Genomic DNA, 40,548 nt, shown 5'->3' on the forward strand with positions numbered 1-40,548 from the left:
GCGGTGCTCGTATGGACCGCGATGGTGAACACGCGCTGTCGCCAATCTTTGCCACCATGGCGGATATCGGTGAACAGGAAATGAACGAGGAAGAAGTTCCGTTCCTGCAACTGGTGTCCAAGAAAATGACGGCCAACACTCAGGCACCCGGCAAATACCGCGGCGGCATGGGTTACACCATGATCGCGGCCACCAAGGACAGTGAGCAGTGGGGCTTCATGACCACCACTCAGGGTTCCAAGGTGCCTACGATCCAGGGTCTGTTTGGCGGCTATGCCGGTGGTTCTTATCCCCTGTGTAAAGTTCAGGGTGTAGACGTGTATGAAGTTTTGCTGGAAAATCCGCAACTGTTCAAACACAGCATCCACGAGATCATGAATGAGCAGCCGTTCCCGGATGCCAGATACACCACCCACCACATGGGTATGGGTTTTGACATTTCCAAACGCGGTGAGCTTTACATGATCTCCCAGGGTAGTGGCGGCGGTTATGGTGACCCCCTCGAACGCGACCCCTTGTATGTCATCATGGATATTGAGGAAGGTTTGATTTCTCCCGAGTGGGCGAAAAAACTCTACAAGGTGGAGTTCAACGAAACCACTCTGGTCGTGGATAATGAGGCTACCGAAAAACTGCGTGCCGAGTATCGCGAGCAACGGAAAAAGCAGGGCGTGCCCTATGCCGAGTTCGTCAAGACTCAGGTCAAGGATCATCCACCCGAGAACATTCCGTTCTATGGTGCCTGGAATGGTGACAACGAGGTGATTTATGCCGGCAGTCTCGACGACAAGCGCGATGCTCAAAACCCCGGCCCGATCTACGTCACCCATCCAAAAGACGTGAGAATTGCCGAACTGGAAGCCAAGCTGGCAGCGGCCAGGAAAGACGCTGGTCTCCCGCCCGAGAACGAAAGGAAATAGTATGGCTTTAGAACTTACGTCCTATCTGGCAGCCGGGGGGGAAACCCCCCGGCTTTGGATTAATTTCAACGACTACACCAAAAAACTATTGCTGGGCAAGGATGAAAATCCCTGGACCAACCCCGCTGCCTATATGTCGTTTTATCGTCAGGCTCACGGTCTGGTGAAAGCCCAGGTAGTTGTTATCGATGTGTGGGACCTGTTTCAGCACTGGATCAGGGAAGACGCGGAGGCACTGCCGGCCATGGCGGGCAAGCGGCGGGTCACTGCCGCCCTGAAAGCCATGCTGGAAGCCTATGCACCGCGTGAACTGTTGGCAGAGGTCATCACGGCCCTGGCCAATAACTACAGCAGTTCTGCCCCTCTGGTCATGGTGCTGCCATCCCCCCGTGCGCTGCTGGTCAAGGCTCATCAGGCCGCCAACGGCGAGACTGCCGAGCCGGATGAAATGAGCGTCGATACGGCAGCAATGTACGTGGCCGATTTCCTGCGTTATTTCAGCGAAACCGAGCTCTCCGGTGTGTTGCTGGTGGAAGATCCCGCACTGATGCCTGCCAGCGGTGCTGAGTTGACCTGGTATCAGCCCGTTTATAACGTAGCAAAACACTACCGCTGGTCTGTGGGGCTGTATCTGCCCACAGCGGATGCCGATTTCGATGTGCCCGCAGATCTGGCCTTTACCATTGCCCCGGCGACATCGCCGTTGGGGGCCACATCCAAAGGTGTCGAAGTGACAGACCTGCTCTGGGGTGATCAGGCGGGCCAATCGCTACCATCGGTGGAGGGATTTTATTACCTGACTATTCCGCCGGATGCGAAACCCGAGTTGGTACTTGATACCCTGTCGAGCCTGAAGGGTTAACCGGATCCAGTCGTAAGCGAGGCCCATCATGCGTCTAGTCGATTTTCTCGATCAGAGTCCTGCCCTGTCCTCAGAGAAAGCGAAGTTTGTCGATCTGGACAATGATCTGTCGCTGAGCTATCGGCAAATGGTCGATGCCTCGGTCAAGATTGCCGCGTTGTTAAAGGAACGGGGGGTGAAGCGACAGGACATCGTCGCTACCTACGCCCCCAATTCCGTGGCGGCCTTCTGCTGCATCTTCGCCATTTCCCGGGCGGGTGCTGTCTGGTTGCCGCTGAATATGCGCAACACCTTTGAGGCCAACCGCAAATTGATTGAAAAATCCGGTGCGGTAAAACTCTTTGTGGACGGCAGCGTCGCCACCGCTTTTCCTGAACTGTCCGACACTTTTCCCGATGATCAGCTCATTGAACTCAATGGCCAGCGTGTCGCCGGTATTGATCTTCGTGCGCTTTCCGGTCAGGCATCGGTCGTCGATTCGGAAAGCGATGTGGATGACGGGGCAGGGCTGGTCAACCTGTTTGCCACTGGGGGCACCACTGGCGACTCCAAGCTGGCGGAGTGGGGAAGTCTCACCTGGGATACGCTTTCGGCGATTCAGAATGAATTGATGCCTTTGCCTGAGATTCCCGCCTGCTATCTGGTGGCGGCTCCCATGACCCATGCCGCCGGTATAGCCGCTTTCGAAGTGATTCGCCAGGGTGCCAACGTTGTCGTGATGGAGGGCATGGTGCCGGAGAGACTGCTGGCCACTATCGAAACCCATCGGGTCACCCACCTGTTCATGCCGCCCACCGCGATCTACATGTTACTGGCCCATCCTCGGGTGAAAGCCTGGGATTACAGCAGCCTGCGTTATTTCTGGTATGCGGCGGCACCGATGTCGGTGGAAAAGCTCAAGGAAGCCATTGACGTTTTCGGGCCGGTGATGGTGCAGACCTACGGTCAGGCTGAAGCGCCGATGCTCTGTACCTTCCTCTCCGCCGAAGATCACGTGCTGGCGCTGGAAGGCAACAACCCCTCCATACTGCGTTCCTGTGGCAAGACATCGCCTCACGTCGAGGTGGCCGTTATGGATGACGAGGGCAACCTTCTCGAGCCGGGGCAGGAGGGAGAAATTGCCATCAGGGGCAACCTGCTGATGCGGGCCTATTACCGGAATCCTGAAGCTACCGAAGCGATCCGCTGCGAGGGCGGCTGGCAGCGCTCCGGAGACATCGGCGTTTTTGATGAGCAGGGTTACCTGGCGATTGTCGACCGCAAGCGGGACATGATCATTTCCGGTGGCTTTAATGTCTACCCCAGCGAAATCGAGCAGTTGCTCTGGGGGCATTCGGCGATCAAGGACTGTGCCGTGATCGGTATCCCCGATGAAAAATGGGGCGAGCAGGTTACCGCAGTGGTGGAATTAAAGGATAAATCCCAATCGCCGGACGAGCAGGAGATTATTCAATACTGCAAAAGCAAGCTGGGTAGCGTCAAGGCACCCAAGCAGGTTCTGTTCTGGGATGAGCTGCCGCGCAGTCCCGTTGGCAAGGTTCTGAAAAAAGAAATTCGCAAGGTTTTCTGGGAGGCGGCGGGTCGCAAGATCTGAACCGTTCCCGTCTCGGCTGCGTTTTTTATACACCTGTTGGCCGGGGCTGAAACACTTAACCATCTGTCTGTAATAGTAGTGAGGATATATTGTGAAGGTTAGTATTGTTGGTGCGTATAACAGCAAGTTTGGTGCGTTCGTCAAACGCGACCGTGAAACCGGTGAGGTCGAGGACCTCAAATCCTTTTATGAATTGCTGACAGAAGCGGGGGCGGGTGCCATCGCTGATGCCGGGCTGGAAGCAAAGGACATCGATGCCATCTGGGTCGGTGCCTGCTCTCCATCCCTGTTCGTGAATCAGGAACACGTCGGGCCGCTGGCGCTGGAGATTGATCCCGAAGGGTTGCTGTTCAAGCCCACCACCCGCACCGAAGGAGCCTGTGCCACCTCCTCCCTGGCCATCTACAATGCCGCCTACGCGGTGGCCTCCGGCCGGTTCAAAAATGTGCTGGCGATTGGTGTCGAGAAAATGAACACCCTGAATACCGCCGGGGTGACCCATGCGCTGTCCTGTTGCTCCTACTGGCCGGAAGAGGGTAACAGGGGCATGACCTTCCCCGGTTTGTTTGCCGAACTGGGCAAGGCTTACCAGGAGAAAGAAGAACTGTCCCCCGAACAGTTGCGCATCATGTTGGCCCACGTCAGTGCCCTGAACTACCGCAACGGTATCCAGAATCCACTGGCGCATTTTGGCCCCGGTAGCATACCGGACATCAACAAGTTGACTACCGCCGAGGCGATCCTCAACCTGCCGGAATCGGGTAAGGGTAGCAACCCGATGATTGCCCCGCCATTGCGTCTGCACGATTGCTCACTGATTACCGATGGGGCGGCCGCCGTGGTGCTCACTTCAAGCGACAACGCCAAAGCCAGTTTCAATCATGCCGTTGAGCTGTCCGGTATCGGCCATGTGACCGATCGAATGATGCTCAAGGAGCGTATCGGCCGCCTGCATGAGCTTCGCGCCACTTGCCACGCCGTCGACCTGGCCCTGAAAGAGGCGGGTGCCACCGTGGATGATCTCGATCTGGCGGAGGTGCATGACTGCTTCACTATCAACCAACTTCTCTGCGTCGAAGCCATTGGCCTGTCCGAGTCGGGTCGTGCCGGTTACGATTTCATGAGTGGTAAATACGACCCTGACAGCGACTGTCCTATCAACCTGTCCGGTGGTCTGAAATCCAAGGGGCACCCGGTGGGTGCCACAGGGGCATCGATGCACGCGCTGGTCTACAAACAACTGGTGGGCGAACCGATCGGGGTGGCGGCAAAGGGCAATCCCGAAGTGGCGATGACCGTTAACATCGGTGGTTCCGGTGTGACCAACTGTGTCTCGGTGATGCGCCGACTCAAGTAGCACTTTCCTCCCTGACAGGGTGCGGGCCGGTCACCGGCTCGCCCCTGCCAGTTTTTTTGTCCTCTCCCTGTCGTCCCAAAAAGTCTTGATTCCAATCAAACTTCCTGAACTTTTGTTGTCACAGTATTTGTTTTCCTGTGGGCTTGGTTTAATAATTGTCCCGTGGGTTATGATAGAGCTGGTTCCGGCAAGTTGTTTCGTACCGCACGCCTGGAACCGGTAGTTGTAGATGTAGCAAGAATAAAAAATCAGGAGATGATGAGATGCCAAAAGTAGCACTGGTGACTGGGGGAACAAGAGGTATCGGTGAAGTCATTGCTATTGAGCTCAAGGAGGCGGGCTATCTGACGGTGGCCAATTACGGAGGCAACGATGAACGGGCTCGCGAGTTCAGGGAGCGAACCGGTATTCCCACCTACAAGTTTGATGTATCCGATTTCGATGCCTGTAAAAACGGTATCGAAACGATAGAGCGCGATATCGGACCTGTCTCCATTCTGGTCAATAACGCGGGGATCACCCGCGATGGCACTTTGCACAAAATGTCCCGGCAATCCTGGCAGGAGGTGCTGGATACCAATCTGGGTTCCTGTTTCAACATGAGCCGCTGTGTGATCGAGGGCATGCGTGAGCGCCGCTTTGGCCGTATCGTTAATATCGGCTCACTGAACGGTCAGGCAGGGCAGTATGGGCAGGTCAACTACGCTGCGGCAAAGTCCGGTATTCACGGCTTTACCAAGGCGCTGGCGCTGGAAGGTGCGGGCATGGGGATTACAGTCAATGCGGTGGCCCCCGGCTATGTGGAAACCGATATGGTGAGGGCCGTGCCCGCCGCTGTGCTGGAAAAAATTGTCGCCCGTATTCCCGTTGGTCGGCTGGGCTCCGCCCACGATATCGCCCGGGGCGTATTGTTTCTGGTGTCCGATGAGAGCGGTTTCATTACTGGCTCCACCCTGTCCATCAACGGTGGTCAGCATATGTACTAGTTTCGACGCGGCCCCGGTCAACAACGCCCTGGTTGTGACGGGGGTTGTTGTCGGCGGGGCGGGCTGCTGATCAGGCCGGCTTCTTCAGACGGTACTTTTTCATTTTCTGGTAGAGTGTACTCTTGGCGATGCCCAACTGTTTGGCCGCTTGGGTCATATTGCCTTCCGCCTGTTTGATGGCGGCCTCGATGGTGGATTTTTCAACCCGGTCCAGATTGCCCTGGGGCGGGGTGATGAAAGCGTTGGAGTGTTCCGGCTCCAGATTGCTTTCCCCCGGACGATAACCTTCGGGGAGATCGTCAATCGTCAGGGTCTCGTTGCTGGACATAAAGCACATGCACTCCACCACATTGGCCAGCTCGCGGATATTGCCCGGCCACTCGCGGCTTTTCAGGGCTGTCATCAGGCCCGGTGAGAAGCGTTTCGCTGCGATGTCGTCGGTTTTGCGGATGCGTGTCATCACCAGTTGAGCGATCCCTTCGATATCTTCCTTGCGGCCCGACAGTGGGTCCAGACTGATGGTCACGGTCGATAGACGGAAATACAGATCCTTGCGGAACAATCCCTCGTTCACCGCCCCTTTCAGGTCGCGATTAGTGGCGGCAATCAGTCGGAAGTCCACCGGAATCGGTTTGATATCCCCCACCCGGTAAATTTTCTTCTCCTGCAGTACCCTCAGAAACACCGGCTGCAATTCCAGCGGCAGTTCGCCAATTTCGTCGAGGAACAAGGTGCCGCCATTGGCCGCCTCGATTTTGCCCATCATGCCGCCCTTGCGTGCGCCCGTGAACGCCCCCTCCACATGGCCGAACAGCTCACTGCTGAGAATATCCCGGGTGAAGCCACCGCAATTGAGGTCGATAAACGGCCCGTCAGCGTACTGGCTGCTGTCGTGGATGGCCTTGGCAAACACTTCCTTGCCGACCCCGGTATCGCCCAGGATCAACACTGGCAGCGGCGTATTTGCCGCCTTGCGGGCCTTGTCCGCGCTGGCCTGAAAAGAGGGGCTCTTGCCGTAGATGTCATCAAACGGATCGAGACTGCCTGCCGGGCTGGCGGCCAGTGGCTCGGCCGTGGGCTTGGCGGCAGAGCGGCGCGGTGATGGCACCAGCACCTGAAAGCCGACGATATTGCCCTTGTGAAGTATCGGTTCCACCCAATCCTCCGACACCCACAATCCTGCGTCGTGCGGGTAGACGATTTCATCGCCGCCGAAGCGCTGCATGGAGAGGCGTCGTTTGGTTTCGGGATCGTAGTCGATACCCAGGGAGTCCAGCGCGGCAGCGGCGTTGGCGGTGGAGTTGATCAGTCGGCCCTGTTTGTCCAGCAGCAGCTTGCCGGTGTTGCGGTAGTGGCCGAACTGGCTGTTGCTGTGCTCGATGATCAGGCTCCACAGGTCCGAGGTCTTTTTCGCCAGGCCCGATTGAATCTGGCTGGCCCAGGCCACCACCAGCGGCACGTGGAATTTATCGTAAATGCTGCACAGTCCGGACAGGTCAATCACGCCCATCATCTGGTTGTCGTAGGGGTCGGCGATGACCGCCGCCGTGCAGGTCCAGGGTTTAAAGCCCTGAATGTAGTGTTCTTCGCCGTGCACCTGGGTCGGCTTGCGGGTTGCCATGGCGGTGCCCACGGCGTTGGAGCCGGAGTGGCCCTCGTTCCAGCCACTGCCCTCCACCAGTCCGATATCCCGGGCATCGTCAATGGTTCTGGGGTCGCCAACAATCTGCAGGTTCAGTCCCTGGTAGTCGGTCAGGTAGAGGATGGTCTCGAGATCCTGCAGAAACAGGCGCGCCTGTTCCAGCACAGGTTCGGCGCACAGCAATAAATCGGAGTTTCTCAGCCGGTGGTGGGACAGGGTGTTTTCGGAGACCAGCAGTGGTGCCGCTTTCTGTTCCGGGTTGACGCCCTGGGACAGGCAGCGCTCCCAGGAGCTGGCAATCACGTCGCGAATCGGCAGGTCTTTGGCCTGGCCGCCCTTGCAGAGAAATTGCTCCCACGCGCGATCAATACCCCGCTGGGCATTCAGGCTGTCGCCGCTGGGCCGATAAATCAGGCCGGGCTTTTTGGTACTTGAGCCTCTCACTGTGGGTGACCTCCCCCGTTGTCAGGTAAACGGCCGGGTAATCGGGCGGGTAATCGGCAATGACGTGCTAAATCCATCGTCTGCGCTCACTGTTATTGGGCTTGCTCACTGCCTTGTTGCGTCCCACTGGCATTTCCCGCCGGGCAAAGATAAGTATAAGCCTCACACGGGGGCGACCGATAATAACACGCAGCGCCATGACCTGTAAGTCCGTTGATAAGAGCCCGTGCTGACGCGTGCCGGACAGTGCAGCAACCGCGAATTCTCCACCCGCCGGGCCCGCTCGGCCCAAAAAAATATCTGGAACCCCATAAATTGGGCTTGCCATGATTTTTCTTTAATCATACGATTTGTGTCGGGGTTCGTCCGATAATAATACGTTTAATATCGTGAAAGCCCCATGAACAAAGGCGTTCAGCGAAGAAGGTGCGACCGGAAGACCCTCGGTAACCAGTGTATTGACCGTTTTTCGGACGCAATTACCACATTTATGTGGCAAAACTGTTGTTGCTGTTGGGGAAGAAGCTGTTTATATTTCGCATTGCTGTGCGGAATGTGCGGCGGCAACTAATAATAGTTAATAAATTAGTGGGAGAAGAAAATGGTGATGAAAAACAACACCAGCATCAAGAAAGTAGGTGGCTTTCTGCTGGGCTTTGGGGGGCTGATGGCCGCCGCAAGCCCGACGTTTGCAGCCGATTTTGACTACGGCATGGACGAAAGTTTTTTTAAGCTCAGCTATAACGGCTATGTCCGCACCACCGTCGGTGTGCTGCTGAATGATCATAAGGAAACCAGTGCCGACGACAAATGGCGCATGAACCAGGCGCGGGCCACCGTCAATATCGACTGGGACATCAAAACCGGGCCGCTGAACTGGCGGGTGGTCACCCGTGTCGAGCATGAGCACAAAACCGACTACCTCGAAGATCTGTCCGAGCGTATGGAAAAGCAGCACGATGCGCTGAATGTCCTGACGCCAGGTACCGATAACCGCGGCAACTACGGCCGTGACGGCAAGAAAGGCAGTTTCATGGACCAGTATGAAACCACCGACGAGCTGATGGATATCGTGCGCGAAATCTACTTCGACTGGCAGATCACCGACCGCCTGTTTGCCCGTATCGGCCGCCAGCAGCTAGTGTGGGGGGAGTCCGACTTCTTCCAGGCGATGGACGTGGTGCACGGCTATGACTTCCGCCAGCGGCTGTTCTATGAGAACAACGAAGAATGGCGCAAACCGCTGTTCCTGTTGAACTTCGTCTATGAGGTTCACGAGTGGGACGGCATGCTCAACTTCTATATTCGCCCGGGGATGGATCGCTCCGAGGATATGGGCAGCAACTACAATATCGAGGGCGGTCGCTGGATCCCCACCCCCTACCGCGGGGTTGACTTCACTCAGGTGACCGATGCCTATAACGAAGACCATAACAAGGGCGACTGGGACGACTGGACCTACGGTATCCGTTGGAACGGCCGCTGGGGCTCCGCCGGTTACTCGTTCTCCTATATGAAAACCTTTAACCCGGCTCCGGTGATCAACCCGAACCTGCGTTTGAATGCAGGCGGTGATCTTGCTGCCTTTGGTGAGTACTATGGGGTAGGTGATTCCACTGCTGTTGGTTTCAATCCTGGTGGAATGCCTACGGATGTTGCCCTTGAGGGCTATGGTGATGGCTACACTGGCAGTAAACTGCTGGGTGAGTGGCTCTATCCGGAAATCGACGTGTTCGGCTTTACCGTCAACTACTTCAGCATGGCGATGGACTCCACGTTGAGTGCCGAAGTGGCGTTTATTCCGAACAAACCCTACAACTACGGCCAGTTGCAGTCCGACCTGCCCGGTTGGGGTGGTATCAAGGAGAAGGATACCCTGAACGTCATGCTGCGGATCGACAAGGAGTTCAAATGGCAGCAGATTCTCGGTACCCACCGTCCGTCACTGTCCAGTATCCAGCTGTTTGATACCTGGATTATCAACCGCAAGAAAAGCGATGAGATTGTCGAATTCGCCTCCTTCGGTGAAGAGAAATCCGAGCACACTGTCTACCTGACCCTGTTCACCCTGCTCAACTACACCCGTGACACCATCAACCCCTCGCTGGTAGTCGGTACCGACCTCACCAACGGCGGCGGTTTTGTGATCCCGGCGGTGGAGTTTGTCTGGGGTAACGACTGGCGCCTGAAGGTTGAAGCTGACCTGTGGTGGAACGACGGCGACCGCAAAAAAGTCTGTGGTAAAGCGGATAACAACGGTAATGCTGCAAATCTAGGCCAGGATTTGGGCGTAAGCGGTTGTGATAAAACCGTCGGTGACGACCTGCTCGGCGTGCGTGAAAACGATGCCTCCTTTATGGATTGGTTCGCCCGCGACAACCAGCTGGTCTTCAAGCTGACCAGGCAGTTCTAATAAAGATAATAACGAAAATTTGTGCAACTATTGCAAAACCGGATAGTCACAAATAAGACTTATTTTAAAACTGGGAGTAAGACTATGTATAAGAAGTTACTAACGGCGTCGGTCGTGGCATCAATGGGCTTTGCGCCCTTGATGGCATCCGCGGAAGACGAAACGGCGCTGCCGCTGTACGCCACCGACCGGGAACCCGGTTATGTGCAGCCAACGGCAGACGGTTCCAAGCCTAATCCAGTGTTCTACGGCAGCCCGGCCAAAGCCGGTCGCTGGGACAACGGCAAACCCACTGAGTCGGAAAAACTGCCCGAGGGTGTGACCGAAGACCAGGTAATGAAAGCGGGTACCGTGATCAATGCGGCCAACTTTGATAAGGTCAAGGACATGTACTTCGAAGGTAAGCGTGTCGGCGACATGATTACCGAGAAAGTCGAGTGGATGATCCGCGAAAAAAACCTGGCGATGAATATCCGTCATTCGGAATTCATCGAGATGGACGAGAAGTACATGCAGGCCACTCAGGATGGCAAGGGCAAAGTAAAATTTGACCCCGAAACTCGTGCAGTGTCTGGCTGGGAAGCCGGTATGTTCTTTGACCCGCAAGAAATCTCTATGGACGACCCCCACGCCGGTGACAAACTGATCTGGAACCTGCGTTCACCGACCTACGGTGCAACCATGGACTTGCGTCACATCTCCTGGGTATTCCTCGACGGTGAAGACGGCATGGAGCGTATCCAGCGCTGGTGGGCTCGTCGCTACTACATGGAAGGCCGTCTCGACGGTGGTCCACTGGTAGAAGGTGATGGCGATATCATGCAAAAAACCGTTCTGGTGGCAATTTTCCCCCAGGATATTAAAGGTATCGGTATCTTCTCCGTACGCTACAACGACCCCACTGCGGAAACACCGGATGACGTTTGGGCCTACCTGAAGTCGGTTCGTCGTGCACGTCGTCTGTCCGGTAACGCCTGGATGGATCCAATCGGTGGTACGGTGCAGCTGTACGATGACTGGGATATCTGGGATGCGGTTCCGACCAAATACAAAGAAGTAAAACTGGTTGATCGTCGCTATGTATTTGCGATTGCTCACGCACCGCTGATGACCGTGGATCTGCGCTTCAGAAACACCATTCAGGAGTTTCCAGCAGTCGGCATGGACATCCCGCCTCACTACTTCCCCGCGCCCCAGGTGCAGTGGGAACCACGTGAAGTATGGGTAATCGAAGGCACCCCGCCCGATGTTCACCCCTACAGCAAAAAAGTAGTGTATATGGAAGTCGATTATCCTCGTCCCTACCTGGGTGAGGCCTACGACAAAAACGGTGAATTCTGGAAAGGCTTTATCTTCCAGAACCGTCTCGACGTAGGTGATGATGGCTACAAGGCGCTGATGCCGGTTGTTGGTCACATCATTGACTTTAAAGCAGACTTCGCGACCAACTGGTCTTCCAACATGAAAGCCAATCCGGCCGGTGTTGAAGAAACAGACGTCACGCTGCAAACGTTGATTGCTCTGGCTCGTTAATTCGAACCGGTTCGTTCTGAAACAGGGCTGTCAGGCAAACCTAATCGTTTATCTGGCAGCTCTGTTGCAGTTTACACACTGAAAAATCAATAAAAACGACCGATCAGACGGTGTTCGTAGCACTGTAGTAGTAAAGGTGGCCTTCCTGGTCATTTAGATTTTTTTGGGGGTTTTATGAATGTTGCTGGACAGGACCATGCTGGAACCAATTCCTCTGAGCCCGCAGGGCCGGTAGAAAAAACAGCAGGCCAAAAATTTATTGCATTGGTTTTATCAATTTTACCCTGGGCTATTGTCGGCACTCTGTTGTGGGCTGGCCTGTTTGTCAAACCAACTGCCGTGATAGAGGAAGTCACACCACCGGCGATTGACCGCCGTGACAATATTCTCGGCATCACCCAAGTCGGCCCCGATGTGTATTGGGCGGCTGGTAACTACGGAAAAATCCTTATTTCCACTGACCGGGCGAAAACCTGGACCAATCAAAACTCCACCGTGGATACGCATTTTCAGGATATCGCTGCCTGGGATGAGAACCGTGCTGTAGCCGTGGGCAACAAAGGTGTTGCGGTGGTGACCGACGATGGCGGTAAGACCTGGATGTCAGTGGAGACACCCAAATCCGAAATTTCCAACAAGTTGTTGAAAGTCCATGTATCTCCCGATGGCGAAGCGCTGGCGGTGGGTGAAATGGGCATGATCATTCAAAGTCTGGATTACGGAAATACCTGGAAGCGCCTGCGCGATGAAGAGGATATCTTCTTCAATGACGTTATCCGCACCAACGAAAACACCATCATCATTGCCGCTGAAGCAAGGGCGATTGAAGATCCTGATGCGCCTTATGATCCACACCAGCTGGTTCCGGACGCCTACGGTCTGATCTTCAAGAGTGATGACAATGGTGAGACCTGGCGCACCATTAAGACCGATAGCCTGAACAGCTTCGCGGCCATTGATTTCCGCAATGAACTGGAAGGGGTTGCGGTCGGTTTGTCCGGTACCATTGTCGCCACCTTTGACGGTGGTGAAACCTGGGCGCATGTCGACAGCGAAACCTCCGGTATGAAAGAACACCTCATGGATATTGCTTGGTCTGAGCACCTCAAGGAGTGGGTAGGTATTGGCAACAAAGGCAAGTGGATAACCTTCTCCGGTGATCTGTCGTCATTTGAAACACGTTTCCTGACAGAAGCCGCCGCAGATGTGAAGGACTTTACGTCCCACGCTGAACTCGCCCTGACCGGTGATGGCGGGTTTGTCGGTGTCGGTGAGACGGTCGGTTATATGGATCTCGAAACGAACCAGTGGACATTGTTGCACTAGTCATTGACACAGTTGCGTGACGATTCAAATAAACAATTAAAAGATGCGCCCATCCAGGCAGTTTCGGATGGTTGGTGGAGGATAACATGTTAGAAAAATTTGCACTTGCCTGTATCAAATTCAGAAAAAGTGTTCTGGCAGTGGTGGCTGTTCTCACAGTTATATTTGCTTACTTTGCACAGAATATCGAAGTTAAAACCGTATTTGACGACCTGATGCCGACCTCGCATCCCTATGTTCAGATACACAACGAATACAAAAACACCTTCGGTGGCACCAATATCATCACCTTCATGATCGAAGCGGAAGAAGGTGATATTTTCCAGATGCCGGTTTTGAAGAAGGTCCGTGATCTCACCCAGGGTCTTTACAAGATCAATGCGATCAATGAATTCCAGATCTATTCAATCGCCGGTAAAAAACTGAAGGAAGTGCGCGCTTCCACAGAGGGGATTGAAAGCTTCCCCTACATGTGGCCCGCTCTTCCGGAAGATGAAGCTGGTATTGAAAGGCTTCGGGAAGCAATCTTGCGCAGCCCGCTGGTCTATGGACCCTATGTGTCCAAAGATCTGACAGCTACGCTGGTGACGGTGGATTTCTACGACAATCTGCTCGAGTACAACCGCGCCTACAAACAGGCTTACGAACTGGTAGACCGGTTGGATGATGACACCGTCAATATCAGCCTGGTGGGCAATCCGGTTCTGTACGGTTGGGTAAACCACTTCCTGCCTGAAACCATGAATCTGGTTCTGGTGGCGGCGCTGATCTTCCTGGTACTGCTGTTCCTGATCAACAGAACCTGGCGCGGTACGCTGTTGCCACTGCTGTCCGGTGCGATCAGCGCCACCTGGGCACTGGGCGCTGCACACATGCTGGGCATTCACTTCGACCCGCTGGTAGTCGTGGTGGCCATGCTGATTACTGCCCGTGCAGTATCGCATTCGGTACAGATGATCACCCGCTTCCACGAAGAAATCGACAAGATGACCGAGGGTCACGATCTCTGTTCAACGGAGGCGGCCCGCCTGACTCTGAAGGATCTGTTGCGTCCCGGCTTGCTGGGTATTGCTACGGATGCTGGCTGTGTGACCGTGGTTGCGATCAGCCCGATTCCTCTGTTGCAGAAGCTGGTGGTACTGGCGGTTGTCTGGGTTGGCACCGTGGCGGTGAGCTCGATTATTGTCACGCCGATCCTGCTGTCATGGGTGAGAAAACCCAAGTCCTACGCTCACCCGCTGAACCTTGACCTGCTGCTCATCCGTCCTTTCCTGAACATGTGTGTCAAGATCGTGGAAACCCGGGCGCGCTATGTGGTGGTTGCGTTCTCTTTGGCCCTATTTATCGTTTGTGGCTTTTACGCGGTCGATCTGAAGGTGGGCGATGCCAACCCCGGTTCACCGATCCTCTGGCCCGATGCCCGTTACAATATCGATTCTGACAATATCAACAGCAAGTTCCCAGGCGCCGACCGGATGTTTGTGGTGTTTGGTAACGAAACCCGCGATAAAGAAGGCCTCATGAAAGAGGTCGACTCTCTGGACAGCATGTTGCGTTTTCAGCGCTACATGGAGCAGCAAGAGGAAATTGGTGGCAGTCTGTCCCTGGCGGATGTTTTGCCGACGGTTAACCAGACAGTGCGGGAAGGTAACTACCGCTACGTGGAGCTGGGTGAAACCACCACCAACAACGCCGAACTGATCTATATGTTCGAACGTGCCTCTGAGCCCGGTGACCTGCTTGGCTTTACCGATGTGAAAGCCACCAATGCCTCGGTGACGTTGTTCTTTACCGACCGTCAGGGCAAGACGATCCAGACAGCGATTGCCCGGATCAATGAGTTCAAGGACAACATGGCGGTTGAAGGGCTGACCATTCACATGGCTGGCGGTATCATCGGCGTGATCGGTGCGGTGAATGAGGTCATCCTCTCCGGACAGATTCAGTCGATTGCACTGGCGCTCTTCATTCTGGTGATGATGTGTATCATTGTGTATCGCTCCAGTATTGCGGGGATGTTCTTTATGGTCCCAGTGGTGCTGTCCAACCTGGTAACCTTCGCCTTCATGGCATGGCAGAACATTGGTATGAACATCAATACCGTGCCTGTTGCTGCGCTGGGTATCGGTCTGGGCGTGGACTACGCACTGTATATCTGTGACCGTATCCAGATCGAATACAAATCTGGCAAGTCACACATCGAAGCCATTTCCATGTCCCTGCACTGTGCGGGACGGGGTGTGCTGGTAACCGCTCTGGTACTGATTGCCAGCGTTGCTGTATGGCTGTTCTCTTCATTGAGATTCCAGGCTGAGATGGGCATGTTGATCGGCCTGTGGCTGTGTGTCTCTGCATTGAGTGCGTTGTTCCTGATGCCGGCTCTTGCCTTCATCTTCAAGCCGCGCTTCCTGTTTGGTGAAGTACAGCGTCACTAACAGGGAAACAGCTTGAATTCCAATGCAATATTAAACAGGGCCCGCGAGGGCCTTGTTTTTTTGTAGCGTAGATAACGGGTTCAGTGTCACGAGCCCGGTGGCAAGCTGGTTCCTGTGGACCCTGAATGTTGATCGAAAATAAAGTCGGCAGAAGTTTTGAGTGTGCCGGTTCAATCGGTCCGACTATCCACTAATTGAAAATACGGATTTGACCCAACAACAATAATGAAAATGAATACTGATGTGCTGGAATTTAATGAGTCCTACCGGAATGGTGCAAAAAAGCTGGCCGTTTACCCGCTCTATGGACTGACCAAACGTGAATCCGAAGTTGTATTGCGGATCGCATTGGGCAAGACCAATGATGAGGTGGCGACTCTGCTGGGCATCACCCCGGCCACGGTCAAGCTCCACATGCGAAGTGCCCGGCTCAAGTTGGGTGCCAATAACTCAATCTATCTGATCAGTCGTTGTTTCATGCTGGGTATTTTGCGCGCCGTATCCGGTTGATTGCCCTGCTGTATTAATGTTTGACACCGTTGGTGGCAGTTGCCTGCCAAGCCTGCATCGCGGCCGTGTTCAGGGGGTTTTGAATAATCCTGTGCGGCGGTTGATATGGTTGAGCAATTGCCGCGTGGACGGGTCAGGTGCACTTTCACCGTCTTGGTCGCTGTCGTGCCCAGAGAGCAAGTCGGATGCAATGCCCTTGCCGAGTTCGACGCCCCACTGGTCGTAGGAATTGATATTCCAGATCGCGCCCTGCACAAATACCTTGTGCTCATAGAGCGCCAGCACCTGGCCGAAATGGTAGGGTGTGAGGGCGTCGAGCAGCAGCAGGTTGGAGGGTTTGTTGCCGGGACAGATCAGGTGAGCCGGGAGATCCGGTTGATTTCGATTGCCCGTCATCAAGGCAGATGCCTGTGCCAGCAAATTTGCCAGCAGTGTGCGGTGGTGTTCATCGATACTTTCGGGTTCATTGACTGCGGCGACCAGGTCGAGTGGAATTAAATGGTTGCTCTGATGAAACAGCTGAAAAAAGGTGTGCTGTGCATTGGTGCCCGTCTGTCCCCAGAGGACGGGGCCGGTCTGGTAAGCAATGGTTTCACCGGATTGCGAGACTGACTTGCCGTTGCTTTCCATATCGAGTTGTTGCAGATAGCTGGGCAGTAATGACAGGCGTTGGCAGTAGGGGATAATGGCCACTGATGTCGTGTCGAGAAAATTCCGGTACCAGATACCCAGCAGGGCCAGGATCACCGGCATGTTTTCGGCAAAGGGTGCCGACCGGAAGTGCCGATCCATCGCCCGGGCGCCCCCCAGCATCTCTGTAAAGCGTTCGTGTCCCAGACTGATCGAAATGGTCAGTCCCACACAGGACCACACCGAGTAGCGGCCACCGACCCACTCATCAAATGTCAGAATCTGTGATGACGGGATACCGAAGGCCTCGGCGTTTTTCCGGTTGGCGGTCAGGGCGATGACCTGGCGGCTGCTCACCAGCCCCGATCGCTGCAGCTTTTGTTCGAGCCAGTGCAGGGTGGTGCGGGTGTTTAACAGTGTTTCCTGGGTGGTAAAGGTCTTGCTGGCGACAATCACCAGGGTTCTTTCAGGATCCAGTTGATTGAGGGTGTTGAGTACATCCTCCCCATCCACGTTGGCGATAAAGTGAACCCGCAGATCCGGGTGCCTGTAGGGGCGCAATGCCTGGCAGGCCAGTTGGGGGCCGAGTACCGAGCCGCCGATACCGATATGAACGATATCCCGCACGGCTTTACCCGTGACACCGAGCCACTTGCCCTCGCGGACTAACCCGCTGATTGTCGCCATCTCGGCCAGTGTGGCACTAATCTGTTCGTTCAGGGGCTGTCCTCCGCACCGGTAACCGTCTTCCCGCTCGCCTCGCAGGGCGGTGTGAAGTGCGGCGCGCTGTTCTGAGCAGTTGATTGGATCGCCGTTGAACAGGGCATCGCGCTGATGTCCCAGTGTGGATTGCTCGGCCAGTTCCAGCAGGGCTGAAAAAATGGTTTCGTCGATCAGATTCTTCGAATAATCCAGCAGCAACCCGTCCACCGACAGGGCAAAACGCCGATGGCGATCCGGATCTTTCTGAAACAGCGACAGCAGGTCGAGTCGTTTGCCTCCCGCTGCCAGTGCTTCCAGCGTACGCCAGGCAGGCAGTGTGTCGGGAGGGGTGGTTGTCTTTGTCATACGGCTGGACTCGTCTTTTGTGGTCGCTGTCTGATTATATCGGCCAGTATCGCATGCCCAATGATGAACGGTTGGCATAGCAAAGCCTGGCGGCTATCTGCACGATTATTTTAACACTGCTAATTCTACAGATGTCGGCCCATGACCAGGCAGGTATCCAGCATGCGGTTGGAAAACCCCCATTCGTTGTCATACCAGGCGAGAACTTTGACCAGTTGGCCGGAAACCCGGGTGTGTGAGCCGTCGAAAATACTGGAGTAGGCGGAGTGGTTGAAATCGACGGACACCATCGGTTCTTCCGTGTAGGCGAGAACTTCACCCAGTGGACCGCGGGCGGCCTGCTGCATGATGTCGTTTACCTCGGCCGCTGTGGTGGCACGGCTGGCTGTAAAGGTCAGGTCCACCAGCGACACATTGGCGGTGGGCACCCTGACGGCCATGCCGTCCAGTTTTCCCGCCAGTTCGGGCAGCACCAGACCAATGGCTTTTGCGGCGCCTGTGCGGGTGGGAATCATGGACAGCGTGGCTGAGCGCGCCCGGTACAAATCCTCGTGATAGACGTCCACCAGGTGCTGGTCATTGGTATAGGCATGAATCGTTGTCATGAAACCCGTTTCAATGCCGAGGGCGGCGGACAGAGGCTGAACCACTGGCGCCAGACAGTTGGTGGTGCAGGAGGCATTTGACACGATCCGGTGTTCGGCCGATAACAGTTCGTGATTGATTCCGAACACGACGGTGGCATCCACATCTTTGCCCGGTGCCGAAATCAGCACTTTTCTGGCCCCGGCCTGCAAATGCCCGGCAGCCTCCTCCCGGTCGGTAAAATGTCCCGTGCACTCCAGAACGATATCGACCTGCAACGCCAGCCAGGGGAGGTTTGCCGGATTCGGCTCGGCGAGCACCCTGATGGCGTCCTCATCAATGAACAGAGTCTCGTCGTCGTGACTCACCGGTTGATGGAATTGACCGTGAACACTGTCAAACCGGGTCAGGTGAGCGTTGATCGCCACATTGCCCTGATCATTGATCGCGACAATGGCCATCTGCTCCCTGAGCTCGGGCCTTTCGTAAAAAGCCCTTAGGATATTCCTGCCGATACGGCCGTAGCCGTTAATTGCCATGCGCAGCATGCTCACCTCCCTTCAAGGCCTATTATTGCCTGATTGGCCGTCCAACAACATCCCCAATTTAGGCCGTGGCAATAGGCGACAAACCTTCCGTGTCATATAACCAAAATGGCTTTTCGACTTGACTCTCCGGAGTCACTTCAATATATTACGCGGCCTCACGCACTCGTAGCTCAGCTGGATAGAGTACTCGGCTACGAACCGAGCGGTCGGAGGTTCGAATCCTCCCGAGTGCGCCATAAACAAAGAAACCACCCTTGCGGTGGTTTCTTTGTTTATGGTTCCCCGATAGCGTTCGAACCGATAGAGGTTCGACAACTTCCGTGAGGAAGTTGGACCCAGCAACGGCAAGTTGCGCAGCCCCGCAGGGGGCAAAACGGCCATAAGCCGTTTTGAGTCAATCCTCCCAGACACGAGCCGGGCACCGTAGGTACGAGACGACCCGAGCGCCGAATAATCCTCCTTGACGAGGTATAAACGGCTACCAAGGTCGCGATCTTGTAAGCTGGTCGGATTGCCGGCCCGCCAGCACAGCTGACGGTCGTTCAACGGCGTGCAAAGCGTTGCTTTGCAGACACTTGTTTCACCCTCCCGAGTGCGCCATAAACTAAACCCTCGCCTGAAAAGGCGGGGGTTTTTTATGGGTCACGACGGAGGTGAGAACCTCCTCAGCCTCCTCAGCCTCCTCAGCCTCCTCAGCCTCCTCAGCCTCCTCAGCCTCCTCAGGTTCGAGCTGACCTCCTCAGGTGCGAGACAACACCGAGGTTCACGGGAATTTCCCGAGAAAATACGGTAGGGTGACAAACCATGCGACCTGAATTTTTTAAAATCCGTGCGTGGATACTACCGTTACCCCTCAGCCTGACCTTGCTCGTTACCGTACTACTGCCGTTTCTCACAGTGATGGGACTGACCGGCTGGTACAGCATCAACCTGCTGGAGCGCAACAGCCGCGATCGCATGCAGGAGGATATCGAACTTATTGCCAGGGCAATTCGTCTGCCTTTGAGTCACGCCCTTGAGCGCGGCTATGAGGAAACCATCAAGCGTGCCCTGGAATCGGCATTTACTATCGATAGAGTCTACGGCATTTATGTCTATGATCGCCGCGGTAAAACCATTTATGCCAGCGGTGCCAGGGAGCCCTCCATGGGGAGTGAACAGGCGGTACGCATTGCCAATCGCGGTGAACGACAGGGCGAATTTGCCCGGGTGGGTAAAGAGGCGGTGTTTTCCTATTTTGTGCCGTTGGTGGATGCCGGTGAGCAGATCAGTGGTCTGCTGCAAATTACTCGCCGTGGCAGCGATTTTGACAATTATCTCAGTCAGCTTCGCACCCACAGTCTGTCGGTATTGATCATTTCGGCAATCATACTGACGCTGATTATTTTACTGGGCTATCGCTGGACTCTGGGACGGCATCTGGTCGCCGTGAAGTCGGGTCTGGCTCGGATTCGCTCGGGGGAACTGCGACACCGTTTTGACCCAAAGGGCCCCCGTGAGATGCAATTATTGGCGGGTGGCATTAACGAAATGCTCAATGCGATCGCCCGCTCCAGTGAAGCGCTGGCAGCGCAAAAAGACCGCGAGGCCGAGCTGACCGAAAAACTGCACCAGTCGGAAAAACTGGCTGCCCTTGGGCAGCTTTCTGCCGGTGTCGCCCACGAGCTGGGGAGTCCCCTCAGTACAGTGGATGGCAAGGCGCAGCGGGCGCTGCGGCACGGCGAGCACCTGCCCCCGGCCGTGATGGATGCACTGGCTGCCATTCGCAGGGAGTCGGCTCGTATGGAGCGGATTATCCGCCAGCTCCTGGATTTTGGTCGGTCCAATCCGCTGGATCGCCGCACAGTTGCCGCTTGTCAGCCGCTGCTGAGTGCCCTCAAACGGGTTGCGAACCCGGCCTCCATCTGGGTTGATGAAAAAATCTCGCCGGACACGAAGACGCAGTCGGTGAAAGTCGATTTGATCAGACTGGAGCAGGCATTGACCAACCTGTTGCAAAACGCCTTTCAGGCTGCCCGGGCTCGGGTTGTGGTGAGCTGTGAGATTTGTCCGGAGGGGGTTCGCTACTGTTTTGAGGATGACGGGCCGGGTATCAGCGATGACGACTTCCCCCATCTGTTTGAACCGTTTTTCACCACGAAACCGGTGGGCCAGGGAACCGGGCTCGGCCTGGCAGTAGCGCATGCGGCAGCCCGGGATCACGGCGGTGCGATTGAGGTTTCCCACACCGATAACGGCGGTGCCCGCTTTTGCCTGTTATTGCCACAGAGGGAGGATGCAGCGGATGCCTGATGCCGGACTGATTCTCGTTGTCGAGGACGACAATGGCCTGCGCGGACTGATTCGCGAGGAACTGGAGGAGAATGGCTTTGCCGTGGCGGAGGCCGGTGACGCCGAAGCCGCTGCACATTGGATGGCCAGCCGGTCGCCGGACCTGATTATCAGCGATATGCGCCTGCCGGGGGAGACCGGGCTGAGCCTGCTCGACCACAGCCGTCAGTTGCCGGTGCCCCCGGCATTTCTGGTGATCACCGCATTTGGTACCGTGGAGCAGGCCGTCAATGCATTGCAGCACGGCGCCGACGATTTTCTTACCAAACCGCTCAGTCTGGACCATTTGCGGCTCAGTGTGGAACGGGCACTGGAGCGCCGGGCGTTGCAGAGTGAAATTTCCCGTTATCGACAGATGTTGAAAAGCGGCGATTTTCACGGGTTGATCGGTCGCAGTGCCCCGATGAGACAGTTGTTTGAGCAAATTCGCCGGGTCGCCGCGGCCAATGGCCCGGTGCTGATTACCGGCGAGAGCGGCGTGGGCAAGGAACTGGTGGCCCGTGCGTTGCACGCCGAAAGTGATCGATGCGATGGCCCTTTTCTGGCGGTGAACTGTGCGGGCATCCCCTCTGAATTATTGGAGAGTGAATTGTTTGGCCACACCGCTGGTGCGTTTACTGGTGCCCAGCGGGCCCGCAAGGGGCTGTTTGCCGAGGCGGAGGGCGGCACTTTGCTGTTGGACGAAATAGGTGAAATGCCGGGGGCGATGCAGTCGAAGCTGTTGCGTATCCTTCAGGATGGCCGAATGCGACCGGTCGGGGAAAACCGTGAACGCCAGATCGATGTTCGTATCGTGGCCGCCACCAACCGGGATCCGGTCGCCGATATTGAATCCGGTATGTTCCGGGCAGATCTGTTTTACCGGCTGGAAACATTTTCTTTTGAGGTCCCGCCACTGGCCCGTCGCGGGGATGATATTGATCTGCTCGCCGCCCACTTTCTGGCGCGCTTCGGCGCATTGGCGGAGCCCCGGGTAACCGGGATCACCCCGACGGCGCTGCGCTGTTTACGCCATTATCCCTTTCCTGGCAATGTTCGCGAACTGTCCAATGCCATCGAGCGCGCGGTGGCCTTTGCCCGTGGGGAAGAGGTCGATATCGATGATTTGCCGGAGCGTATCCGCAGTTATCGAGGTGCCGGTCAGGCAGAGGGCAGTGCCACTTTCGACGAGCCGATTGAAGCACAGCAACTGCTTCCCCTGAAGGATGTGGAAAGGCGTTATGTGCGTTATGTCCTGGCGCGAATGGAGGGCAACAAACGGCGCACGGCCGAGCTGCTGGGTATTGGCCGCCGCACACTCTACCGTTACCTGGAGGATGATGACTGAGCGGGATTGACCCTGTTGCAATGTCACATGTGCCATATTGACACGCTTGAGTGGTGGCCCAATAACACACCGATGTACCTGAAAGCCGCGGCTAGCGGTGCTTTTGCTACTTGGCATGGTGGTTGCTAAATATTTAGTGAAATCAAAAAAGCCTGACAAGGAGGCACTATGACTTTCAACCAGATCGCTGCTACTACATTGTTTTCGGCCCTGCTTTTATCTGCCCCGGCTGCAATGGCCCAGGACCCACAGGGTTACGGCCAGCCACCGCAGAGTGCTGCTGCAGCGCAGCCCGCCGATGATGCCACCGTCACCAGTTTTGCCGAGGCAATGGGTGAGGTACAGGTTATCCAGCAGAAGTTTTCGGAACAGCTCCAGGGGGTAGAGGACAACGACAAGGCCCGTGAACTACAGATGAAGGCGCAGGAAGAAATGGTCACAGCCGTGGAGGCCAGCGGTATTTCCGTACAGGACTACAATGCGCTGGCGAGCCGGATGGATCAGGATCCGGCGCTGAGAGAAAAAGTGGAGAAAAAGCTTCAGTCCATGTAACGGACGACACCCACTATGGGCTGGTCCAGGTCGGCCCAATATTCTAGATGGTTAGCTGCCAAGGCCCCGACGATACTCCCAGTCATACGTCGGGGTTTTTTTATGTTGTATGCAGAATGGTTCCGCTGAAGAGACGTTGGCAATGTGGTTATTCCCCACGAGGATTGCCTGTTGTGGTAAGCACATCTTCGCCGGTTTGCTGGCGAACGATTTCCTGCTGCTGTTCCTTGAGTTGCTCGGCGTGGTGGCTAAGGCTGCTGCCCACCCATTGATCCATCAGTTTCGCGGTCACCAGGTCGCCGCTGACATTGATGGCTGTGCGACACATATCGAGTATCCGGTCAACCCCCATGATCAGTGCGATGCCCGCAGCCGGTATGCCGACGCTGTCGAGCACCATGGCGAGGATCACTATGCCGACCCCCGGTGTTGCCGGTGAGCCGATCGAGGCGCCAACCGCAGTGATCACGATCAACACCATGCCGCCAAGCCCGATATCGATGCCGAATACCTGTGCGAGAAACATGGCGGCCACACCCTGATAGAGCGCCGTGCCGTTCATGTTGATGGTGGCCCCCAGCGGGATCACAAATTGCGATATGGAGGGCCTGACACCGAGTTTTTCTTCGGCCACCTTGATGGATAGCGGCATCACTGCTGCGGAACTGGAGGTGGAGAAGGCCAGCAACAGCACCTCCTTGATGTCGTTGAGAAAGGTCAGCGGGTGTCGCCTTGCCACGATCAAAATAATCAACAGATACAAACCCAGTAACAGCAACAAGCCCAGTAATACCGTCAGGACGTAGACCGCCATGCCCAGCAGGGCATCGATGCCGAGCTTGGCGGTCAACTGCAGTATCAGCCCGAACACGGCGATCGGTGCCAATAGCATCGCCCAGCGGACGACGGTCATGCAGACTTCCTGGAGGGATCCCATCAAATCGAGCAGTGGCTTGGCCTGCAGTGGTGTCATCATCACCAGTGCCACGCCCATGATCATGGCAAAAATTACCACCTCCAGCATATTGCTTTCCACCATCGCGGAGAGCGGATTAGAGGGCAGCAGCGTGACAATTTTTTGTGGCAGCTCACCGAGAACAGGGCTGCCGGATGTTTCTGCCGCCGGGATGGGTTCAACCAGTGAAGCGATCTGCAGTGCCTGCTGGTCGATATATTGCCCCGGCTTGATCAGGTTGGCGATGGTGATGCCAATCACGATGGCGATGGCCGTGGTGAAGATAAAATACAGCACCACTCTGAAGCCGGTTTTTTTGAGCTGTTCCAGATCTTCTGTGGCCGCCAGCCCCCGAATGATGGAGGCAAAAACCAGCGGGATGACGATCATCTGAATCAGGGCGAGAAACAGTTTGCCGGGCAGTGCCAGCCAGTCGCTGATGGTGGTGGCATCAGCGGGTGATACCCAGCCCAGGCTGGGGCCCATCAAAATGCCGACGACAATGCCGAGAAACATGCCAACAAGCACCTGAAGCCACAGTTTTCCCCGGATCAGCCCCTGCAGGGACGTGCTTAAATACTTGAGTGAGCGGGGCTGGAGAGCCTTGACCGTAGAACTCAAAAGGTTGTGATTTGACATGACGGCGGGTAATCACTTTTTAACGTCCAGGGAGACACTGTCGCACATGGCGCAGGGAGGGGCCAGCGTCTTGAAAGGTCAGGGACGCTCGATCCTCCAGAGAATATCCATGCTCTGCGTTGCGCCGGATTCAGCCCGTATCTTGAATTTTTTGGAGACCGAGTATTCGAGCAGTAAGCCGGCATTGGGCGAGAGAATATTTTGAATATAGCTGGCGTAGAGCCTCGGTGTCAGGTATTTGCCAAAAGTGACGACGCTCTCTTCGATGCCGCCGTCGCTGGAGACCGACAACACGTCGAGTCCGAGTTGCCGTTGCAATTGTCCGGTCAATGCATCGCTCTGACTGAAGCCCAGTGAGGCGGCAGCATTGATCAGGGTCGACCCCTCTGTCTGGGTGGTTCCCGCCAGGGATTTGCCGGTGATCAGCATGGCCAGGATGTCGGTCTGTGGCAGGCTGGGGCTGGAAAACAGTTCGCTGGTCAATGCGCCCGGCACACCATCAATCTGAATACCCACCAGCGTATCGCCCACTGTTCGGGAAGCGCGGGCATGAATCAGTGGGTTATCCGGGGGGCCCTGAAAAACCAGCCTGCCGGAATCGATCGTCAGCGCCTGCCCGTAGGTTCGGTAGACGCCATCGACAATTTGCAGAATGCCCTCCGCCCGCACCGGTTGGGTTGGTGTTTCGGTGAGACGGAGGTTCCCCGTTACCTGTCCGTGGATACCAAAGCCGCTGAACTGGATATCGTCTCCCAGCTCAAGGGCGATGTCCGCTAACAGGTTGAGCGGGGAGGGCTTCTCTTCATCTGGGTGGGTCTGGTCGATGATCAGCGCATCTGCGGAGACGGTAACGGCGCTGGCGGGTATTTCCTTGAGCGCAATCTCGGCTTCGGGAACCTGAATCTTGCCGGTGATGTGCAGTTGCTCCGGGGTCGCCACTATTTTCAGGGTCGGGCTTAGGCTGGCCTTGATGGTCTCCAGGTCAACCGTTTTTACTCCCACCCCGGTCAGAAACAGTTCACCGCGCCAGTCGTCGGGCCGGTTGACCTGCAGCAGGCCATTCACCGCCAGTGACCCTTCCCCGGAGTCCACTTTGCCGTCCAACTGCCACCTTGTCCGGTCGCGATGCTCCAGTCGCAGGTCGCCGTTGGTCAGATTAATGCCGAGTTGTGGAACATAGGCGGAGAGACCGTTCAGCTGAACATGCCCGGACAGCGCCGGGTGGTCGGCCGTACCGGCAAGCCTGATGAGCGCATCGGCGCGACCCTGCAATTCGTCGACAGAGGTAACAAAGGGATTCAGCCAATCCAGTTTGTCCAGCTGGAGGTGGAGGCTGCCGCCAATAGCCCGGTCCGCTTCTGCCAGTGGCCAGTGGAGCTGGATCCGGGCGTTGCCGGTATCGGTAAATTTGGTGTTTCCGGTGAGTTCCAGCCGTTGTTCTGCAAGACGGATGTCAAGGTCGGTATTGTCCAGGGTGACCTGTCGCAGTTTTTTGGCCCTGTCGTCAACGGTGAATCGGGCCGCCGCGGCGCTGAGGGTCAGTTGCCCGACCAGCGTTTCATCCCAGCCCGCAAGTTTGAGGTCGCCATTGATTTCGCCACTGAGAGCGCTGTTGCCCGGTAGCCAGGGTTGTAACCATTGCAGGGGTAAGTGGTGGAGGGTGGCTGTGGTGTCAATACCGGTGTTTTTACGCCACGTCAGATGGCCGCAGACAACCCCGTCGAGTTGTTTCCAGCAGTGTTCTTTTAGCTCGGCACCGTACTCTGAAACCCTCCCTTCGACGCCGTTATCCAACTGCCAGTTGCCAACCAGTGGGGTGCCGATTTTGCTATCCGAAATCCGGGTCTGCCATTCACCCTGTTGCCAGTGACCGGTACCCTGCAAGGTAACGGTCAGCTCCGGTTGCGATGCCGAAAGCTGGTAATGGTGTTTTTCGGGTCGTCCACTGGCCTGTAGTTGCAGGTCGGTCTCCTGCTGTTGATCGCCGGCCAGCGAACCCGACAGCGCCAGGTCTATGTGCTGTAGGCCCGCTTTATCGATGTTGAGGCGCAGGTTCAGTGAACGAACGCTGTACCCGTCAAAGGCCAGTTCGTCGGCACTGACAGTGCCTTGAATCTCAGGCAAGTGACGGGGTGAGAGGGGGCTTCCGGGATTGGAAACCTTGCCCGCGGAAACCAGTTTGCCGGAGAGGCCGGGATAGAGCTCCGCCAGATTGTTGGCGGTCAGCTGCCAGTTGAGTGGGGTTTGGCCGCCCCATTCCCCGTTCACCCGCAGACGGTTATCTCCGATCCGGGCGGTAAAGCCACGGCTGGAAAATACGCCCTGCCGGGAGGCCAGTTGACCGCGCAGTGTCACCGGGTAGCGGTTCAGGGACCCTGTCAACTGGTCTATTTTCGCGTCTACCGACAGGCCCTGATCCCTGTAGCTGCCGGTAGTGGTGAGCATGCCCGCCAGCTCGCCTGACAACTTCTGGTTCAGAAGATAGCCGGGATCGATCTCGGCGAGGTTCACAGCCAGCTGCCAGTGGGGTGTTGTGTCCCAGTCTACGTCTCCCTGAATACCCAGTTTGCCGGCCGCCGAGTGCAGGTTGAGGTTCTCGAGATGCAGACCCTGTCGATCGCCCCGGAGGTCAACGGCAACCTGTTGTGTGGGTAACGTCGATGGGGTTTGCGGGGTCAGCTCAAATGCGCCCTGCAACTGATAGTCATCCACTGAACCGGTGAGCCTCAACTGCCCCTGCGAACTGATAGCGGGCAGGTCGGGCCAGACAATCCGGTTGTCGATGGTCCAGTCATTGATCAGCTCCACCGAGATAGCCAGTGGGTTCAATGTTCCCCGGTCCCAATCCGCGCCACTGACCAGGGTTCCCCTGGTGGTAAGACTAAAGGGTGCACTCAACTGGTGTTCAATGGTCACGGTGGCCAGATTGCCGCCCAGCCTGGCTTCGCCTTCGAAGCGGTTTTGCTGGAATTCGGTATGCCACTGGAGTGCGATATTGAGCCGGTAGGGTGGTTTTGCCCTGATGGTGCCCTGCAGTGCCAACTGTTGTTCTGGCTGGCGAATGATCAGTTCCCGCACGTCAATGCCGAGTAGATTGACGCTGCCTGCGGCGGAGATTTCTTCCAGCGTCAGGGAATCCGGGCCGCTGTGGTATTGGAACTGGTCGATGGTGAGTCGTTCCAGCGTTACCGGCATGACAGTGTTCAGGCTGGGCCAAACAAACGTTGACGCGCTATCCGCAGTGGTGGGCTCAACATGGATTTGCAGATCGGTAAACTCAAGGGTCTGGATAGGTAGTTGGCCACCCAGCAGCCCGAGTAACTGCCATTGCCCCGCGGCCGAGGTGGCGCTGATCAGCAAGTCGGCTCGCCGGATAGACAGCCCCTGAAAAGTGAGGCCTTTCAGTAAGGTGCCATGGCTGGCCTGCCAGTGGATTTCAGTATCAGTGGCAGAGGCTGCCGCCTTTTCCAGCAGCCAATGGCTGCCGGTGCGGGTTGCGATTAAAAGGTAGCCCGTGGCCAGCAGTGTGCCGACTATCACCACCAGTAATGCTGACAACAGCAGGGCGCCACGATAAATTAAACGGCGTTTCACAAGTCCGGCCCCATGGAAAGGTGAATCCGGAATGCCTGTTCGGATGTATCGGGAAAGGCCAGATCCAGCCTGATGGGCCCCAGTGGCGAGCGCCAGCGCAATCCGACACCAAAGCTTCTTTTCAGGGTAAAGCTGCTGTTGTCAAAGGCATTGCCCACATCGTAAAAAACGGCGAGGGCATAATCCTTGTAAACCGGATAGTCGTATTCCAGTGAGGCGGCCAATAAATGCCGCCCACCGACCACCTCGCCCCGGTCGTCCATCGGCCCCAATTCCTCGTAGTCATAGCCGCGTACACTGTTATCGCCACCGGCAAAAAACCGGAACGAAGTGGGCATCTCCTCGAAATTGCTCATCAGGCTCAGGCCGCCCTCAAGTCGCCCCAATACCCGGCCGCCGAGCAGCGGCAGAATATATTTGCCACTCCCCTGCAATTGCAGGAAGGACAGGTCTGAGCCGAGGGATTCGGCGGCACCCCGCAGGCTGAAACGGGTACGCCAGCCAGTGTAGGGGTAGGCCGGATTGTCTGCCCGGGTTTTCTGCCAGCCGATGCCGGGTACCACCAATTCCGTGCTGTTCCGGTCACCTCCCACTTTAAAGGACTCCACCTGATAAACCAGGTCGAGGGTTCTGATCCAGCCGTTGTCCAGACTGCGGCTGTGGGCGGCGCCGGCAAACCAGGTTTCGCTGTCAGCGCTGTCGGTGTCTTCTTCTTCCCAGCCGGTTTTGAAGGTGACAAATTCGGTATCCGGTTGTTGCAGGGGAATCTGATATTCCAGGCTGACGGTGGATTTGACCCGCGACAATTGGGCGTCGGCCCCATAGCGATGCCCCTTTTGGTTGGCACGGTTGTTTCTGAAGCCGATGCTGCCCCGGGGGCCGGTATCCGTGGCAATTCCCACCCCCAGCGAGGTGCTGTAGCGGGGGCCGGGGGTGAGTACCACCTGGACGGGAATCTGTTGACTTTCGCGGTCGGCTGGTTGCTGTGTGACGATGACCTGGTGAAAGTAACGGCTGTTGATCAGCGATTGCTGGAACTGACTGAGCAGGGGTGCGTGAAAAGGGGTGGTGGTAGAAAACGGCAGAAACTGCGCCAGAAAAGCATCGTCAAAAACCGCCTGTTCGAAATTCACGGAGCCAAAATGATAGCGGGGACCGCTATTGAAACCGAGCAGTATGTCGGCTTTCTGGTTCTCAAGGCTGATCTGTAATTGCTGCCGGGTAAAATGACTTTCAACATAGCCGCGCTGTTGCGCCAGTTTTTGCAGGGACTGTTTGAAGGCTTCGTAATGGCCGTGATTCAACTGCTCACCGGTTTTTGGCAGCGATGCCTCCAGTAACCGGGCAAATGCCGGGTCGTGCCGGGCGTCCCCGTCAATCTCAACCTGTACCCGACCCAGGGTGGTGGCTGTGCCCGGTGTTACTTCAATCGTCATTGTCCAGCACTGGTCGCTACTGGAAAGTGAGCTGCTCCAGCTGGCATGGTAGTAACCCAGTGCCTGCAGTGCCTGGCGGATTTTTTCGTCAGCACTGTCGAGCAGTACAGCGCGGCGTCGGTCGCTGATTTGACAGTGCTCGCTGCCCAGTCCCAGATGTTGGACGATATTTTTCTTGACGGTGGCGGAGACCTCGCCGGAAATAGCGATGTCGGGCTGTGTTTGTGCCAGAACGACCGGAGCAGCGGTCAGCCATGCCAGTATCCATAATTTGCCCAGCAGCAGGGGCAGCCTTCGCAACTCTGCAGCGTTCGCTCTCTGTCGAGGTGTCGGGCAGACAGGTTGGCAGAATGGATTGGGCAATGGCAATGATCCGGTTATTGGGTGTCAATTTATGGGGTGTGACAAAGTTGCAGGATTAAACAGGCAAGCAAACTGGCTGAAGTTATGATACACGGGTTGTATTGCTGTTGCGCTTGCTGCTGTGACAGAAAATGCTGTCGGCGTTGGTCGCTCGCAGGTTGATGGGCTGATGGGTCCCACAGCGCAGAATCTGACGCGCAGGCCAATGCTGAAAGCAGATTATCATCCACATTGTTATCGGCCAGCCATTGGAGTGTCATTGGATAGTCATTGGAGTTTGTTATGCAGATCGGGGTGCCAAAAGAGGTTAAAAATCATGAGTACCGGGTCGGCCTGACACCGGATTCCGTGCGGGAGCTGGTGTCGGCAGGTCACAAGGTACTGGTGGAGCAGGATGCCGGAGCCGCCATTGATTTTACTGACGAACATTTCCGCCGGGCGGGCGCGGTTATTTCCTCTTCGGCGGCAGAGGTATTCGCCCGGGCGGATATGATTATCAAGGTCAAGGAGCCCCAGCCGGATGAATGCCGGATGCTGCGGACTGGCCAGTTGCTGTTTACCTACCTGCACCTGGCGGCCGATCCCAACCAGGCCTCGCTGTTGCTGAAATCCGGCGCCATTGCCATGGCCTACGAAACCGTAACCGATGATCGCGGGCATTTGCCGCTGTTGGCACCGATGTCCGAAGTGGCCGGTCGAATGGCTGTGCAGGCGGGTGCCCATCATCTGGAGAAAGCGCAGGGGGGCCGAGGCGTACTGCTGGGCGGTGTCCCCGGTGTAGCGCCGGCCAGGGTGCTGATTCTCGGCGGCGGGGTCGTGGGCAGCAATGCGGCCGGTGTGGCGCTGGGTATCGGAGCCGATGTGACAATCATGGACCGCTCCGTGGACCGGTTGCGAGAGCTGGACCGGATGTTTCCGGAGTCGATGCGCTGTGTCTATGCCACTGCGGCGGCCATTGAGAGCTATCTGCCGGAGGCCGATCTGGTGATTGGTGCCGTGCTTCTGCCCGGTGCATCGGCCCCCCAACTGGTGACCCGTGAAATGGTTGGCCGGATGAAACCCGGCGCAGTGGTGGTGGATGTGGCGATTGATCAGGGGGGCTGTTTCGCCACCTCCCGACCTACCTCCCATCAGGACCCCACCTATGTGGTCGATGGCGTGATCCACTACTGTGTCGCCAACATGCCGGGTGGTGTTGCCCGCACGGCCACTCAGGCCCTGAACAATGTGACCCTGCCGTTTGTTTTGCAATTGGCGGACAATCCGGTGCGTGCGCTGCTGAGCAATGCCCATCTGCGCAATGGGCTGAATATTCACTGCGGTCGTGTGACCCATAAAGCGGTGGCCAATTCCCTCGGCCACGATTTTACCGATGCCTTTGAAGCACTTAAAAAATAAACAGCACTGAAAAACAGGGTGTGCCTGAATTGCCCCGACTCGATTTGCCGGAAATGTCTGCTGGTGGTTGCAGCGATCTCCGGGAGCTGGGAGAATCCGCGCAGTTTTTTATCATGGTTGTGCAGAGGGTACAGTGACGAAGATCGGCTTGTTCTTTGGCAGCGACGAGGGAAATACCGAATCCATTGCCCACAGGATTGTCTCTCGCCTGGGCGATGAAGTGGTGGATGTTCACGATATCGGCGATGTCACCCAGCTGGAATTTCTGCCCTATGACAAACTGATTCTGGGTATTCCCACCTGGGATTTTGGCCAGATCCAGTCGGACTGGGAAGACTTCTGGGACGATCTGGAAGCTATCGACTTTTCCGGCAAGACGGTCGCTTTTATCGGCCTGGGGGACCAGTTCGGTTACGGGGATTTCTTTCTCGATGCCATGGGTATGCTGCACGATGTGGTGGTGAAAACAGCAGATCGGGTGGTCGGTCACTGGCCCACGGTGGGTTACGAATTTGACGCTTCAAAGGCCCGGCTTCCCGGTCAGGCTCTGTTTGTCGGCCTGGGTATCGACGAAGATCAGCAGCCAGCCCTCAGCGCCGAACGACTCAATCGCTGGTGCCGGCAGATACGCGACGAGTTTGGCCTGGCGACGCCAGTGGTCGAGCTGGACGATTAAGTTGGCTAATCGGGAAATGACCTCAGCTTTCCGCGACAAAGACCGCGCGGATCGGTCCCGGATAACCTTCGACCGTGCGGTTATGATCGGTTGGATCAAGGAAGTCCGGCAGGGATTCATAGGTCATCCATGCCGTTGAACGCTGCTCTTCGATAGACGTTCGAGTGCTGTCCACCAATCTTGGGTTCCGATAGCCGCATTTGCGCAACCAGCTGAGCAGGGTGTCCGCGCTTGGCAGAAACCACACATTGCGCATTTTCGCGTAACGCCCTTCGGGCACCAGCACCTCGCCAAGACCGCCTTCGATAATCAGGGTTTCCAATACTAGTTGGCCGCCCGGTCGCAGGCAGTCTTTTAATTCCTTGAGGTGGTCCATCGGCGAGCGGCGATGGTAGAACACCCCCATAGAAAATACGCTGTCAAAGCACTGCATGTCCGCCGGCAGCTGTTCGATGCCAAGGGGCAGTACATCCACCGGCAGGTCGCCCAGATAGTGCTTTAACGCACTGAACTGACAGACAAACCTGGCGGAGGGATCAATGCCGATCACCCGCCGCGCACCCTCGCCGAGCATCCGCCAGCAGTGGTAGCCATTGCCGCAACCCACATCGAGGACTAGCCGGTTTTTCAGCGGGGCGAGGTGGGGCAACACCCGATCCCATTTCCAGTCCGAGCGCCACTCGGTATCAATGGTCAGGCCAAACAACTGGTAGGGCCCCTTGCGCCAGGGATGAAGGCCCAGCAGGGTCGCGTGCAGCTGTTGGCGCGTCTGTTCGTCGCAGTCCGCGACATCGCCCACCGTAACGGCGGTCTGTAAATCGATCCGGGAGGGCTCGAGCGGTGGCAGCTGCGCCAGTGTCGCCTGCCAGCCCGGCAGGTCGCCCCAGCGCTCTGCCGACAAACCCTGGGCAAGCTGAGGGGGCAGCTGTGCCGCCCAGGCCCGCAGGGCGGGATGTTCTGCGTTGGCGAGGCTGGTGAGCAGGGAGGAAAAATCAATCATCTTGGTTTATCAGTAGTGGTTTTTGATAGCTGAGAGCTATTTTATGGCAATCAGCGAGGCGAAGTTGAAGCACTGGAACCAGACATCGACACTGCTGAAACCGGCCTCTCTGAGTCGCTGGCGATGCACGGCCAGGGTCTCGGGGACCAGTACATCCTCCAGTGCGGAGCGCTTCTGGCTGATTTCCAGCTCGCTGTAACCATTGGCTCGCTTGAAATGGTGGTGCAGTTCGATCATCAGTTGCTGGTGCTGGGGGTCCTCAAAGGCCACTTTCTCTGACAGCACCAGCACGCCGCCGGGCTGCAGGCCATCACTGATCCGCTGGAGCAGAGCGTTGCGGCGCTTGACCGGAATAAACTGCAGGGTGAAATTCAGTACCGTCATGGTGGCGTTGTTCACAGGGATCTGTTCAATATCGCCGCAGATCAGCTCCACCGGGATTTCCCCGTCATCATCGGCCAGAATCTCGCGGCACTGACTGAGCATGGCGGCGCTGTTATCCACGGCAATAATCCGGCAGTCGCTGTGGCGGATATGATGGCGCATGGCAAGGGTGGACGCCCCCAGGGAGCAGCCCAGGTCGTAACATTGGCTACCGGGCTGAACGTACCGCTCTGCCAGGGTGCCGGTCATGGCGATGATGGTTTCGTAGCCCGGCACCGAGCGCCGGATCATATCGGGAAACACGCGGGCGACCGCCCGGTCGAAACGAAAACCGGCGATCTCCAGTTGTGGTGTGGCGAACAGGGTATCTTTCGGGTTGTTCATGGGGCGTCGTCGTGTTCCAGCAGCAGTGGCGTGATGAGCTTGCGAACAGCGTCCGGCAGTGGCTGGGAGCACTGGGCTGTGTAGTCAAACCACACCAGCACAGCTTCGCCTTTCGCCACCAGCACCCCTTTCTGGTGTGCCAGATGGGCTACCGTAAAAGATTTCTTGCCGATTTTTTTGATACCGGTGGTAATGGCGACCTCGCTGCCGAGGTGGATCTGATGGACAAAATCCACAGCGATATGCGCGAGGATCATCGGCCAGTCAGCGGGGTTGAGGCTGGGGTGGACCAGTCGGAAAATATCGGCCCTGGCCGCTTCAAACCACACCGGCACGACGGTGTTGTTGATGTGACCGAGGGCGTCGGTCTCTGAAAATCGCGGCTGAATATGCAACTCAAACATTACAGCGACACCGGGGTCAGTTGCAGGGCGTCTGCCAGACTGGCCTGATCGGGGCTGGTGATCACGGCGGTGCTGACATTCTCTGCCACCAGATAGGTGGCGGCCACCCGCCGCAGATCATCGAGTGTGGTTTCCCTGACCCGGTTGCGGAAGGTTTCCCTCACTTCACGGCTGCGGCCGTAGAGCTCCGCCTGAAAGGTTTCCTTGGCCTCGCCCGCCGGGGAGCCGGGCTTGTCGATCGAGCTGATCACACCGAGAATGGCTTCTTCGACCTGTTGCCACTGGTGGGTTTCATTGTGCAGCCATTGCAGTGCCCGATCGAAGTCACTGAGTGTGTCCTCGAGACGGGGGTCGCGGTAGGAGAAGAAGCGGAATGCCGCTATGTTGTTTTCCTGATTGGCCCCGCCGCCGTAGGCTCCGCCCTGTTCGCGGATGGCGCGGTGCAAATAGCCATTGCGCAGAAAACCACCCAGCACGGTCAGCGGTGCGGCATCCGGATGGGACAGGGGCACCGTGGGGTAGGCTTTGGCGCAGAAATTGACCTGGGTGCTGGCCTTCCACAGCTCTGCCACTCGTCGATGTAATTCGGGTTGCTGAAAGGCATTGAACGCCTCGCCGGTAATCGGTGTGAACTGCTGCTGAATGACTGCCTGATAGTCCGCCAGTCGGTCATTTTCGCCCACCACCAGAAATTGCCGCGGCGCGCTCAACACCTGTCGGTGGATGGCGTCCAGTTCGGCGGCCAGCCTGTCCACCAGGGTGCTGTCGGACAGACTGCTATCCAGTTGTTTGATATAGCGGATACCTGCCAGGCCACCCCAGCGATGTGCCAGATCCGCGCCCGGGCTGATCCCGCTGCAGGCTGCCGCCATGGCCAGCTGGTGGCCACTGCCGGTGACGCTGGCCTCGCGGCTGGCGCGGGTCTGGGCCATCAGTTCGCGGATCCGGCTCAGTTCATCGAAGCGAACCTGTTCCAGTGTCGCCTGCATCAGCTCAGTGAGCTCGGCTTGATGTCTGGCCAGTCCCTTGCTGGACAGAACCAGGTGTCCGGACAGATCCTGCGGGTTGTCCGGCTTGCCGCGAACGGTGGCGTAGGCGTGGATGCTGCCGCACACTTTCGATTGCCAGAGCTGGGTCGCCAGGTAATCCCGGTCACCAATCCCCAGTTCGGTCAGGCTGTTGCAGTAGATCGGCAACAGGTCGAGTTGCGCTTCGCTCAGGGCCGGCAGCGGCAACAGGATCTGTTGATAGACCAGACCGTTGGTGCCTGTGCCGTAACTGGTCAGGGTCAGTGGACGGGTTTTTCGTTCGGTGGCCGCCACATAGTCCATGTGTGCAGGAATGTCGTCCAGACCCACTTTGGGCAGGATGGCATCGTCATCCTTTTGTTGCTGGCGCTGGTTGAGAATCTCGGCCTGCTCCACAATCGCCTGTTTGCCCGCTTCATCAAGATCGGCTTTGATGGCAGCGAGTTTGTCCGCTTCCTCTTTTTCACGGCGGGCGGACAGTTCCCGGTCGGGACTCATGGTGAGACGGACCCGGTGGGGGTTGTCCAGCAGCAGCCGGCGGGCAAGTTGTTTGATGTAATCGGGGTCCTGGATCAGGCGCCGGAGCTTTTCCAGTACCGGGTCCAGGTTCAGCAATGCGATGGGGTCACCGCGGTGGGTGGCGCTGGTGAGTGCTGTCAGAAGCAGTTGCAGGCCATAGGGGAAGTTGCCGCCACCGATTTCACGCTGTTGCAGTTCCAGCTGGTGGAGGGAGGCCGCCAGTTGCTCTTCCGGGATGCCATTCTCTGCCACGTCCTCGAGCACCGAGAGCACCAGCGCCTGTAATGCGTCGGCACGATCCGGTTCGCTACCCTCGATCCCGCAGACAAAGCAGAGCTCGCGCTGGGAGTCATCCAGCCCGCACAGCGGTGAGGGCGATGAACCCAGCTCGGTGGTCTCCAGTGCCTTTAGCAGAGGGGAGGCGCTGTTGTCGAGCAACACGCTGCACAGCAGGTGTGCCTCCATGGTGGCTTCCAGGTCGGTGGCCTTGCCGAGCAACCAGCCCATCACGATGTGGGTGCGGTTGTCGCTGCTGCCTTCCTCGTTGAACGGATAGCTGGCTTCCACGGTCACCGGGTCGGTGTAGCGCTGTTCGTCGGGGACGGAGATTTCCGTGTCCAGCCGGTCGAAACGCTGCAGGGCATGATTTTCTATATCGGTCTGCAGCTCCGTCACCGGTATATCGCCGAAGGTCATAAAGATGGCATTGGTGGGATGGTAGTGGGTTTTATAGAAAGCCTTTAATTGCTCGTAACTGAGTTCGGGTATATGGGCCGGATCACCGCCGCTGTTGTAGTGATAGGTGGTGGTGGGGTAGAGGTGTTCGCAGAGGGTCTGCCACAGGGTCGAGGGCACTGAGCTCATGGCCCCTTTCATCTCGTTGTAAACCACGCCCTTGTAGACCAGGGGCGAGTCGGTATTGCCGGGCTCGGCAAATTCCACCCGGTGGCCTTCCTGGCGGAAATCCAGTTCGTCCAGTCGCGAAAAAAACACCGCGTCCAGATAGACATCCAGCAGGTTATCAAAATCCTTGCGGTTCTGGCTGGCAAAGGGGTAGGCCGTCCAGTCAGAGCTGGTAAGGGCGTTCATAAAGGTGTTCAGGGATCGGCGAATCATCATGAAAAAAGGATCGCGTACCGGGTATTTTTCACTGCCGCAAAGGGCGGTGTGTTCCAGTATGTGGGCCACCCCGGTGGAGTCCTCGGGCACCGTGCGCAATGCCACCAGAAAAACGTTTTCCGGGTTGTCGGCGGTGATATGAATATGCTGGGCACCAGTTTTTCGGTGGCGGTATTCCGCCACATCGATGTTCAGGGAGTCGATGCGCTCGCTGCGCAGAAACTCAAAGGCGGGATGTGCCTGTGTCGTCATATTCGGACCTCGGTTATCGGGTGTTCGGGCAAAGGGGCATTCTACCTGTGGGTCCGGTGCTTAGCCACGCCCGATATGGGGCTAGACCAGTGCCAGCGCTTTAAGGGTCAGTAACCCGCCGGTGACGGTCAACATGCCCAACAGGGTCGACAGCACCACCATATTGGCGGCCAGCTCGCCGTTGCCCCCCATGGACTTCACCTGAATAAAGCTGGCCACCGCCGTGGGTGTTGAGGTCAGCAAAAACAGGATCCCCAGCGCCATGCCGCTGACGCCGAGCCAGGCGGCCACGCCGACAATCAGCAGCGGTGTCATCACCAGCTTCAGTACGGCCGCAGTAAGCGTGCTGGCACCGGAGTGTTGCAGCGCTCCGAGGTTCATTGAAGCACCGATACAGAGCAGTGCCAGTGGCAGGGTCATCTGGGCGAAGTAATTGCCGGTGTCCTCCAGCAGGGCCGGTAGTGGCAGCCCGCCAAGCTTGAACAGAAAGCCCAGCGCAATCCCGATCAGTAGCGGGTTGGTGAGTGTATTGCGCAGCATCCGCCTCATCGGAGACTGACCGTCCCCGGTCTGGATGGGGTTGAGTGCTACCACTGCCAGAACGTTGTACAGCACGGTCAGCACGGCAATGGGCAAGGCGGCGGTTGCCAGACCAACCTGCCCATAGGCATTGCCACAAAACGCCAATCCGATGACGGCCAGATTCCCCCGGAAAACACCCTGTACGAAGATGCCGCAATCGGCCTTGTTTTCGCCATTGAATACCCGGCCAATCGGCCAGGCCAGGGCGAACATCAACAGCGTCAGCGGGATCGCCACCAGCAGGGGCAGCCCCATGGCAACGCTTCCCAGATCTGCCCGGTAGATGCTCAGAAACAGAATCACCGGCAGCCCCACCTTGAATACCAGGTCGGAGGCTGGCTGGATAAATGCGGTGGGAATCAGGCCGACTTTTTTCAGTAGCAGACCCAGCAGGACCACCAGGAAAATCGGCCCGGTAATTGACAGCGCAAAGCTCAGCAGGGCGAGGGGAGCGGTTTCGTTCATAACAGCCGATCAGAGAAACTGTCCATCATCATACCAGCCCGGTTGCCCTGACAATATGGCGGGTTTATTGCAGTGACATAAAAAAACCTCCACCGCTGGGATGGAGGTATCAAGGTCTGAAGGTGGGATTGGCAATCAGAATGCGTATTCAATACCGACGGAGGCAGTGCGCGGTTTATTGGGGCGTGCGCCGTCGGGCAGACGGGAAACAATCTCATCCCGGTCAAACAGATTGTCTACTTTGGCGTAGACCACGGTGTCCGGATTGACGCTGTAACGGCTGATCAGATCCACTACAAACAGGCTGTCGGTTCTGCCGAGCCTTGAGCCATTGTCGCAACCGATATTGCTGCATAATCTGTCGGTGTATTTGGCGACCATGTAATTGTTCCAGCCCATCGGGGTTTCAAGCCCGGCGCGAAGACTGAAGGTGTTTTTGGGTATGTTTGCCAGTCGGTCACCTTTTTCAAAACCGAGAGCCCCTTCATCTTCACTGATTTCAGCCTTGGTATAGGTGTAGGCGAGGTCTACCGGAATCATAAAGTCGCCGGCCTGGAAGCGGTTGCCCGCGGTCAGCTCAATGCCCTGGATAATCGCTTCTCCGGTGGTAAAGCTGCCACTGGTATCGCCATTGCTGCAGGGGTTGGCCACTGAACAGTTTTCGGTTTTGTTGTCGAAGTCGCTATAGAAACCGATCATCTCGGCAAAGAAGCTGTTTTCGTTGAAGCGGACCCCGGCTTCATAGTTGATGCTGGTTTCCGGATCCTCGCGTTCCGAGGCACCGCCACCCAGGGGTGAAAAGCCACGGTGTACCCCGGCCAGTACCTGCCATTGATCGTTCAGGTCATAGGTAAAGGAAACCCCCGGCAGGAGCTCTTCTGAACGGTTGGACTTTTTACTGCTGATAGTATTGCGGGATTCGTCGGTATAGCGCTCCTCCGACGAATGTACTTTCTCGTAGCGAAGAAATAAATTCAACGCCAGTGCGTCGGTAACCTGCCAGTTGTCTGTCAGCCAGAATGAAATGGCTTCGGCATCTTCCACGCGATTGTCGCCACTGGAGATCGGATTGGTGCTCACATAGACCAGCTTGCCATCCACCTGGTCGTAGACATCCACCGGTTGCAGTCGATCCACCTCATCTTCGTGGGCGCGACCACCGATGTTGAGCTGGTGTACACCCAGGTCCACGGCAAAATTCAGTTCCAGGCCGTAGGATTCGTATTCGCGATCATTGTTTTTGTAGGTCAGGCCCGTCGTATCGGCGGTGCCATCGAGAATTGCCTGGGCGTTGGCGTCGCCCCCGTTGGCTGCGTTGATCAGGCTGCTGCCGCCACTCAGTTTGAACCAGTTGCGGGAAAACTCGTTGTAGTAACCGGTGGCTGTCATCCGCACGCTGTCGGTCAGGTCCAGATTGTAGATGGCGCTGTAGCCCTTGTGACGCAGACTCATTTCATCCGGCAGGGACAGTCCGTAACGACGTTTCGGGTTGTCCCTGAAATCGGCGTCGGTGAGTCCGAGGTAGGTTTCATCGGACACTTCTTCGGAATACTGGGCTTTTAACAGCAGGCTCTGTCCCTCGATTTCCCACAATAATTTACCCATGTAGTCTTCGATGTCATAACCGGTATCGCGACCGCTGCGGTCAATCTTTTTGAAACCGTCAGCGTCGCGTTGCACGGTTTCCAGCAGCCAGCCGAAGTCCCCCAGCGCACCGCCACCAAACCTGCCGCCATAGTTCAGGTGCAGGTCCCGCATGCCGTCCTCACCGGCAGCCAGCCGCAACTTGCCGCTATTCTCCTCGGGGATTGGTGTGGACCTCAGGTTGACGATGCCGCCGGTGGTCTGGGGGCCATAGCGCAACAGGGGTGCGCCTTTCAATACTTCAATGGAATCCATGCGCATGGTGGTGGGGAAGTAGTAGGCAGCCGGCCCCGCATAGGGTGCGGGCGCGATCATGATGCCGTCTTCCAGCAGCGTGATTTTTGAGGAGCGCTCCGAGGTGGCGCCGCGGATGCCGATATTCGGGCGCAGACCGAAGCCATCCTCTTCGCGGATATAGATGCCGGGAACCGTTTTCAACAGCTGGTTGATGTCGGTGGACGCTTCGATAGCGATCTGCTCCTGATCAATCAGGGCGCCGGAACCGGCGAGTTCCTGAACATCTTCCCTGGAGCCGATAATAGAGATAGTTTCAATATCAGTTCTTGCTTCGTCTGCCGCCATCACCACCATGGGCCTGTCTCTTATACACATCTGACGCTGCCGACGAATAGAGAGGTGTAGA

At 56.8% G+C, this 40,548-nt stretch carries 26 protein-coding genes and 1 tRNA gene (1 of these 27 running past the window's edge); 16 read left to right on the forward strand and 11 right to left on the reverse strand.

The window, feature by feature from the left end:
* From QZ516_RS06780 to phbB, 5 genes are all read left to right on the forward strand, one after another.
* Positions 1-920 carry the 3' end of a hydantoinase B/oxoprolinase family protein gene (locus tag QZ516_RS06780; protein ID WP_297187820.1) on the forward strand. 1,357 nt of this gene lie to the left of the window's left edge, so only the last 920 of its 2,277 coding nucleotides appear in the window; the start codon falls outside the window, past its left edge; the stop codon is at positions 918-920.
* Between the two features lies 1 nt (position 921).
* Positions 922-1,782: a hypothetical protein gene (locus QZ516_RS06785; protein WP_297187822.1), complete on the forward strand. Its 861-nt coding sequence runs from the start codon at positions 922-924 to the stop codon at positions 1,780-1,782.
* A gap of 28 nt (positions 1,783-1,810) precedes the next feature.
* Positions 1,811-3,376, forward strand: a complete 1,566-nt coding sequence (locus QZ516_RS06790) for an AMP-binding protein (protein ID WP_297187824.1) — start codon at positions 1,811-1,813, stop codon at positions 3,374-3,376.
* 91 nt (positions 3,377-3,467) lie between these two features.
* Entirely contained in the window at positions 3,468-4,733 is a 1,266-nt protein-coding gene (locus QZ516_RS06795) for a hypothetical protein (RefSeq protein ID WP_297187826.1), read from the forward strand.
* 263 nt (positions 4,734-4,996) lie between these two features.
* Positions 4,997-5,719 carry an acetoacetyl-CoA reductase gene (gene phbB / locus QZ516_RS06800; protein WP_297187828.1) on the forward strand — a complete coding sequence of 241 codons (723 nt, stop codon included), beginning with the start codon at positions 4,997-4,999 and terminating at the stop codon, positions 5,717-5,719.
* A gap of 70 nt (positions 5,720-5,789) precedes the next feature.
* Here phbB and QZ516_RS06805 read toward each other — a convergent pair whose 3' ends face one another.
* Positions 5,790-7,805: a sigma-54-dependent Fis family transcriptional regulator gene (locus QZ516_RS06805; RefSeq protein ID WP_297187830.1), complete on the reverse strand. Its 2,016-nt coding sequence runs from the start codon at positions 7,803-7,805 to the stop codon at positions 5,790-5,792.
* A 607-nt stretch (positions 7,806-8,412) separates the two neighbouring features.
* Here QZ516_RS06805 and QZ516_RS06810 point away from each other — a divergent pair.
* The 5 genes from QZ516_RS06810 to QZ516_RS06830 all read left to right on the forward strand — a co-directional run bounded on the left by QZ516_RS06810 (position 8,413) and on the right by QZ516_RS06830 (position 16,022).
* Positions 8,413-10,218 (forward strand): DUF1302 family protein, encoded by a 1,806-nt coding sequence (locus tag QZ516_RS06810; protein ID WP_297187832.1) that lies wholly within the window; start codon positions 8,413-8,415, stop codon positions 10,216-10,218.
* Positions 10,219-10,302: 84 nt separating this feature from the next.
* The gene (locus QZ516_RS06815) at positions 10,303-11,751 is read left to right on the forward strand and encodes a DUF1329 domain-containing protein (protein ID WP_297187833.1); all 1,449 of its coding nucleotides are present in this window, start codon (positions 10,303-10,305) and stop codon (positions 11,749-11,751) included.
* Between the two features lie 174 nt (positions 11,752-11,925).
* Positions 11,926-13,077 carry a YCF48-related protein gene (locus QZ516_RS06820; RefSeq protein ID WP_297187835.1) on the forward strand — a complete coding sequence of 384 codons (1,152 nt, stop codon included), beginning with the start codon at positions 11,926-11,928 and terminating at the stop codon, positions 13,075-13,077.
* An 86-nt stretch (positions 13,078-13,163) separates the two neighbouring features.
* The gene (locus QZ516_RS06825; RefSeq protein ID WP_297187837.1) at positions 13,164-15,512 is read left to right on the forward strand and encodes an MMPL family transporter; all 2,349 of its coding nucleotides are present in this window, start codon (positions 13,164-13,166) and stop codon (positions 15,510-15,512) included.
* Between the two features lie 225 nt (positions 15,513-15,737).
* On the forward strand, positions 15,738-16,022 hold the full coding sequence (locus tag QZ516_RS06830) for a helix-turn-helix transcriptional regulator (RefSeq protein WP_297187839.1): 285 nt from the start codon (positions 15,738-15,740) through the stop codon (positions 16,020-16,022).
* A gap of 69 nt (positions 16,023-16,091) precedes the next feature.
* Here QZ516_RS06830 and pgi read toward each other — a convergent pair whose 3' ends face one another.
* The gene (gene pgi / locus QZ516_RS06835; RefSeq protein WP_297187841.1) at positions 16,092-17,720 is read right to left on the reverse strand and encodes a glucose-6-phosphate isomerase; all 1,629 of its coding nucleotides are present in this window, start codon (positions 17,718-17,720) and stop codon (positions 16,092-16,094) included.
* Positions 17,721-17,845: 125 nt separating this feature from the next.
* The gene (gene gap, locus QZ516_RS06840; protein ID WP_297187843.1) at positions 17,846-18,853 is read right to left on the reverse strand and encodes a type I glyceraldehyde-3-phosphate dehydrogenase; all 1,008 of its coding nucleotides are present in this window, start codon (positions 18,851-18,853) and stop codon (positions 17,846-17,848) included.
* A 159-nt stretch (positions 18,854-19,012) separates the two neighbouring features.
* On the opposite strand from gap, the gene QZ516_RS06845 reads away from it, so the two are divergent.
* From QZ516_RS06845 to QZ516_RS06860, 4 genes are all read left to right on the forward strand, one after another.
* Positions 19,013-19,089 (forward strand) — tRNA-Arg (locus tag QZ516_RS06845).
* A 568-nt stretch (positions 19,090-19,657) separates the two neighbouring features.
* Positions 19,658-21,145, forward strand: a complete 1,488-nt coding sequence (locus QZ516_RS06850; protein WP_297187845.1) for an ATP-binding protein — start codon at positions 19,658-19,660, stop codon at positions 21,143-21,145.
* Entirely contained in the window at positions 21,138-22,511 is a 1,374-nt protein-coding gene (locus tag QZ516_RS06855) for a sigma-54 dependent transcriptional regulator (protein ID WP_297187847.1), read from the forward strand. Before QZ516_RS06850 ends, QZ516_RS06855 begins: the two co-directional genes overlap by 8 nt.
* A 168-nt stretch (positions 22,512-22,679) precedes the next feature.
* On the forward strand, positions 22,680-23,063 hold the full coding sequence (locus QZ516_RS06860; protein WP_297187849.1) for a DUF4168 domain-containing protein: 384 nt from the start codon (positions 22,680-22,682) through the stop codon (positions 23,061-23,063).
* A 148-nt stretch (positions 23,064-23,211) separates the two neighbouring features.
* Here QZ516_RS06860 and QZ516_RS06865 read toward each other — a convergent pair whose 3' ends face one another.
* The 3 genes from QZ516_RS06865 to QZ516_RS06875 all read right to left on the reverse strand — a co-directional run bounded on the left by QZ516_RS06865 (position 23,212) and on the right by QZ516_RS06875 (position 29,987).
* Positions 23,212-24,657 carry a dicarboxylate/amino acid:cation symporter gene (locus QZ516_RS06865; RefSeq protein WP_297187851.1) on the reverse strand — a complete coding sequence of 482 codons (1,446 nt, stop codon included), beginning with the start codon at positions 24,655-24,657 and terminating at the stop codon, positions 23,212-23,214.
* A 78-nt stretch (positions 24,658-24,735) separates the two neighbouring features.
* Positions 24,736-28,251, reverse strand: coding sequence for a translocation/assembly module TamB domain-containing protein (locus QZ516_RS06870; protein WP_297187852.1), 3,516 nt, complete (start codon positions 28,249-28,251; stop codon positions 24,736-24,738).
* Complete coding sequence (locus QZ516_RS06875) at positions 28,248-29,987, reverse strand: autotransporter assembly complex family protein (protein WP_297187854.1); 1,740 nt, start codon at positions 29,985-29,987, stop codon at positions 28,248-28,250. The genes QZ516_RS06870 and QZ516_RS06875 overlap by 4 nt, the downstream gene beginning before the upstream one ends.
* A 345-nt stretch (positions 29,988-30,332) precedes the next feature.
* Between QZ516_RS06875 and ald the strand changes: the two genes are divergently transcribed.
* Together ald and QZ516_RS06885 are read left to right on the forward strand one after the other, a co-directional pair.
* Positions 30,333-31,448 (forward strand): alanine dehydrogenase, encoded by a 1,116-nt coding sequence (gene ald, locus QZ516_RS06880; RefSeq protein WP_297187855.1) that lies wholly within the window; start codon positions 30,333-30,335, stop codon positions 31,446-31,448.
* Positions 31,449-31,581: 133 nt separating this feature from the next.
* Positions 31,582-32,124 (forward strand): flavodoxin, encoded by a 543-nt coding sequence (locus tag QZ516_RS06885; protein WP_297187857.1) that lies wholly within the window; start codon positions 31,582-31,584, stop codon positions 32,122-32,124.
* A 22-nt stretch (positions 32,125-32,146) separates the two neighbouring features.
* Here QZ516_RS06885 and cmoB read toward each other — a convergent pair whose 3' ends face one another.
* The 5 genes from cmoB to QZ516_RS06910 all read right to left on the reverse strand — a co-directional run bounded on the left by cmoB (position 32,147) and on the right by QZ516_RS06910 (position 38,261).
* Entirely contained in the window at positions 32,147-33,124 is a 978-nt protein-coding gene (gene cmoB / locus QZ516_RS06890; RefSeq protein WP_297187859.1) for a tRNA 5-methoxyuridine(34)/uridine 5-oxyacetic acid(34) synthase CmoB, read from the reverse strand.
* Positions 33,125-33,160: 36 nt separating this feature from the next.
* On the reverse strand, positions 33,161-33,892 hold the full coding sequence (cmoA, locus tag QZ516_RS06895; RefSeq protein WP_297187861.1) for a carboxy-S-adenosyl-L-methionine synthase CmoA: 732 nt from the start codon (positions 33,890-33,892) through the stop codon (positions 33,161-33,163).
* The gene (locus QZ516_RS06900; RefSeq protein ID WP_297187862.1) at positions 33,889-34,296 is read right to left on the reverse strand and encodes a thioesterase family protein; all 408 of its coding nucleotides are present in this window, start codon (positions 34,294-34,296) and stop codon (positions 33,889-33,891) included. Before QZ516_RS06900 ends, cmoA begins: the two co-directional genes overlap by 4 nt.
* Positions 34,296-37,214 carry an insulinase family protein gene (locus QZ516_RS06905; protein WP_297187864.1) on the reverse strand — a complete coding sequence of 973 codons (2,919 nt, stop codon included), beginning with the start codon at positions 37,212-37,214 and terminating at the stop codon, positions 34,296-34,298. Before QZ516_RS06905 ends, QZ516_RS06900 begins: the two co-directional genes overlap by 1 nt.
* 81 nt (positions 37,215-37,295) lie before the next feature.
* Positions 37,296-38,261 (reverse strand): AEC family transporter, encoded by a 966-nt coding sequence (locus tag QZ516_RS06910; protein WP_297187866.1) that lies wholly within the window; start codon positions 38,259-38,261, stop codon positions 37,296-37,298.
* Positions 38,262-40,548 lie beyond the last annotated feature (2,287 nt).

It is taken from the genome of uncultured Porticoccus sp. (genome assembly GCF_913061305.1).
GTDB lineage: Bacteria > Pseudomonadota > Gammaproteobacteria > Pseudomonadales > Porticoccaceae > Porticoccus.

Excerpts from the sequence above, each read along its gene's own strand:
- QZ516_RS06865 (WP_297187851.1), bottom strand. The coding sequence starts at position 24,657 with ATGTCAAATCACAACCTTTTGAGTTCTACGGTCAAGGCTCTCCAGCCC.
- QZ516_RS06910 (WP_297187866.1), bottom strand. The coding sequence starts at position 38,261 with ATGAACGAAACCGCTCCCCTCGCCCTGCTGAGCTTTGCGCTGTCAATT.
- QZ516_RS06855 (WP_297187847.1), top strand. The coding sequence starts at position 21,138 with ATGCCTGATGCCGGACTGATTCTCGTTGTCGAGGACGACAATGGCCTG.
- QZ516_RS06850 (WP_297187845.1), top strand. The coding sequence starts at position 19,658 with ATGCGACCTGAATTTTTTAAAATCCGTGCGTGGATACTACCGTTACCC.
- cmoA (WP_297187861.1), bottom strand. The coding sequence starts at position 33,892 with ATGAACAACCCGAAAGATACCCTGTTCGCCACACCACAACTGGAGATC.
- QZ516_RS06785 (WP_297187822.1), top strand. The coding sequence starts at position 922 with ATGGCTTTAGAACTTACGTCCTATCTGGCAGCCGGGGGGGAAACCCCC.
- QZ516_RS06905 (WP_297187864.1), bottom strand. The coding sequence starts at position 37,214 with ATGACGACACAGGCACATCCCGCCTTTGAGTTTCTGCGCAGCGAGCGC.
- QZ516_RS06810 (WP_297187832.1), top strand. The coding sequence starts at position 8,413 with ATGAAAAACAACACCAGCATCAAGAAAGTAGGTGGCTTTCTGCTGGGC.
- QZ516_RS06815 (WP_297187833.1), top strand. The coding sequence starts at position 10,303 with ATGTATAAGAAGTTACTAACGGCGTCGGTCGTGGCATCAATGGGCTTT.
- phbB (WP_297187828.1), top strand. The coding sequence starts at position 4,997 with ATGCCAAAAGTAGCACTGGTGACTGGGGGAACAAGAGGTATCGGTGAA.
- QZ516_RS06900 (WP_297187862.1), bottom strand. The coding sequence starts at position 34,296 with ATGTTTGAGTTGCATATTCAGCCGCGATTTTCAGAGACCGACGCCCTC.
- QZ516_RS06830 (WP_297187839.1), top strand. The coding sequence starts at position 15,738 with ATGAAAATGAATACTGATGTGCTGGAATTTAATGAGTCCTACCGGAAT.
- ald (WP_297187855.1), top strand. The coding sequence starts at position 30,333 with ATGCAGATCGGGGTGCCAAAAGAGGTTAAAAATCATGAGTACCGGGTC.
- QZ516_RS06790 (WP_297187824.1), top strand. The coding sequence starts at position 1,811 with ATGCGTCTAGTCGATTTTCTCGATCAGAGTCCTGCCCTGTCCTCAGAG.
- pgi (WP_297187841.1), bottom strand. The coding sequence starts at position 17,720 with ATGACAAAGACAACCACCCCTCCCGACACACTGCCTGCCTGGCGTACG.
- QZ516_RS06825 (WP_297187837.1), top strand. The coding sequence starts at position 13,164 with ATGTTAGAAAAATTTGCACTTGCCTGTATCAAATTCAGAAAAAGTGTT.
- gap (WP_297187843.1), bottom strand. The coding sequence starts at position 18,853 with ATGCTGCGCATGGCAATTAACGGCTACGGCCGTATCGGCAGGAATATC.
- QZ516_RS06820 (WP_297187835.1), top strand. The coding sequence starts at position 11,926 with ATGAATGTTGCTGGACAGGACCATGCTGGAACCAATTCCTCTGAGCCC.
- QZ516_RS06860 (WP_297187849.1), top strand. The coding sequence starts at position 22,680 with ATGACTTTCAACCAGATCGCTGCTACTACATTGTTTTCGGCCCTGCTT.
- cmoB (WP_297187859.1), bottom strand. The coding sequence starts at position 33,124 with ATGATTGATTTTTCCTCCCTGCTCACCAGCCTCGCCAACGCAGAACAT.